At 72.2% G+C, this 56548-nt stretch carries 55 protein-coding genes and 1 pseudogene (1 of these 56 only partly in view); 30 read left to right on the top strand and 26 right to left on the bottom strand.

The genetic code is table 11. The annotated features are described in order from the left end of the window. From AB0K10_RS00385 to AB0K10_RS00370, 4 genes are all read left to right on the top strand, one after another. Positions 1-447 carry the 3' portion of a DedA family protein gene (locus AB0K10_RS00385; RefSeq protein ID WP_363678433.1) on the top strand. The gene continues 174 nt to the left of window position 1, outside the view, so the window shows 447 of its 621 coding nt (coding positions 175-621); its start codon lies off the left edge, out of view; its stop codon occupies positions 445-447. A 44-nt stretch (positions 448-491) separates the two neighbouring features. Beyond that, positions 492-860: a type II toxin-antitoxin system RelE/ParE family toxin gene (locus AB0K10_RS00380; RefSeq protein WP_363678431.1), complete on the top strand. Its 369-nt coding sequence runs from the start codon at positions 492-494 to the stop codon at positions 858-860. Continuing rightward, a complete protein-coding gene (locus AB0K10_RS00375; protein ID WP_363678429.1) occupies positions 857-1189 on the top strand; it encodes a helix-turn-helix transcriptional regulator in 333 nt (110 codons plus the stop codon). Before AB0K10_RS00380 ends, AB0K10_RS00375 begins: the two co-directional genes overlap by 4 nt. Positions 1190-1300: 111 nt before the next feature. Continuing rightward, entirely contained in the window at positions 1301-1918 is a 618-nt protein-coding gene (locus tag AB0K10_RS00370; protein WP_363678427.1) for a DUF998 domain-containing protein, read from the top strand. On the opposite strand, the gene AB0K10_RS00365 is transcribed toward AB0K10_RS00370, so the two are convergent. After that, positions 1896-3299, bottom strand: coding sequence for an NAD(P)H-quinone dehydrogenase (locus AB0K10_RS00365; protein WP_363678425.1), 1404 nt, complete (start codon positions 3297-3299; stop codon positions 1896-1898). The two genes, AB0K10_RS00370 and AB0K10_RS00365, sit on opposite strands and share 23 nt — an antisense overlap. A 166-nt stretch (positions 3300-3465) precedes the next feature. Between AB0K10_RS00365 and AB0K10_RS00360 the strand changes: the two genes are divergently transcribed. Further along, positions 3466-3921 (top strand): gamma-glutamylcyclotransferase, encoded by a 456-nt coding sequence (locus AB0K10_RS00360; RefSeq protein ID WP_266248834.1) that lies wholly within the window; start codon positions 3466-3468, stop codon positions 3919-3921. Positions 3922-3993: 72 nt separating this feature from the next. On the opposite strand, the gene AB0K10_RS00355 is transcribed toward AB0K10_RS00360, so the two are convergent. The 4 genes from AB0K10_RS00355 to AB0K10_RS00340 form a co-directional block, all read right to left on the bottom strand. Further along, a complete protein-coding gene (locus AB0K10_RS00355) occupies positions 3994-4953 on the bottom strand; it encodes a GNAT family N-acetyltransferase (protein ID WP_363678423.1) in 960 nt (319 codons plus the stop codon). A 58-nt stretch (positions 4954-5011) separates the two neighbouring features. Continuing rightward, positions 5012-5749 carry a hypothetical protein gene (locus tag AB0K10_RS00350; RefSeq protein WP_363678421.1) on the bottom strand — a complete coding sequence of 246 codons (738 nt, stop codon included), beginning with the start codon at positions 5747-5749 and terminating at the stop codon, positions 5012-5014. 98 nt (positions 5750-5847) lie between these two features. Next, entirely contained in the window at positions 5848-6825 is a 978-nt protein-coding gene (locus tag AB0K10_RS00345) for a hypothetical protein (RefSeq protein ID WP_363678419.1), read from the bottom strand. A gap of 4 nt (positions 6826-6829) precedes the next feature. Beyond that, positions 6830-7462 carry an MBL fold metallo-hydrolase gene (locus AB0K10_RS00340; protein ID WP_363678417.1) on the bottom strand — a complete coding sequence of 211 codons (633 nt, stop codon included), beginning with the start codon at positions 7460-7462 and terminating at the stop codon, positions 6830-6832. 93 nt (positions 7463-7555) lie between these two features. Between AB0K10_RS00340 and AB0K10_RS00335 the strand changes: the two genes are divergently transcribed. Further along, positions 7556-8512, top strand: a complete 957-nt coding sequence (locus AB0K10_RS00335) for a DUF4349 domain-containing protein (RefSeq protein ID WP_363679532.1) — start codon at positions 7556-7558, stop codon at positions 8510-8512. On the opposite strand, the gene AB0K10_RS00330 is transcribed toward AB0K10_RS00335, so the two are convergent. Together AB0K10_RS00330 and AB0K10_RS00325 are read right to left on the bottom strand one after the other, a co-directional pair. Beyond that, on the bottom strand, positions 8469-9728 hold the full coding sequence (locus AB0K10_RS00330) for an amidohydrolase (protein ID WP_363678416.1): 1260 nt from the start codon (positions 9726-9728) through the stop codon (positions 8469-8471). The genes AB0K10_RS00335 and AB0K10_RS00330 overlap by 44 nt on opposite strands. A 445-nt stretch (positions 9729-10173) precedes the next feature. After that, on the bottom strand, positions 10174-11757 hold the full coding sequence (locus AB0K10_RS00325) for a methylmalonyl-CoA mutase family protein (protein ID WP_363678414.1): 1584 nt from the start codon (positions 11755-11757) through the stop codon (positions 10174-10176). Positions 11758-11963: 206 nt separating this feature from the next. Here AB0K10_RS00325 and AB0K10_RS00320 point away from each other — a divergent pair, with 206 nt between their 5' ends. Together AB0K10_RS00320 and AB0K10_RS00315 are read left to right on the top strand one after the other, a co-directional pair. Then, positions 11964-14033 carry a protein kinase gene (locus tag AB0K10_RS00320; RefSeq protein WP_363678412.1) on the top strand — a complete coding sequence of 690 codons (2070 nt, stop codon included), beginning with the start codon at positions 11964-11966 and terminating at the stop codon, positions 14031-14033. A 48-nt stretch (positions 14034-14081) separates the two neighbouring features. Then, entirely contained in the window at positions 14082-15755 is a 1674-nt protein-coding gene (locus tag AB0K10_RS00315; protein WP_363678410.1) for a phospho-sugar mutase, read from the top strand. A gap of 10 nt (positions 15756-15765) precedes the next feature. On the opposite strand, the gene AB0K10_RS00310 is transcribed toward AB0K10_RS00315, so the two are convergent. Both AB0K10_RS00310 and upp read right to left on the bottom strand, forming a co-directional pair. Then, positions 15766-16443, bottom strand: coding sequence for a GPP34 family phosphoprotein (locus AB0K10_RS00310; RefSeq protein ID WP_363678408.1), 678 nt, complete (start codon positions 16441-16443; stop codon positions 15766-15768). A 73-nt stretch (positions 16444-16516) separates the two neighbouring features. Continuing rightward, positions 16517-17149, bottom strand: a complete 633-nt coding sequence (gene upp / locus AB0K10_RS00305; RefSeq protein WP_363678406.1) for a uracil phosphoribosyltransferase — start codon at positions 17147-17149, stop codon at positions 16517-16519. Between the two features lie 123 nt (positions 17150-17272). Here upp and deoC point away from each other — a divergent pair, with 123 nt between their 5' ends. The 7 genes from deoC (at position 17273) to AB0K10_RS00270 (ending at position 22562) form a co-directional block, all read left to right on the top strand. After that, positions 17273-18232: a deoxyribose-phosphate aldolase gene (gene deoC, locus AB0K10_RS00300; protein WP_363678405.1), complete on the top strand. Its 960-nt coding sequence runs from the start codon at positions 17273-17275 to the stop codon at positions 18230-18232. Positions 18233-18484: 252 nt separating this feature from the next. Further along, positions 18485-18961, top strand: a complete 477-nt coding sequence (locus tag AB0K10_RS00295) for a hypothetical protein (RefSeq protein ID WP_363678403.1) — start codon at positions 18485-18487, stop codon at positions 18959-18961. Further along, complete coding sequence (locus AB0K10_RS00290; RefSeq protein WP_363678401.1) at positions 18958-19239, top strand: hypothetical protein; 282 nt, start codon at positions 18958-18960, stop codon at positions 19237-19239. Before AB0K10_RS00295 ends, AB0K10_RS00290 begins: the two co-directional genes overlap by 4 nt. Next, positions 19236-19427 (top strand): hypothetical protein, encoded by a 192-nt coding sequence (locus AB0K10_RS00285; RefSeq protein ID WP_363678399.1) that lies wholly within the window; start codon positions 19236-19238, stop codon positions 19425-19427. The genes AB0K10_RS00290 and AB0K10_RS00285 overlap by 4 nt, the downstream gene beginning before the upstream one ends. Next, positions 19424-20476, top strand: a complete 1053-nt coding sequence (locus AB0K10_RS00280; RefSeq protein WP_363678397.1) for a DUF2637 domain-containing protein — start codon at positions 19424-19426, stop codon at positions 20474-20476. Before AB0K10_RS00285 ends, AB0K10_RS00280 begins: the two co-directional genes overlap by 4 nt. A gap of 102 nt (positions 20477-20578) precedes the next feature. Then, entirely contained in the window at positions 20579-20746 is a 168-nt protein-coding gene (locus tag AB0K10_RS00275) for a hypothetical protein (protein ID WP_363678395.1), read from the top strand. A 73-nt stretch (positions 20747-20819) separates the two neighbouring features. Next, on the top strand, positions 20820-22562 hold the full coding sequence (locus AB0K10_RS00270; RefSeq protein ID WP_363678393.1) for a DUF87 domain-containing protein: 1743 nt from the start codon (positions 20820-20822) through the stop codon (positions 22560-22562). Positions 22563-22903: 341 nt separating this feature from the next. Here the strand turns inward: AB0K10_RS00270 and AB0K10_RS00265 are convergent, their stop codons facing one another. From AB0K10_RS00265 to AB0K10_RS00240, 6 genes are all read right to left on the bottom strand, one after another. Continuing rightward, positions 22904-23263, bottom strand: a complete 360-nt coding sequence (locus tag AB0K10_RS00265; RefSeq protein ID WP_363678391.1) for a hypothetical protein — start codon at positions 23261-23263, stop codon at positions 22904-22906. Beyond that, positions 23263-24723: a phage major capsid protein gene (locus AB0K10_RS00260; RefSeq protein ID WP_363678389.1), complete on the bottom strand. Its 1461-nt coding sequence runs from the start codon at positions 24721-24723 to the stop codon at positions 23263-23265. The genes AB0K10_RS00265 and AB0K10_RS00260 overlap by 1 nt, the downstream gene beginning before the upstream one ends. A 257-nt stretch (positions 24724-24980) precedes the next feature. Beyond that, positions 24981-25286, bottom strand: coding sequence for a hypothetical protein (locus tag AB0K10_RS00255; RefSeq protein ID WP_363678387.1), 306 nt, complete (start codon positions 25284-25286; stop codon positions 24981-24983). Beyond that, positions 25283-26557, bottom strand: a complete 1275-nt coding sequence (locus tag AB0K10_RS00250) for an AAA family ATPase (protein ID WP_363678385.1) — start codon at positions 26555-26557, stop codon at positions 25283-25285. Before AB0K10_RS00250 ends, AB0K10_RS00255 begins: the two co-directional genes overlap by 4 nt. Continuing rightward, positions 26554-26892 (bottom strand): hypothetical protein, encoded by a 339-nt coding sequence (locus AB0K10_RS00245; RefSeq protein ID WP_363678383.1) that lies wholly within the window; start codon positions 26890-26892, stop codon positions 26554-26556. The genes AB0K10_RS00250 and AB0K10_RS00245 overlap by 4 nt, the downstream gene beginning before the upstream one ends. Continuing rightward, positions 26889-27080, bottom strand: coding sequence for a helix-turn-helix domain-containing protein (locus AB0K10_RS00240; protein WP_363678381.1), 192 nt, complete (start codon positions 27078-27080; stop codon positions 26889-26891). The genes AB0K10_RS00245 and AB0K10_RS00240 overlap by 4 nt, the downstream gene beginning before the upstream one ends. A 90-nt stretch (positions 27081-27170) precedes the next feature. Here AB0K10_RS00240 and AB0K10_RS00235 point away from each other — a divergent pair, with 90 nt between their 5' ends. The 11 genes from AB0K10_RS00235 (at position 27171) to AB0K10_RS00185 (ending at position 39580) form a co-directional block, all read left to right on the top strand. Then, a complete protein-coding gene (locus tag AB0K10_RS00235) occupies positions 27171-27623 on the top strand; it encodes a helix-turn-helix domain-containing protein (protein ID WP_363678379.1) in 453 nt (150 codons plus the stop codon). Continuing rightward, positions 27610-28764, top strand: a complete 1155-nt coding sequence (locus AB0K10_RS00230) for a site-specific integrase (protein ID WP_363678377.1) — start codon at positions 27610-27612, stop codon at positions 28762-28764. Before AB0K10_RS00235 ends, AB0K10_RS00230 begins: the two co-directional genes overlap by 14 nt. Before the next feature lie 68 nt (positions 28765-28832). Continuing rightward, positions 28833-30263, top strand: coding sequence for an aldehyde dehydrogenase family protein (locus tag AB0K10_RS00225; protein ID WP_363678375.1), 1431 nt, complete (start codon positions 28833-28835; stop codon positions 30261-30263). Continuing rightward, complete coding sequence (locus tag AB0K10_RS00220; RefSeq protein WP_363678373.1) at positions 30256-31080, top strand: aldehyde dehydrogenase family protein; 825 nt, start codon at positions 30256-30258, stop codon at positions 31078-31080. Before AB0K10_RS00225 ends, AB0K10_RS00220 begins: the two co-directional genes overlap by 8 nt. Before the next feature lie 351 nt (positions 31081-31431). Next, complete coding sequence (locus tag AB0K10_RS00215) at positions 31432-31896, top strand: BlaI/MecI/CopY family transcriptional regulator (RefSeq protein WP_363678371.1); 465 nt, start codon at positions 31432-31434, stop codon at positions 31894-31896. 10 nt (positions 31897-31906) lie between these two features. Then, positions 31907-32812 (top strand): M56 family metallopeptidase, encoded by a 906-nt coding sequence (locus AB0K10_RS00210; RefSeq protein WP_363678369.1) that lies wholly within the window; start codon positions 31907-31909, stop codon positions 32810-32812. 283 nt (positions 32813-33095) lie between these two features. Beyond that, complete coding sequence (locus tag AB0K10_RS00205; protein WP_363678367.1) at positions 33096-34343, top strand: cytochrome ubiquinol oxidase subunit I; 1248 nt, start codon at positions 33096-33098, stop codon at positions 34341-34343. Positions 34344-34363: 20 nt separating this feature from the next. Then, positions 34364-35371 (top strand): cytochrome d ubiquinol oxidase subunit II, encoded by a 1008-nt coding sequence (locus tag AB0K10_RS00200; RefSeq protein WP_363678365.1) that lies wholly within the window; start codon positions 34364-34366, stop codon positions 35369-35371. Next, positions 35368-37044 (top strand): thiol reductant ABC exporter subunit CydD, encoded by a 1677-nt coding sequence (gene cydD, locus AB0K10_RS00195; protein ID WP_363678363.1) that lies wholly within the window; start codon positions 35368-35370, stop codon positions 37042-37044. The genes AB0K10_RS00200 and cydD overlap by 4 nt, the downstream gene beginning before the upstream one ends. Positions 37045-37067: 23 nt before the next feature. Continuing rightward, complete coding sequence (cydC, locus tag AB0K10_RS00190; protein WP_363679530.1) at positions 37068-38837, top strand: thiol reductant ABC exporter subunit CydC; 1770 nt, start codon at positions 37068-37070, stop codon at positions 38835-38837. Positions 38838-38905: 68 nt separating this feature from the next. Continuing rightward, positions 38906-39580, top strand: coding sequence for a permease prefix domain 1-containing protein (locus tag AB0K10_RS00185; RefSeq protein WP_363678361.1), 675 nt, complete (start codon positions 38906-38908; stop codon positions 39578-39580). A gap of 28 nt (positions 39581-39608) precedes the next feature. Here AB0K10_RS00185 and AB0K10_RS00180 read toward each other — a convergent pair whose 3' ends face one another. After that, a complete protein-coding gene (locus AB0K10_RS00180) occupies positions 39609-39950 on the bottom strand; it encodes a helix-turn-helix transcriptional regulator (protein WP_363678359.1) in 342 nt (113 codons plus the stop codon). 160 nt (positions 39951-40110) lie between these two features. On the opposite strand from AB0K10_RS00180, the gene AB0K10_RS00175 reads away from it, so the two are divergent. Both AB0K10_RS00175 and AB0K10_RS00170 read left to right on the top strand, forming a co-directional pair. Next, on the top strand, positions 40111-41079 hold the full coding sequence (locus tag AB0K10_RS00175) for a DNA primase (protein ID WP_363678357.1): 969 nt from the start codon (positions 40111-40113) through the stop codon (positions 41077-41079). A gap of 39 nt (positions 41080-41118) precedes the next feature. Beyond that, positions 41119-43554 (top strand): transposase, encoded by a 2436-nt coding sequence (locus AB0K10_RS00170; RefSeq protein ID WP_363679528.1) that lies wholly within the window; start codon positions 41119-41121, stop codon positions 43552-43554. 249 nt (positions 43555-43803) lie between these two features. On the opposite strand, the gene AB0K10_RS00165 is transcribed toward AB0K10_RS00170, so the two are convergent. The 4 genes from AB0K10_RS00165 to AB0K10_RS00150 all read right to left on the bottom strand — a co-directional run bounded on the left by AB0K10_RS00165 (position 43804) and on the right by AB0K10_RS00150 (position 48929). Further along, a complete protein-coding gene (locus AB0K10_RS00165; RefSeq protein WP_357418005.1) occupies positions 43804-44397 on the bottom strand; it encodes an ATP/GTP-binding protein in 594 nt (197 codons plus the stop codon). A 1-nt stretch (position 44398) separates the two neighbouring features. Beyond that, the gene (locus AB0K10_RS00160; RefSeq protein WP_354817333.1) at positions 44399-44773 is read right to left on the bottom strand and encodes a DUF742 domain-containing protein; all 375 of its coding nucleotides are present in this window, start codon (positions 44771-44773) and stop codon (positions 44399-44401) included. Positions 44774-44871: 98 nt separating this feature from the next. Then, on the bottom strand, positions 44872-45276 hold the full coding sequence (locus AB0K10_RS00155; protein ID WP_007455462.1) for a roadblock/LC7 domain-containing protein: 405 nt from the start codon (positions 45274-45276) through the stop codon (positions 44872-44874). Further along, the gene (locus tag AB0K10_RS00150; protein WP_363678354.1) at positions 45273-48929 is read right to left on the bottom strand and encodes a nitrate- and nitrite sensing domain-containing protein; all 3657 of its coding nucleotides are present in this window, start codon (positions 48927-48929) and stop codon (positions 45273-45275) included. Before AB0K10_RS00150 ends, AB0K10_RS00155 begins: the two co-directional genes overlap by 4 nt. A gap of 502 nt (positions 48930-49431) precedes the next feature. Here AB0K10_RS00150 and AB0K10_RS00145 point away from each other — a divergent pair. Then, the gene (locus tag AB0K10_RS00145; RefSeq protein WP_363678352.1) at positions 49432-49725 is read left to right on the top strand and encodes a hypothetical protein; all 294 of its coding nucleotides are present in this window, start codon (positions 49432-49434) and stop codon (positions 49723-49725) included. A 3-nt stretch (positions 49726-49728) separates the two neighbouring features. Here the strand turns inward: AB0K10_RS00145 and AB0K10_RS00140 are convergent, their stop codons facing one another. Beyond that, a complete protein-coding gene (locus tag AB0K10_RS00140; RefSeq protein WP_363678350.1) occupies positions 49729-50802 on the bottom strand; it encodes an adenosine deaminase in 1074 nt (357 codons plus the stop codon). Positions 50803-50896: 94 nt separating this feature from the next. Here AB0K10_RS00140 and AB0K10_RS00135 point away from each other — a divergent pair, with 94 nt between their 5' ends. Further along, a complete protein-coding gene (locus AB0K10_RS00135; protein WP_363678348.1) occupies positions 50897-51745 on the top strand; it encodes a putative RNA methyltransferase in 849 nt (282 codons plus the stop codon). A 3-nt stretch (positions 51746-51748) separates the two neighbouring features. On the opposite strand, the gene AB0K10_RS00130 is transcribed toward AB0K10_RS00135, so the two are convergent. The 5 genes and pseudogenes from AB0K10_RS00130 to AB0K10_RS00110 form a co-directional block, all read right to left on the bottom strand. After that, a complete protein-coding gene (locus AB0K10_RS00130; protein WP_363678346.1) occupies positions 51749-52429 on the bottom strand; it encodes a DUF4272 domain-containing protein in 681 nt (226 codons plus the stop codon). Between the two features lie 111 nt (positions 52430-52540). Continuing rightward, a complete protein-coding gene (locus AB0K10_RS00125) occupies positions 52541-53824 on the bottom strand; it encodes a thymidine phosphorylase (protein WP_363678344.1) in 1284 nt (427 codons plus the stop codon). Between the two features lie 137 nt (positions 53825-53961). Next, the gene (locus AB0K10_RS00120) at positions 53962-54666 is read right to left on the bottom strand and encodes a cytidine deaminase (RefSeq protein ID WP_363678342.1); all 705 of its coding nucleotides are present in this window, start codon (positions 54664-54666) and stop codon (positions 53962-53964) included. A 173-nt stretch (positions 54667-54839) separates the two neighbouring features. Further along, positions 54840-56120, bottom strand: coding sequence for an ABC transporter permease (locus AB0K10_RS00115; protein WP_363678340.1), 1281 nt, complete (start codon positions 56118-56120; stop codon positions 54840-54842). Positions 56121-56123: 3 nt separating this feature from the next. Beyond that, positions 56124-56548: pseudogene (locus tag AB0K10_RS00110) on the bottom strand (ABC transporter permease); the annotation flags it as partial.

Here is a 56548-nt window from a genome sequence, read left to right as displayed (position 1 = left end):
GCGCTCGGAGTGTTCGCCGGTGACCTCGCCTGCTACCTGCTCGGACGTGGCGCCCCGGACCGGCGGGCGCCCCGGCACGCCGAGCCCAGCCGGGCCCGCCGGATGGCGAGCCGGGTCACGCAGGGATTACGCCAACCCGGGCCGCTCGTCATCCTGCTCTGCCGCTTCGTGCCCGGCGGACGCATGGCTGCCTGCTTCTCGGCCGGCCGCAGCCGCTATCCGTACCGACTGTTCGCGCTCTACGAGGCGATCGCCGCCCTCGGCTGGGCCACCTACGGCGCGCTGGTCGGTCACCTGGGCGGCACCGCGCTGACCGAGTCCGCCTGGCGGCTGGCCATCATCGCCACCGCCGCCGCGGCCGGCTTCGCCGCGGCCGGATGGGCCATGACCCTGGTCAGCGCCCGCCACGCCCGCACCGCCGCGGCAGCCGACATCCCGATCGACTGAGTGTCGTCGGACCTTCTGATATAAGCTGCGCTTATATTGACCAGATGTGGGACGTCAAACTTCATCCCGAGGTCGAGGAGTGGTTCCTCGGCCTCTGCAGGACGGATCCCGCCAGCGCCGACCTCATCAGCGAGGCCATCGACCTCCTCGCCGAACACGGTCCGGCGCTCGGGCGCCCCCTCGTCGATCGACTCAAGGGCAGCCTGTTTCATCACATGAAGGAGCTGCGACCTGGATCCGGTGGCTCCACGGAGGTCCGCATGATCTTTGCCTTCGACCCACTCCGGGAAGCTGTCTTCCTTGTGGCCGGCGACAAGTCGGGTCAATGGCAGAGTTGGTACCAGACGGCCGTCCGGTTGGCGGACGAGCGGTTCCAGGAGCACCTCACCAGCCTGAAGGAAACACAACGATGACCGGTGGAGCCGACTGGCGGGACGTCAAGGCGAAAGCCCGAGAGCTCGACCCGTCCTGGGATCATCCGGACCGGGTCACTCGACGGGCCCAGCAGCGTGAACAGATGTTGGCGTCGGTGAGTGGCGCGCAGCTCGCCGAGATCCGCAAGCACCTGGGCATGACGCAGGCCCAGCTGGCCGAGGCGGCGGGGCTGACCCAGGCGAGGATCAGCCAGATCGAGAACGGCGAGCACACCAGCCTGGAGACGCTCCGCGCCTACGTCACAGGCCTCGGCGGTCACCTCGACGTCGTCGCCCGCATCGGAAACATCCAACTGAACGTCGCGTGATCTGAGAAGGTCTCCTCCTCCAGGTACGGGTCCCTCTAGGGGTGGTCCCTCCGGGCGATTTCGGTGGGCTTCCCCGATTCGGTTCGGGTGCCGTCGGCCACAGGCTGAGGCATGTCTGGAACCCGGAACACCGGCCTGCTGGCGCTCGGCGGAATCGCCCTGGCGGCGCTGCTCACCGTGATCGGTCACCTCGAGGTCAACGACGACCTCAATCCGTGGGCGCTGACCATCAGCGATTTCGCGGTCTCCGACCGGGGTGGCGTCATCGACGTCGCCATGGTGGTGCTGGCGCTCGCCAGCCTCGCCCTGCTGTACGGGCTGCGCCGGCCCGCACCCCGGGCGCGCACCGCTCGGACGGCCGAGCTGCTGCTCGGGGCGTGGGCGGCAGGGCTGCTGCTGGCCGCGGTGGTGCCGACGAACGAGCCGGGCACCGCCATGACCACGTCCGCGTACCTGCATCGGTACGCGTCGGTGGTCGCCTTCCTGGCGCTGCCGGTCGGCGGCTGGCTGCTCGCCCGCCGGCCGGACCTGGCGGGTGCCGCCCGGACGCTGCGCACTCTCACCCTGCTCAGCCTGGCCCTGGCGGCGGCGATGGTCTGGTCCGCCTACCCCGGCGACCGCCTGCTCATCGGCCTGGCCGAACGGCTGCTCATCCTCACCGAGGTGGCCGTCCTCGCCACCGTCGCCGTGATCCAGATCCGACGGCTCACTCCAGCTCGTGGAGCATGAGCTGGCGGGCTGCTTCGGTGATCGAGCCGGAGAGACTCGGGTAGATGGTGATGGTCTGGGCCAGCTCGTTGACAGTCAGGTTGTTCTCCACGGCCATGGTGATCGGCAGGATCAGCTCGCTGGCCTTGGGTGCGACCACCACACCGCCGATGACCTGGCCGCTCGCCGGCCGGCAGAACAGCTTCACGAAACCGTCGGACAGGTCGTCCATCTTGGCGCGGGCGTTGCCGGACAGCGGCAGCATCACCTGCCGGGCCGGGGTCTTGCCCGCGTCCACCTCGTCCTGCGAGACACCCACGGTGGCCAGCTCCGGATCGGTGAAGACGTTCGCCGCGACGGTCCGCAACCGCAGCGGGCGGACCGCCTCGCCGAGGGCGTGCCACATCGCGATCCGGCCCTGCATGGCGGCGACGCTCGCCAGCAGCAGCACACCTGTGCAGTCACCGGCGGCGTAGATGCCTGGCACGTTAGTCCGGGAGACCCGGTCGACAGTGACGTACCCGCCCCGGCCCAGCTCCACGCCGTACTCGGTCAGGCCCAGGTTCGCCGTGTTGGGGATCGAGCCGACCGCGATCAGCGCGTGCGAGCCGGTGACCTTGCGACCGTCGGACAGCTCCACCTCGACCCCGTCGGCGGTACGCCGGACCGCGTCGGCGCGGGAGTTGTTGAGGATGTTCATGCCCCGGTTGCGGAAGACCCGCTCGATGGCCGACGCCGCGTCGGCGTCCTCGTGCGGCATCACCCGGTCCCGGCTGGAGACCAGGGTGACCTCGACCCCCATGGCCAGGTACGCGCTGGCGAACTCGGCACCGGTCACGCCGGAACCGACAACGATCAGGTGCTCGGGCAGCTCCGGCAGGTCGTACACCTGACGCCAGGTCAGGATGCGCTCCCCGTCCGGTACGGCGGTGGGCAGCTGGCGGGGTGTCGAACCGGTCGCCACCAGCACGGTGGACGCGGCGATCGAGTATTCCTCCGCGCCGTCGGCGGGGGTGACGATGACCCGGTGGGTGTGTCCGAGGGCGTCCTCGCCCAGCCGGGCGGTGCCGGCCACGACTGTGACGCCTGCCTTGAGCAGCTTGGCGTGGATGTCGGCGGACTGCGCCAGCGCCAGGCGCTTGACCCGCTCGTGCACGGCCTGCGCGTCGACGGTGACCGCCTCCAGGCCGTCCGAGTGCACCCCGAACTCCTCGGTGTCCCGGTAACCGGTGACCACCTGTGAGCTGGCGATGAATGTCTTCGACGGCACGCAGTCGGAGAGCACGCAGGCCCCGCCCGCGCCGTCGGCCTCGACCACTGTGACATCGGCGTCCAGTTGGGCGGCGACCAACGCCGCCTCGTACCCGGCCGGCCCACCGCCGATGATCACGATCCGGCTCACAGAGCCATCCCTTCGCTCGCGACTGCGGGGCTCCGCTCCGCTGCACTCCTCGCGCTCACCACGTTCGCCCCCCGATCGATTCTCACAGTGACTTTCTTCTCCCGAACGCGTCCGACACGCACAGTCGTATTCTCCCCCACCCGCCCGCCGGGCTATCGTCATCGCCGTGCGTCATCACGCCGCCTACGGCTCAAACCTCGACCCGGCCCGGATGCGGGCCTACTGCCCGCACTCGCCCATGGTGGGCACCGGCTGGCTGGAGGGGTGGCGGCTGACCTTCGCCGGCGCCGACGTGATCGGCTGGGAGGGCGCGGTGAGCACCGTCGTCGAGTCCCCCGGCGACCGGGTCTTCGTTGCGATCTACGACATCCACCCGTACGACGCGGCCCAGCTCGACGAGATCGAGGGGGTTACCGCCGGCACGTACCGCAAGCTGCACGTCCGGATCTCGACCCTCGACGGCGACGTGACCGCGTGGGTCTACGTGTTCGACGGGTACGAGGGCGGCCTGCCGACCTCGTGGTACCTGTCCGAGATCGCGAACGCCGCCGAGAAGGCGGGCGCGCCTGACGACTACGTCACCGAGCTGCGGTCCCGTCCCACCGGCACCGCGTCCCCGTAGCGCGTATCCCACGCCCCCAGTCTGCAACCGTCGCGGCTCGGGTGGCCCGTCGGGCCCGGCCGGGGTCGTCAATCACACACCGGCGGCCGGGACGACCCGCTCGTACATGTCGGTCCAGAGCGTCTCCCGCAGGCCCACCGACTCGTACAGCGACAGCGGGGCGGTCGGATTGGTGAGGTCCACCCCCAGACCGGCCGACGTCCGCCCCTTCTCCGCGTAGCGGGCGAAAGCGCGGCGCAGCAGCGCCGCACCCACCCCCCGTCGGCGGTACGCGGGCAGCACCGACAGGCTCTTCACCCAGCCCTGCTGCTGGTCGAGCGCCTGGTCGGAGGATTGCAACGCGCCGGCGAGCACCCCGTCGACCTCGGCGACGAACCACTCGTCCCAGGCGGTCACGTCACCGATCCGGGCCCGCCACCGCTCGTACGACAGCGGCTCGTGGTCCGGGGTGTCGCCGAACGCGACGTCGTGGATCCGGTGGAACTCCCGCAGCTCGGCCTCGTCGTCCGGTCGGACCTGCCGCACCGTCACCCCGTGCGGCGGCGACGGCTCGGCGGGCAGGTCGGCAAGCGAACGGCGCATCCGGACGTACCGCTTGGCCAGTGTGAATCCGGTGGCGCGCAGGTCCCGGGCCCAGTCGCGCTCAGGGGCGCACACCGCGCACCGGACGGTGAGCGCCGGCAGTCGCCGCTCGGCGGCCCGCTCGGCGACCCGGTCGAGCTGCCGGGCCAGCAGTGGCGCGCGGAGGGTGGCGGCCCGCTGCGGGTCGACGTAGACCTCCACGAACTCCCGGCCGACCCCGGTCGGGTTGTCCACCGTCGCCCAGGCGACCACTGTGCCGTCCGGGTCGAGCGCCAGCCAGGAGTCCTGGCTCGGATCGAAGTGGGGTGCGGTCAGCGACGCCTCGACGTCGTCGGCGTCGAAGTCGGGATGGCCGATGGCGAAGGTGTCGGCCGCGTGCACCACCGCGAGGATCGCCGGTACGTCGTCGAGGGTGGGGCGGCGCGTGGTCCAGCCGGCGGGAAGCGTCACGGCAGAAGATCCTGGCAGCCGCCGGCCGACGACGCCGCCCATTTTCCGCCGGGGCGGCTCAGCCGGCGAGGCCGGCGCGGGTGCGGTGCAGCAGCTCCACCAGCTCGCCACCGTCGGCGGGGCCGAGCGCCGCGAACGCCGGTGCGGCCAGCCGGTTGGTCACCGCCTCCGCCCAGAGCCGCCGACGCACCAACGGCCCGATCGGGGGGTACGGCGGCGGCCAGCCGCACGCCACCGCGCCGGCCTCACCCTCCGGCCCGGCCAGCACCGCCTCCAGCGGGGTCATGCCGGAGGCGCGCACCGCCAGCAGGTAGGCCCCCGTGAAGTGTTCACGCAGCAGTCGCAGCCCGGCGGCGCTCCGGGCGCCCGGGGAGAGATCCGGCAGTGGCATGGCCCGCCAGGCGGCGAAGAGCGGCATGCCGCTGGCGTCCGCGGCGGCCACGGCCCGCTCGACGAGGCCCGCCAGGCGCTCGGCCCCCGGCAGTACCGCGAGCTGCTGCGTCCCCCACCGGCAGCACTCGACGAGACTCGCGGCTGCCACCTCGGCCGGCCGCAGGACCCGGGCGGCGGCGTCCCAGCCGTCGGCGACGGCGTCCGGTGCGACGAAGCCGATGGCAGCGGCGGCCGTCTGCGCCCGTACGTCTCCGAGCGCGCCGGCCCGACCGGTGATGTAGAAGGCCCAGCCGGAGATGCCGAGCTGCCGGGCCCGGCGCAGCGTGCTCGGGCACCTGCTGAACCCGTCGCCGAGATCGAGGATGACGGGCTTGCTGGCGGCGGCGATCTGCTCCGGCGTCATCGAGGCGCCGCCCGTGGGCGTCGCGGCACGGCGGCGGCGCTCCGCTCGGGGTCGGCTGGCCCCGGACGGCCCGCCCGCTCGTCGTCGTCCATCAATGGTCAGTCTGCCGCGCCACCGCCCGCGTCCGCATCCCCCTCTTCGGCCGCCAACGCCTCGACGGCAGCCTCGATCTCGCCCGCCCGCCGCCGCGCGACCGTGACCGCCCGTTCGGCCGCCCGCCGGGCCAACTTGGCCCGGCTGAGGTCCTGCTCGGCGACCGCCCGCCGTCGCTCCAGCTCGGCCAGCTCGGTCTCGATCCCGTCGAGGACGGCGACACCGTCGCGTTCCTGCCCGGTCGCCTCGGTCAACTCGTCCTCGGCCCGCAGCTGGTCGGCCCGGGCGCGATCCCACTCGCGGTCCAGCGCCCGGCGGCGGCGGGCGCGCTCGGCCCGAGCCGCCCGCTGCGCCGCACGCTCGGCCTGCGCGGCCCGCTCCCCGGCCCGGTCGGGGGCCGCGGCGCGGCCCTCGCGCTGGACGCCGGGCCGACGGGTGGGGCGGGTGGCCTCCGGCTCCTCCTCGTCGCCGGTGACCAGCCGCAGCTGCGGTCGGGGCACCTCACCGAAGCCGGCGTAGCTGGCCGAGCGGAGCAGCCGCCCGGCGCGGACCTGCTCGGCGACCTCGGCGTCGGAGAGCGCCGCGTTCAGGGTCGCCTCCACCTCGGCGAGTGGCAGTCGACCGGCCGGCGGGGCCTCCGGCTCCGCCGCGGCGAGCTTGCGGACCTCGGCGACCAGTGCGCCGACCACCGCCCGGCGCTGGGCGGACAGCTCCCGCAGTCGGGAACCGCGCAGCTCCCGCTGGGCGGCGCGCAGGGCGTCGGCGAGGTGGACCAGGTCGGCGACCAGCTCGGGACGTCGGATCGCGAGCAGGTTCACGAGCCAGGCGGCGACCGTGGGGCGACGCAGCCGGGCCAGCTCCCGGGCGGTGGTCGGGTCGCCGGCCCGGCGGGCGTCGGCCACGGCGGCGTCCCGGGCGGCCACGAACCGGTCCGGTGGAGTGCGGTAGAGCTGCTGCACCAGCTCCGTGGAGGGGCCCGGCATCGCGTCAGACGTCCACCCGGCTACCGGGCTCCAGCCGCTGGTAGTCGGTGCCGGACAGCGCGGCGTACTGCCGGTCGAGCACGGCCAGCCCGTTGTCGTTGAGCAACGCGTCGTGCAGGGCGTACGCGCGTCGGGGCGCGACCGCGCGGATGAAGTCGACCACCTCGGAGAACTTCGACCAGGGTGCGTGGATCGGCGCGAACAGCGTGTCGACGGGTGTCTCGTCGGGCACCACCAGGGAGTCTCCCGGGTGGTAGACCACGTCGTTGATCAGGTAGCCGAGGTTGTCCACCACCGGGATGTCGGGATGGATCACCGCGTGCCGCCCGCCGTACGCGCGGACCGCGACCCCGGCGGCGGTGAACGACTCACCGGCGTCGACCGGGCGCAACGCCTCGGCCGCGTCCCCCAGGGCCTCGGCGAGCGAGGCGGGCCCGAAAATCGGGAACGGCTGCCGGTCCAGTTGCAGGCGCACCGCCGCCAGGTCGAGGTGGTCGGGGTGCTGATGGGTGATCAGCACCGCGTCCGCACCGTCCAACGCCCTGGCGGGATCGCTGAACATTCCGGGATCGATGACGAGCACTCCCCCGTCGTGTTCCACCCGCAGACAGGAGTGGGCGTACTTGGTGAGCCGCATCGTGACTCCTCGGCTGTCGAATCGTGATGTCCTCAGCGCAGTCTGCCGGAACCAGCCGGCGGGCGCGTCACGTCCGAGCTATCGCCACTGAAGCTGACGACGATGGGAGCGGGGATGGACGGACGGACAGGACGGCGCCGCGGCGCACTACTGGCGGCAGGGGCACTCACGGCGGCGCTGGCCCTCGCGGGGTGCAGCGCCGGCGACAGCGGGTCGGCGGACTCGGCGGCCCCGGCGGCGAAGGCGCCGCTGGCGGAGGGTGGGGCAACCGACAAGGGCCGTGCCGCGGACGCGGGGGCCGGGGCCGGTGCTCCGGACCTGCGGGTCGACCAGCGGGCGATCATCTACACCGGAACGATGCGGGTGCAGGTGGCCGATGTGGACGATGCCGCCCGCGAGGTCAGCGCCGCGGTCACTCGGGCCGGCGGTTTCATCGGCGGTGACCAGCGGCGCAGCGCCGAGGCCGACGCGGTGGCCGAGTTGCAGCTACGCGTGCCGGCGGCGAAGTTCGCCGGGGTCGTCGAGGAGGTCGCGAAGCTCGGCCGGCAGGAGAGCCGGGAGATCAACACCCAGGACGTCACCGAGGAGACCGTCGACCTGGAGGCCCGGATCATCACTCAGCGGGCGCGCGTGGACAGCGCACGGCGGCTGCTCGCCCGCGCCAGCTCGATCGCCGACCTGGTGTCGTTGGAGAACGAGCTGGGTCGCCGGGAGGCGGACCTGGCCTCGCTGGAGGCCAAGAAGCGACGGCTGGCCGACCTGACCGCGTTGTCCACGATCACTGTGTCACTGGCCGGGCCGGCGGCGAAGACCAGCGAGGAGAAGGCCGAGACCGGCTTCCTGGTCGGGCTCAAGGGTGGCTGGGGGGCGTTCGTCACCTCGATGACGGTCCTGCTCACCGTTCTGGGCGCGTTGCTGCCGTGGCTGGTGGCGTTCGGCGTACCTCTGGCGGTTCTGCTGCTGGTGCTGCGCCGGCGACGGAAGTCGCCGGCGCTCACCGCCGGGGTCAGCGCGCCGCCGCCAGTGCCCTCAGCGCGGTCTGCACCATGACGCGTACGCCGGCCGGGATGGCCCGCTCGTCCACGTCGAAGGACCCGCGGTGCAGGTCGACGTTGGGCCCGGCGCGGCCCACGCCGAGGCGGGCGAGGGCGCCGGGGACGTACTCCAGATACCAGCTGAAGTCCTCGCCGCCCATGCTCTGCGGCGTCTCGGCGATCCCCTCGGGCCCGAGCGCGGCGCCGGTGGCGGCGGTCAGCACCTGGATCGCGCGGGAGTCGTTGCTCACCGGCGGCCTGCCGCGCAGGTACTCCAGGTCGACTGTCGCGCCGGTCGGGGCGATCACGTCCCGCACCACCTGAGCCACGATCTTGGGAGCCTGCTCCCAGGTGTCGCGGTCCATGACGCGCAGCGTGCCGGAGGCGCTGGCCTCGGAGGGGATGACGTTGTAACGGGTGCCGGCCGAGGCGTGGCCGAACACCAGCAGCAGCCCGCTGTTGGCCGGCACCCGGCGGCTGACCAGGGCCGGCACCTCGGTGATCAACCGGCCGAGGGCGTCGACCAGGTCGACTGTCAGGTGCGGGCGGGCGGTGTGCCCGCCCGGCCCGGAGAGCCGGACGGTGACGTTGTCGGCGGCCGCCGTGATCGGGCCGACCCGCAGGCCGACCTGGCCCACCGGCAGGTTCGGGTCGCAGTGCAGCGCGAAGATCTGCACGACGTCGTCCAGGCCGCCGGCCTCGATGACCTCCAGCGAACCGCAGGGCAGGATCTCCTCGGCCGGCTGGAAGATGAGCCGGACCCGGCCGTCCAACTCGCCGAGGTCGGCGAGCTGGGCCAGCAGCATGCCGACGCCGAGCAGGATCGTGGTGTGCACGTCGTGGCCGCAGGCGTGGCAGACGCCCTCGACGGTGGAGCGGTACGGCACGTCCTTGGGGTCGTCCAGCGGCAGGGCGTCGATGTCGGCGCGCAGCGCGATGATCGGGCCGTCGGAGCGGCCGTTGACGTCGCAGATCACGCCGTTGCCCTTGGGCAGCAGCCGAGGGTGCAGGCCGGCCAGGGAGAGCTCCCGGGCGATCAGGGCTGCCGTCTCGAACTCCGTACCGGACAACTCGGGGTGCGAGTGGAGGTGACGGCGCGTGGCGATGAGCCCCGGTACCCGAAGGGCGAGGAGGTGGTCCAGGTCGCGGGGCAGGGGCTGGGACCCGGGCGGAGTCTCCGGCCAGGACGACGCCAGCTGGCCGCCGGTGGGCAGCGTCAACGCACTCGTCACGTCGAATTCTCGATCACTAGAGATGGATGGATCATCGGGGACAGCAGACAGCCTAGACCTCCGGCGGTGACGCTGCGCAACCTCGTTATGGTGATGATCGGACCGCGTAGCGTCACGTATGCCCTGCTGAGGGCGCTCGTCAAGGTGCGGGACCGCAGGTAGATCGCGTTCGAACGCCGTCATCCGCCCCCTCACCTCCTACTACGCGTAACCGGACCGGTCAGCCACGAGTCGAGACGCGACCCATGGACCGCACGCTGCGAATTGTCGCATTAGTCGGGGTGATGAACTGACACTCCGACAATAAGCCGACCACTCTCCGCAACGGGCCGGACAAGGACGCTCACATACGCCCGCCCACCACGACCGCACACCGTGTGCGTTCCGGCACGCACCCCGTCGGCGTACCCGCAAAGCCGGGTGGACACACCCGGGCCGGTTCCGGTCAGAACCGGTCGGTCGGCCGATACAGGCCCCAGACCTCGCGCAGCGTCCCGCAGACCTCGCCCACAGTGGCCCGGGCGCGCAGCGCCTCCTTCATCGGGTAGAGCACGTTCTCCGAGCCCTCGGCGGCGGCGCGCAGCTCGGCGAGAGCCCGCGTCACCGCGTCGGCGTCCCGCTCGGCGCGCAACCGAGCCAGCTTCTCGGCCTGCGCGGCCTCGATCGTCGGGTCGACCCGCAGGGGCTCGTACGGCTCCTCCTCGTCGATCGCGAACCGGTTGAGCCCGACCACCACCCGCTCGCTGGAGTCGATCTCCTGAGCGATCCGGTACGCCGACTGCTCGATCTCCCGCTTCTGGAACCCGGCCTCGATCGCGTCGACGGCCGAGCCGTGGTCGGCCACCCGCTCCATCAGCTCCACGGCGGCGGCCTCCAGCTCGGCGGTCATCGCCTCCACCACGTACGAGCCGGCGAACGGGTCGACGGTGGCCGTCAGGTCCGTCTCGTACGCCAGCACCTGCTGGGTGCGCAGCGCGAGCCGGGCGGCCTTCTCGGTGGGCAGCGCGATGGCCTCGTCGAAGCTGTTGGTGTGCAGCGACTGCGTGCCGCCGAGCACCGCGGCCAGGCCCTGCACCGCGACCCGGACCAGGTTCACCTCCGGCTGCTGGGCGGTGAGCTGCACACCGGCGGTCTGGGTGTGGAAGCGCAGCATCATCGACTTCGGATCCCTGGCGCCGAAGTCGTCATGCATCAGCCGGGCCCAGATCCGCCGGGCGGCGCGGAACTTCGCCACCTCCTCCAGCAGCGTCGTCCGGGCCACGAAGAAGAACGACAACCGGGGCGCGAAGTCGTCCACGGCGAGCCCGGCGGCCAGCGCGGCGCGAACGTACTCCACGCCGTTGGCCAGGGTGAACGCGATCTCCTGCGCGGGCGTGGCACCCGCCTCGGCCATGTGGTAGCCCGAGATGGAGATCGTGTTCCACTTCGGCACCTCCTTGCGGCAGTACGCGAAGGTGTCGGCGACCAGGCGCAACGACGGCTTCGGCGGGTAGATGTACGTCCCCCGGGCGATGTACTCCTTGAGGATGTCGTTCTGGATGGTGCCGTTGAGCGCCGTGCCCGGCACCCCGTTCTCCTCGGCGACGAGCTGGTAGAGCAGCAGCAGCACCGAACCGGGCGCGTTGATGGTCATCGAGGTGGAGACCCGGTCCAGTGGGATGTCGGCGAAGAGCAGCCGCATGTCCTCGATGGAGTCGATGGCCACGCCCACCTTGCCGACCTCGCCGTGCGCGATCGGGTCGTCGGAGTCGTACCCCATCTGCGTCGGCAGGTCGAAGGCGACCGAGAGACCCATGGTGCCGGCCCGCAACAGTTGGTGGTAGCGCGCGTTGGACTCGGTGGCGGTGCCGAAGCCGGCGTACTGGCGCATGGTCCACGGGCGGGAGGTGTACATCGTGGGGTAGACCCCCCGGGTGTACGGGAACTCGCCCGGGCCGCCCAGCCGGGAGTCCAGGTCCTCCGGAAGGTCAGCCGCCGTGTAGACGCCCTTGATCGGGAAACCGGACTCGCTCGACCGCCGTTCGCTCATCCCCGGATGGTAGGACGCGTCGGCTCAAGGTCGCGTGAGGGATACCGCACAGTGCGTCCCGACACCTCGACGGGAGGTGAACGGTTGGACACGATCTGTGGACTTCGGTAAACGTCCGCCGCGTCGGCTTTCGCATCGGGCGTCGGAACCAGCAAGATAGGGGGGTTGTGTCCCAGCCCCCCTCGATTTCCCCCGGTGGCTTTTCTGTGACTCAGATCCCGACGTGGAGCGGCGGACAGGTAAGTCCCGCCAGCGGACGAGCGGCGCCCGGCACCACCATCGGTGGCCGGTACTCGCTGCGGTCCGCGGTGGGCAACGGCGGCATGGGCACGGTGTGGCGCGCCACAGACACCCTGCTGCGCCGTGACGTGGCGGTGAAGGAGGTCGTTCTTCCCCCGGGTCTGGCGCCCAGCGACCGCGACGCCATGTACGAGCGGACGCTGCGCGAGGCCCGCGCTGCCGCGGCCATCCAGCACCCGGCCGTGGTGCAGGTGTACGACGTGGTCACCGAGGCCGGTCGGCCGTGGATCGTCATGGAGCTGCTGGACGCCCGCAGCCTCGCCGACATGGTCATCGAGGACGGTCCGGTCGCGCCCCGCGCGGTCGCCAAGATCGGCATCGCGCTGCTCGGCGCCCTGGAGGTCGCGCACGCCATCGGCGTGCTGCACCGCGACGTCAAGCCGGCCAACGTGCTGATCTGCTCCGACGGGCGGTGCGTGCTCACCGACTTCGGTGTCGCCCGGATGCCCACCGACGTGCAGCTCACCACCCCCGGCATGGTGCTCGGCTCGCCGCACTTCATCTCGCCCGAGCGGGCCATGGGCCAGGAGTTCGGCCCGCCGAGCGACCTCTTCTCGCTGGGCGTGACGCTCTACACGGCGGTCGAGGGGCGTCCGCCGTTCGACAAGGGCGACCCCATCGAGACCATGCACGCCGTCGTGGAGGACCCGCCGGCCCCGCCGCAGCGCAGCGGCGCCCTGACCCGGGTGCTGATGGGTCTGCTGGAGAAGGACCCGGCCCGCCGACTGGACGTGCACACCTCCCGGGGAATGCTGCGGGAGCTGCTCGCCGGCCCGCTGGGCAGCACCGCCACCGCCGTGCACTCGGTCACCGACCCGTACGCAGTGGTGCCCGTGCAGCAGCGCCCGGCCCCCGTGCACCCGCCGGCGCAGCCGGAGGCGAAGCCGGAGGACCAGATCGGCGGTCGGGCCATGCTCGCCCCGGGTGAGTCGCTTACCGACCGGCTCGCCGCGCTGCGCCGGGGCGAACGCCCACAGCCGGCCGGCACGGCCGCCGCCGCTGCCGCCGCTCTGGACGAGACCAGCGCCGACGCGCTCGCCGGTCCGCTGCACACGCCCACCGGCGCGATGCCCGCTCCCGGCCGTCCCAGCGCCGGGCGCACCTACGGCGGCAGCTCGGACGCCACGCAGCGGGTGGACGCCGGCGCGCACCCCGACGCCACCCAGCGGGTCACCTACGGCAGCCGACCCGACGCCACGCAGCCGGTCGGCTACGGCGCGCCGGAGGCCACCCAGCGCATCGGCGGCACCTACGGCGGCGGCAACCAGTGGTCGGTTCCGGGCACCGGCCAGCCCTGGACGACGACGCCGCCCCCGGCCGCCGGCAGCGGCAGTGCCCTGGACAAGGTCCGCGCGACCGGTGGTCAACTCGTCACCACGGTGAAGGGCTGGCCGCGCAAGATGCAGCTCGCCGCGGCCGGTGGCTTGGCCGTGCTGCTGCTGATCAGCATCGTGGCGCTGTCCAGTGGCGACGACCCCGCGCCGAGCACCCCGCAGGCGCAGCCGACCCCGTCCGCCCCGGCGGGCCCGGCCGTCGAGATGCAGGAGCACACGGCCCGCGGCGTCCAGGTGATGGTGCCGAAGGGTTGGAAGAAGGCCACCGGCGGCTCGTACACCGACTACATCGACCCGGAGGACGACGGTCGCAAGATCCGGATCCTCACCGAGAAGTGGACCGGGACGCCCACCCGCTGGGCGGAGAGCGCGCAAAACTTCCTCCGCACCAAGAGCACCAACTGCAAGAAGCCGTACGAGCAGGTGGCCATCGCCGAGCAGCAGTTGGCGGGCAGCCCGGGTGTCGAATTCGAGTACACCTGCGGCTCCGGTGGCGAGATGCGCCACGGGGTGTGGCGCGCGGTCGTCAAGGACGGCAAGTCGTACTCGTTCTACCTCTCCGCCACCGAGGACGTGTTCGCCGAGAGCAAGCCGATCTTCGACGAGATGGTGAAGACGTTCCAGCTCACCGGAAACGGCTGAGCCGGAGGGAACGGACAGCGGTGAACCGCCGCCGTGCTATCAAGGGGCATGGCGGCGGACACCACTGACATCGACGACATTCGCGAGCTAGCCCGACGTTGGCTGGCCGACGACCCCGACCCCGCCAGCCGGGCCGAGCTGACGGCGGTGCTCGACCGGCTGCCGGCGAGCGCTCCGGAGCTGGCCGACCGGTTCGCCGGTCCGCTGACCTTCGGCACCGCGGGCCTGCGCGGCCCGCTGCGCGCCGGCCCGAACGGCATGAACCTCGCCGTGGTCACCCAGGCCGCCGCCGGGCTGGTCGGCTGGCTCGCCGCCCAGGGCGGCACCGGCCCCCTGGTGATCGGGTACGACGCCCGGCACGGCTCCCGCCAGTTCGCCGAGCGCACCGCCCAGGTGGCCACCGGCGCCGGCCGGCCGGCGCTGCTGCTGCCCCGCCCACTGCCCACCCCGGTGCTCGCGTACGCGGTGCGCCAGCTCGGCGCGGTGGCCGGTGTCATGGTCACGGCAAGCCACAACCCTCCCCAGGACAACGGCTACAAGGTCTACCTCGGCGCGGAGCTTGGCGGTGAGCTGGGCGCCGGGGCGCAGATCGTGCCGCCGGCCGACGCCGGTATCGAGGCCGCGATCCGGGCGGTCGGTCCGCTGACCCAGGTGCCGCTGGGCCGGCCCGGCGAGGTGCTCGGCGACGACCTCGTGGCGTCGTACGTCGAGCGGGCCACCGCGGTGATCGCGCCGGACGGGCCGCGGGACCTGTCGGTGGCGTACACCCCGCTGCACGGTGTGGGCGCGGCGGTGCTCACGGCGGCGTTCGCCCGGGCTGGTTTCCCGATCCCTGGCGTGGTGCCCGAGCAGGCCGAGCCGGACCCGGCGTTCCCCACCGTGTCGTTCCCCAACCCGGAGGAGCCGGGGGCGGTGGACCGGCTGATCGCGCTGGCCGACGCCACCGGCGCGGACCTCGCCATCGCCAACGATCCGGACGCGGACCGGTGCGCCGTTGTCGTCCGGGAGGGCGAAGACGGGCGGGGCTGGCGGATGCTGCGCGGCGACGAGGTGGGCGTGCTGCTCGCCGACCACCTGATGCGGCGCGGGGTGACCGGGCTCTACGCCACCACCATCGTGTCGTCGTCGCTGCTGCGGGCGATGTGCGCGGCCCGAGGCCTGCCCTACGACGAGACGCTTACCGGGTTCAAGTGGATCGTGCGGGCCGGCGGCGGAAGCGCGCCGCTGGTCTTCGGCTACGAGGAGGCGCTCGGCTACTGCGTCGCCCCGGAGCACGTCCGGGACAAGGACGGCATCACCGCCGCGCTGACAGTGGCCGAGTTGGCGGCCGGTCTGAAGGCGCAGGGTCGCACGCTCACCGACCGGCTGGACGAGCTGGCCGCCGAGTTCGGCGTGCACCACACCGACCAGCTCTCCGTCCGGGTCGACGACCTGCGGGAGATCGCCGACGCGATGGCCCGGATCCGGGCGGCCACCCCGACCACGCTGCTGGGGCAGTCCGTCGACAGTGCCCGGGACCTGCTGCCCGAGGCGGACGTGGTCATCCTTCGTACCGCGACGGCCCGGGTGGTGATCCGCCCCTCCGGGACCGAGCCGAAGCTCAAGGCGTACCTCGAGGTGGTGGAGCCGGTCGTGGACGATGGCGTCGCGGCCGCCCGCACCCGGGCCGGCGCTGCAATCGCGCAGTTGCGCGGTGAGATCGCCGCCGCCCTCGGGGTCTAGAGCCCCAGGGTCAGCGGCGCGGGCCGAGGGCCTGGTCGACGGCGATGCCCAGGGCGGCGACGACCAGGCCCACCGAGGGACGGACCACCGAGTCGTCGGTGCTCACCTCGCCGGAGAATCCCGCGCCGGTGGCGATCTCCTGGAGCCGGCGGCGGGCGTCGGCGGCTTCCTGACCGCTGATGCCCAGCGCGGACTCCATCCGCAGCACCACGACCAGGGTGGCCAGCGCGGCGGTCCGCTCGTCCGGGGCCGCCGCGCCGGTCAGCGCCTCGGTCAGCCGCTGCCGGGTGTCCGCCTCGACGGAGGCGTCCACCACCGGGTACCGGTGCACGTGGATGAAGCCCAACTCGGTCTCGTCGACGTCCTGCACGACACCCTGGCTGCACAGGTCGCCGAGGATCCGGTCGCGCAGGCCGTGCCGCAGGCGCTGCACCCAGGAGGCCGGCGTGTGCGGCGTGTCGGCGGCGATCCGGCCCAGCACCTCGTCGGTCACCGGCTCGCCGGTGGGCGTCGGGTCGACGACGGCAAGGTTCCCGTTGTCGTACGCGATCCGGCCGGCCAGAGCCAGCTCGACGAGCACCGCGGCCGCCATGCCCAGGTCCAGGCTGATCCGCGGCATGGTGGCCTTGCCGGTCGAGTCGTCGTAGGCGAGGAGCAGCAACTCCTCGGCGAGCGCAACACCAGTCATGGCCCGAGACGGTAGCGGGTCCACGCGTCACGCGCGCGGACCCGCCGTCACCCGGCACCTACCGGGTGGACGATCAGAATCGAGGCATGCCGCCGAACTGGCGGTCACCGGCGTCGCCGAGCCCGGGGACGATGAACATGCTGTCGTTGAGCCCCTCGTCGATCGAGGCCGTGACCAGGCGCAACGGCAGACCCGAACGCCTCAGCCGCTCGATGCCGACCGGCGCGGCGAGCACGCAGAGCACAGTGATGTCGGTGCAGCCGCGGTCGGCCAGCAATCGGCAGGAGTGCTCCAGGGAGCCGCCGGTGGCCAGCATCGGGTCGAGCACCAGCACCGGCAGCCCGGCCAGGTCGCGGGGCAGCGACTCCATGTAGGCGCGCGGCTCGTAGGTCTCCTCGTCGCGGGCCAGGCCCACGAAGCCCATCGAGGACTCGGGCAGCAGGCCCAGCGCGGCGTCCGCCATGCCCAGCCCGGCCCGCAGCACGGGCACCAGCAGCGGCGGGTTGGCCAGCCGGGTGCCCTCGGCGCTGGTGACAGGCGTCTGCACCTCGTACCGCTCGACGGGGAAGGAGCGCGCCGCCTCGTACACCAGCATGGTGGTCAGTTCGTGCAGCGCCGCCCGAAACGTCGAGGAATCGGTGCGCGCGTCCCGCATGGCGGTCAAGCGGGACTGGGCCAGCGGGTGGTCAATGACGTGTACGTCCACGATCGCTCAACCTACCGGTCCGTTCGGCCCGCCGGTGCGGGTGCGGTCGGACCGGCGACGTCGCTCACGCCGAGGCTCCCGTGACCAAGATCACTCGGCCGTCCGGTGCGTAGACTTCTCGCCATGACGGCGACAACGACGTCGGCCCGGTCGGACCTCTCCGAGCTGGGACGATCCGAGACCGCTCTGCGGACCTTCCTGCACGGCTTGCCCGGCGTGGACCAGGTCGGCGCGGAGCAGCGGGCGGCACAGCTCGGCACCCGCTCCATCAAGACCACCGCCAAGGCGCAGGCCATCGACCTGGCGATCCGGATGGTCGACCTGACCACCCTGGAGGGGGCGGACACCCCCGGCAAGGTGCGCGCGCTGGCCGCGAAGGCGCTGCGCCCGGACCCGGCCGACCCGTCCTGCCCGCACGTCGGCGCGGTCTGCGTCTACCCCGCCATGGTCCCGTACGTGGCCGAGGTGCTGCGCGGAAGCGCGGTGCACCTGGCCAGCGTGGCGACCGCGTTCCCGTCGGGTCAGGCACCGCTGGAGATCAAGCTCGCCGACACCCGGGCCGCCGTGGCGGCCGGCGCCGACGAGATCGACATGGTGATCAACCGGGGCGCGTTCCTGGCCGGGCGGTACAGGGAGGTCTACGACGAGATCGTGGCCACCAAGGAAGCCTGCGGTGACGCCCACCTCAAGGTCATCTTGGAGACCGGCGAGCTGGCCACGTACGACAACGTCCGTCGTGCCTCCTGGCTGGCCATGCTGGCCGGCGGCGACTTCATCAAGACGTCCACCGGCAAGGTTCCCGTGGCGGCGACGCTGCCGGTGACCCTGGTGATGCTGGAGGCGGTTCGTGACTTCCGCGAAGCGACCGGACGGCAGGTGGGCGTGAAGCCCGCCGGTGGCATCAAGACCACCAAGGACGCCATCAAGTACCTGGTGATGGTCAACGAGACCGTCGGCGCGGACTGGCTCGACCCGGACTGGTTCCGCTTCGGCGCGTCCAGCCTGCTCAACGACCTGCTGATGCAGCGCACCAAGCTGACGACCGGCGTCTACGCCGGTCCCGACTACTTCACCCTGGACTGATAGGGCATCCGCCCCGACCTGCGAACACATCTCCGATACCTGCCCTGAGCTGCCACAACAGCCCGTATTAACCCCGGTCTCTACGGGTTGATGCGGGCTGTTGTGCGCCCCGGATGTGCCCCAGATTGCTCTGAGTGGTTGTGCTGAGTGCCCCACACAGTTATTGTGTGATGAACGCACAACACAAGACGGGCCGGGCAGGAGCGCCAACTCCTGTGGTCCCGGCCCTTGATCGGGATGGAGCCCCGACCCATGAGCATCATCGCATCCGCACCTGTTCCCCCGTCGCAGCATCTCGGTGACGCCGACACCACCGACCTGGCGCTGATCCAGGCCGCGATCCGCGTCAACCCCGACGCCGTCCGCCAGCTGGCTACCGCGATCCACCGGGACTGCCCGCCGTGGTGCGCGATCGAGACGCACACCGAGAACGAGGCGAAGATCGACGGCTTCCTCATCGGCGAGCAGCACGAGCGGATCCTCACCGAGCTGACCGGGGGCAACCCCTGCTGGACGAACGAGAGCGCCACCGCCACCGTGATGGTCGAGTCGACCACCGAGGGCGGGCAGGTCGTCACCGCGCCGCGTGTGGTCCTGTCGGTCGCCGAGGGCGCCGAGGGTCAGTACCCGGGTGGCGAGGGTGTGCAGGGCTGGACGGGAACGCCCGCTCAGGCTCGCGCCCTGGCCGCGCAGCTGCTGGCCGCCGCCGACCTGGTCGACGCCCGATGAACGCCCCCAGCGTGCACCCGAAGTGGTGCGTGCCGACGCTGTGCGTGGATGGCCTTCACCGCGGCGAGGCCGTGCAGATCCACGCGGGTGGCCTGTTCGCCGAACTGCGGCAGGGCCCCGACCCGCGCTACCCGGTGTTCGTCGCCCTGGAGTTCTGGGAGGACGAAGAGGCCGACGCGCCCGCCGAACTGATCCTGCTCAGGGCCGACACCGACGCCCCGCTGCTGTCGGACGTCCTGACCCGCCTTACTGCCCTCGCTGGAGGTGACCAGTCGTGAAGTACGTCCTGCTGATCCTGGTCGGTGGCACCGGCACCCCGCTGGCCGTGCTCGCCGTCGCCCGTGCGCTCGTCGAGCGCAGCAACCCCGCCGTCGCCCGCGAGGCCCGCATCGTCGGTCACCTCCAGGTCGCCAACGCCGAGGCCCGCCGCGCGGCCACCCAGCGTACGAAGGAGTCCGTCCGATGACCGCCCCCGCCAGCGCGCACCCGCGCACCATCGACGACCTGTACCCGGGTGCGCTCGCGCTCGCCGACCAGCTCGGCGAGGTGCCGTCGCGGAACCGGCTGATGAAGGAATTCAAGATCGGTGTCCCGAAGGCGACCGAGCTGCGCGACCTGCTGATCGCGGAGAAGGCCCGGGAGATCGTCACCCGCGACGTCGCCGAGGAGACCGAGCGGTTGGCCGGCATCACCGACCCGACGGAGATGCTGAAGGCCGCGCTCGACTTGGCGGACCGGCGCGGGTTCGTCCCGACCGTCTCCGTGCTGGCGCAGATGTTCAACATTGACGAACAGCGGGCCAACGCCATGGCAGGCCTTGTACGTATGGCCCGGAGCCGTGCGGGACGGCCTGTCGACCCACCGATGGACTACGCCGAGCCGATCGGACCGAAGCCGGCGAGCAGCGACGAGGAGATGCGGAAGGCGGTCGAGGCGGGTCAGGGCCGGGTGGACGGACACCCGGGTCAGGCTGAGCCCGACGAGCCGGACCAGCCGCGCCGCCGGTTGTTCCGCCGCCGGAAGGTGGTCGAGCAGCCGCCGCAGGTCCGGGTGGACGGACACCCGGGCACACCGGCACCCGCCGTGGTGGTCCCGGCCGACGCCGAGGAGCGCAAGTCGCTGGTCCGCATCCGCTGGGGCGTGCGACTGGTGCTCGCGCTCGGCGTGGCCGCGAGCATCGCCGGGAACGTGCTGCACGCCCGTGACGAGTTCATCAGTCAGGTCATCTCGGCGTGGTCGCCGCTGGCGCTGCTGCTGACGATCGAGCTGATCTCGCGGGTGCCGGTGCACTCCCGCCGGCTGGCCGTGGGCCGCTGGGCGGCGACCGCGCTCATCGCCGGTATCGCCGCGTGGGTGTCGTACTGGCACATGGCCGCGGTCGCCTCCCGGTACGGGGAGACGAACGGCTCGCAGTACCTGCTCCCGCTGTCCGTCGACGGCCTGGTGGTCGTCGCCTCGATCTGCCTCGTCGAGCTGGGCGGACGGATCGCCACCGCCAACCGCAAGGAGAAGTGACCCGTGGCCAGCTGCGCACACCCCGTCTTCCACTACGCCTACATCGACGGCAAGAAGTACATGGTCTGCACCCACTGCGGCCAGATGTGGGAGGTCTGACCGATGCCGAAGCGCGACACGAAGCTGAACGCCAAGCTGGCCGACGCGATGGCCAGGGACAGCCGCACTGACCGGAAGAAGTTCACGCCCCTGGCCCCGAAGACCCAGGCCGCGATCCAGAAGGCCAAGGGAGAGGGCCGGCTCCGAGAGGGCTGGCTCGACGAGAACTGACGAGCGCGGGGCCCGGCCCAACCTTCCCAAGCCCGGCCGGGCCCCGCTTCCCCACCAAGGAGGAAAGATCAGCATGGCAGATGACATCGAGCGCCTGGTCCGCCGGCTACACCGCCGGCGGATCGCCTGGCGTGTGACGTACCGATTCCTCGCCGGTCGGCCACTGACCGGCCGCGATGGCTACCCGTGGCGCACCCGGGGCGCCGGCCGCCTCGCCGGGTGGCAGCGGCAGGCGATCCGGCTCGGTACGCCGGCCGCCGCCGGGGTGGCCGTGGCCATGCCCGAGCAGACCCTCACCGGGGCGTCCGTCGTGGCCGTCGCCGCGGCGTGGCAGGGCCGGCAGCGACTCGTGCGGCGCCGGTTCCACCGCGAGTACATCGCGCCGACCCTCGCCGCGATCATCCCGCCGCTCGGGTTGCAGACCGGCGTGCAGTTGCACGTCGACCCGTCGCTCGGCAACCTCACGCCCCGGCTGGCGAAGCCGCTGTCGCCGGCCGAGGAAGCCGTCAGGCTGTTCTACGGCGAGCGGATCGAGCCGGTGCTCCGGTGGCTGCCCGAGCACCTGCAGCGCGGCCTGTGGGCCGTACAGCGGCACGCGCGGCCGGTCACGTCCCGGCTGGAGGTGTTCCGCCGCCCCGGTGAGGAGCTGGGGCCGCGCATCGAAGTCCTGATCGACTCCCCGTACCTGACGAAGGAACAGAGGCAGCTCGTGTCGTCCATCATCGGCAGCAAGATCCCCGTCTCCGACCTCGTCGAGTCGTGGCACCAGATCGGCCCGAAGGTCCGCGCCCGCTGGACCGTGCGCAAGCGGCCACCGGCGAAGGTCGGGCACGACCAGGTGCTCAAGCACTTCCCGAAGCTGCCCGACTGGGAGTTCTACATCGGGCAGGGCGCCGGAGACGTGCCCGTCGTCATCTCGCTGCGGGAGGACTCGCCGCACATCGCCGTCAGCGCCGGATCGGGCGCCGGGAAGTCGGTGCTGGCCGAGCTGATCGCCGTGCAGGTGCTCGCCCGGGGTGGCCGGGTGACCATCCTTGACCGCAAGGGCTCGCACCGGTGGGCGCTCGGGCAGCGCGGCGTGGACTACTGCACGCGGCCCGAGCAGATGCACGACGCGATCCTGCGCAAAGCCGCGCTGGCAGACGAGCGGAACACGCTCGCGCTGCACGAAGAGGAGGACTGGGATCCGGGGCCGCGCGACCTCGTGATCTGCGAGGAGCTCAATGCCACGATCGGGCAGTTGGCGAACTACTGGATCGAGGTTCGGGAGAAGGGCGAGCCGAAGCGGTCGCCGGCCATCGCCGCATTGGCCGATCTGCTGTTCATGGGCCGCTCGGCGAAGGTCAACGTGCTGGCGATCGCGCAGATGCTCACGGCGCGGGCGATCGGCGGCCCGGAAGCGCGGGAGAACTTCGGGATTCGCTGCCTGGCCCGGTACACGTCGAACAACTGGAAGATGCTCGTGCCTGAGGCGTCCATGCCGCGGGCATCACGGACGCTGGGCCGGTGGCAGGTCGTCATCGGTGGACAGGCCACAGAGGTTCAGGTGGCCTACCTGACGACCGCACAGGCACGCGCCCTCGCCACGTCCCCGGCAGACCCTGATAACGGCCTGAGCAGGAATGTCCCCGGGGACGGGGACATGATGACCTTGCGGGACGCCATCGACGCCGGTGTCCTCCCGTGGTCGTACGAGGCGGCGAAGAAGCGGATGCAGCGACGCGTCGGCTCGGTGCCTCAACCGCGAGGCAGCAGGGGCAACGCCGACCTGTACGCCCGGACCGACCTCACCGAGTGGGCCAGCGGCAAGCCGTAACGGCGTTACGCGTGACGCTGTGACATGTCACAGCCGTGACACCCTCTCTGACCTGCGTTTACGCCTGTCACAGGGGGTGTCACGGCGTTACGGGGGAAAACGTGATGCGAATTCCCCTTCTCCCCCAGATCGCGGGGGGGTATTCGGGAGACAGGTACGTGGGGTCCCCCTGAAGGGCTGTGAACTTCCGACCGGCCCTCCCCCGCACACGCAGAGCAGCCCGGACCGCGCATGGTCCGGGCTGCTCTGGTTGCTGGTGGCGCAGGTCGGTCTGTGGGCCACGGATAGCCCTCGCGTCCTTCGTTGCACATGCCCTGTGCTGACGTTGACGCCACCAACGATCAGGCGATGGTCGGTGTCCTCGGCTTGCTGGCCTTGGTGACCGGACCCTTGTAGCTGCCGGGCTGGCGCGGGAAGTCGGCCAGCTCGGCGGGCACCTGCTCACCCGCACGGATCAGCGTGTAGGTGCCCTTGGTGTCGAGGTCCCGGTCGAGGTCGGGTCGCATGATCTGCGTGTCCTCGTCGACCGTCTCCAGCTCTTCGGGCTCGCTGGCGTTGACCGGCGTGTGGTCGGGTGTGCCGTCGATGCCCTGGGCCAGGCGGACGGCGTCGGGCCGTCCCTTCTCGAGCGCGGCGACGAATTGGCAGTCCTCGCAGGAGGCGGCCAGGCGGTCGTGCTTGCAGTACATGGTGTCTCCCATCAGAGGATGCCGGTCGTGACGGCGAACGCGGAGGTACGGGCGACGGCGAAGTCACCGCGCCACCAGCACACGAACCCGATCTGCCCGTTCTCGGCGTACCGCTCGGTGAGCGGCGTGATCTGGAGTTCGGTGCGGACGCCGAAGAGCAGCTGCGACCAGTCCCCGGCGAAGATGTCGGAGGTGGTGGTGCCGGACGTGCCGACGACCAGGTTGTTCGGGATCTGCTGCGTCTCGTACCGGGCGATGCCGTCGAGGTAGTCGGGCATGCGCAGCGGCTGGTTGGTGGTGTCCTTGAGCAGCGCGAGGTTCTTCGAGGTCCGGCCGCTGTAGATGATCGCGTTGGGTTCCTCGTTGGCGGCCCGCACGGTGTAGACGGCGTTGACCAGCGGGTCCCAGTTGGCCAGGGCCTGCCCGTTGGTGGCGATCGGCGTGACGGTCACACCGGAGGTGGCCTTGACGCCCAGGGGCTGCGGCGCCACGCCGGTGCCGTAGAGGCCGGCGGCGTCGATGGTGAGGCCGAACTGCGCGGCGAACGCCTGCCGCAGCGCGGAGTCGACGCTGGCGGGCTCGGCGTCCTCGACGAGTTCCCGGGAGACGACCACCAGCGACATGAGCGTCTTGGCCTGGAGGCGCACCCGGGCGAGGGTGGCGTCGGTGGCGGTCACCGCGGCGTTCTCGGTGTGCCACGTCGCGCTCGGGTCGCCGGCCCACTTCGCGAGGTCGACGGTCGCGTTCGCCATCGGGACGACGGTGGCGCCGGCCTGGAGGACGCGGGCCTTGTTGCGGGCCATGTCGATGAGCTGCGTCGACAGGATGGTCGGCACCAGGTAGCCGCCACCGGCGAGGTTGCCCTCGCTCATGGCGTTGCGGACCTGCTTGCTGCCCCGTCCGGTGACCATGGCGCCGATGTACTCGCCGAAGCTCAGCCCGCCGTCGTCCAGGTGCTCGGGGTGGACGTGGCCGTTGGCCTGCGCCCAGGCGGCCATGCTGTCGCCCTTGCCCAGTACGGCCTTGTTGCGCAGCTGCCCGCCGCCGTTGGTGGCCGGCACGACGCCGGTCCGGTCGACGGCGTTGAGTTCGGGGTAGTCGCGGGCCATGGTGCCGCGCAGCACCTCCAGCCGGTTGACCTGCTCGGCGTGGCCCTCCAGGTCGCGCTTCTCGCTGGCCAGGAACTCCCGGCCCTCGACCTCGGCGCGCTCGACGATGTCCCGGCCGGCGTTGAGGTGCTTGTTGTAGGCGGCGTTGACGTTGTCGGCCCACTGGCCGACGTTGGTGCCGGGCGGCTGCTCGCGCAGCTCACCGGCGGTGGGGATGCCCTTGAACGGCATGTGCGTGCTCCTTGGGTTCGCGTTCACGAGGAACGGGGCAGGAGCCGGGCCACCGGCCAGCCGATCGGACGGCATCTGGTCCATCAGCGCGGTGAGGATGCGGTCGAGCTGCGGGCGGTGTGATGTGGCCACGGGAAGGCTCCTGATGACGAGAGAGGGTCAGGCCGTTGGGCGGTGCGGTGCACTCACGCTCTTCGGCGTCTGGCCGTCGTCCGGATCGTCGGCGGTGCCTTCCCGGTCGACCGCAGCGGCGGGGCCTGCTGCGTGCCGTTCTGCTGGTGAGCGTAGCGGATCTCTGCGACCGCGTCCTGTACCGCGCCGCGTGCGGGGCCTACTCCTACCCCTCGGCGGGGTGAGTTCGGCGCTCTGCGTGGCTCTCAGCGGGCCGGTCACTGCGGCGGCACCCGGTACGGGTCTTCGGTGACGCGCACCGGGCCGCCGGTGCTCTTTGCTATGTCGAGCACCGCGTCGTTGACTTCGCGGGTGAAGTCCCGATCGGACTGCCCGGGAGCGCGGGTGAAGATGAGCGCCGACGTCATGCCGGCCCGCTTGAGCCGGGCGTACATGGGGCAGGTGTCGTCGTGCTTCACGCCGACCCGGCCGCCCCGGCGGTCGACGATGACCTCGCTGTGACAGTCCGGGCAGCGGTGCGCCTTGCGCAGCTCGCGCACCTCGGCGCCGGTGAGCTTCCTCATGAGCAGTCTCCTTGGCACTTGCCGCTGCCGAGCCAGACCGGCCCGCCGCAGCGGTCGCATCGGGTGGGGTCGCCCGAAGGGAGCACCGAAGGGAGCGAAGGGAGCAGGGTGCTGGACTGTGCGCTCTTCGCTCCCTTCGTGCTCCCTTCGGTGCGCTCTTCGTCGTCGAAGCGCCACATCCAGCCGGCGTCGAAGCCGCCCTTTTCGGCCTTCACGCCGGCCCGCTTCTTGGCGCGCTTGAGGGTGTCGCGGGTGAAGCCGGCCTTCTCGCCGGCCTTGTAGACCGTCAGTGCGTCGGCCTCGCCGCCGTTGTCGAGCAGGTAGCCGCGCAGCCATGCTGCGGCGTCGTTGCGGTCGGCCCGGTCGTCGGCGGACTCGTGGGACGCGGCCAGCAGATCGGTAGCGGTGTAGCCCACCGGGCCGTCGTGCCACTCGACCCGGGCGCAGCCGTGGTCGGGGCTGTCGACCAGGCGATACGCGAGGCTCTGCGGGATGGCCGTGATGTTGGCCTTGGTGCACGCCACGATCACCCGGTGCTCGTCCTCCGGATCGCGGGCGAAGGTGAACCCGAGCCGGGCGGCGCCGATGATGCCGATGGACCCGCCGCCCCGATAGAGCGCGTTGTTGCCGCCGCCCTTGGTGTTGTGGCGGATCAGCTTGATGGCGGCGCCGGTTTCCTCGGCCATCTTCGCCAGCGGCGCGAGCGCGCGGCGCACGTCCTGGTCCCGGTGGCTGTTCACGTCGCCACCCAGGTACGCCATGAGCGGATCGATGATGACCAGCGCCGCGCCGACCTGCTCGACGGCGGCACGGATGCGGCCGATGTCGCCCGGCAGGGCCGGCATCCGCTCGTACAGCTCGCCGGCCTCTTCGTCCCAGCTCGTGATGCCGGTCAGTGCGACGACCCGGTCGAGGTCGGCGCCGGCCGCCTCCAGGCGGGGCCGGATGGTGTCGCCGAGCCCGTCCTCAGCGGAGAGCAGCACGACGCCGGCAGGGGTGCAGCCGGGCTGGCCGTCGGGCCAGGGCTTGCCGGCCGTGATGCGCGCGGCCAGGTCGGCGGTTGCGGTGCTCTTCCCGAGGCCAGGGTCGCCGTCGATGACGTGGAGTTTCCCGCGAGCGATGTAGCCCGGCCAGAGCCAGTCGATGTGCTCGCGCTTCACGTCCGACAGCCGGACCAGCTTGACCCGCGATTTCGGCTGCTCGCCGGTCGCTGAGGCGTACGCCGCGTAGAGGTCTGGCTCGGTGTCGGGGTTGTACGGGTTGTCGGTCACGCTGCTACCCCTGCCGGCTCGGTGATGATCTGGCCGGGGCCGAGGCGCACCCCGCCGCCGCCGGGCACCGCCACGGGCGGCCAGTCGGGGTCGTCGAACTTCAGCCCCGGCGGCGGGTTGCTGCCGGACATCGAGGCGACGCGCTCGGCGACGCGCTGCTCGTAGGTCTTGCGGGCGAGGGGCTTCCAGGTGGCTTCCGTCTCGCACATCTCTGCGCGCTCGTACACCCGGCCAGCGGTGAACGCGTACTTGATGGCACGTTCCAGCTCGGCAACCCGGCGAGCGGCGCAGCCACCCGGCGGGCACCATCCGGCAGTCGGCTCGATGGCGCTCACGCGACCTTCGCCCCCGCCTGCTCGTCGAGCCACTTCTCGACGTCGGCCCAGCGGTAGCGCACGTGCTTCCCGGTCCGGGAGAACTTCGGGCCTCGGCCGTTCCGGCGCCAGTCCTCCACCGTCCGAACGGGCAGACGGAGGAACGCTGCCACCTCGTCAGTCGTGGCCAGTGCGCGACGGTCACTCATCGCTGTTGCTCCTAACGCGCAGTTTTTGCGTACGAACGGCAGCATGACACGTAGGTTCCTGCGTGTCCAGCGCACTGCTACTGTGTTGCCATGACACAGAACCCGCCTCAGACCCCGCATCGCGTGATCGCCGAGCGGATGAAAGACCTGCGGAAGAAGCGAGGATGGTCGGCCGCCCACCTGGCCAAGGAGATGAAGGAGGTCGGCATCGCCTGGGATCGCTCGGTCGTGGCCAACCTGGAACTCGGCCGACGGGCAACCGTCACGGTCGAGGAGCTGTTCGCGCTGGCCTACGTGCTGAGCGTCGCCCCCGTGCACCTGATGGTGCCGCCGGTCGACGACGACACCGACGCGCGGATCACCGTCGTGCAGGGGTGGGACGTGCCGCCCGGTACCGCCCGGGACTGGATCCGAGGTGAGATGCCGTTCGGTACGGCCGACCATCGGCGGTTCTTCTCGGAGGTGCCACCAGACGAGGCGCGGGAGCCGTACTCGGCGCCGGTGGCCGGCGGGCTGGTGGGCGGCCCCGATGGCGAGCGTTAAGAGGCGTACCGACGGACGGCCGAAGCCATGGCTGGTCCGCTGGCGCGACGAGGCCGGGGCGGACCGCAAGAAGTCGTTCGCCCGGAAGGCGGACGCCGATCGGTTCCGGGCCGAGGTCGAGCACTCGCTGAACGACGGCAGCTACATCGACCCGAAGGCCGGCAAGGTCACGTTCCAGGCGTACGCCGAGGACTGGCGGGCCGCGCAGCGGCACCGCCCCAACACGGCGGCCCGGAAGAAGTCCCTGCTGTTCAAGCACGTCTACCCGGCCATCGGCGGCCGACAGTTGGCCGCGATCCGGCACAGCACCATGCAGGCGTTCGTCACCGGCCTGTCCCCCGCACTGTCGCCCAGCTCGATTGAGACGGTGTTCCGCACCGTCCGGGCGATCTACTCGGCAGCGGTGCGGGACAGGCTGGTCAAGTTCGACCCGTGCGCGGACATCACGCTCCCCGAGCTGCCTCACGTCAAGGTCGTGCCGCTCACCACCGACGAAGTCTCGGCCCTGGCGGCAGCGGTCAAGCCGCGGTACCGAGCCCTGGTCGAGTTCGACGCCGGGACGGGCCTGCGACAGGGCGAGGTGTTCGGGGTGGAGGTCGACGACATCGACCGCACGGAGAAGACGCTCACGGTCGAGCGGCAGTTGCAGCCGGCCGCCGGCGGCGGTGTGGTCGTGTGCCCGTTGAAGAACCGGCACAGCTACCGAACGGTGCCGCTCGGGAAGGCCATGTTCGAGGTGCTCGACGCGCACCTGGCGGCGCACCCGCCTGTGCCGGTCGACGTGCTCGACATCACCGGAGCCAAGCCAGTGACACGGTCAGCTCGGTTCGTGTTCCTCGACGACGCCGGTCGGCCGCTTAACCGGAACACCTTCAACGAATCGGTGTGGCGGCCAGCGCGGGATCAGGCCGGGCTGCCTGAGGCGACCCAGCATGACCTGCGGCACTTCTTCGCGTCGCTGCTGATCAGGGCGGGGCTGAATCCGAAGGTCGTCGCCGAGCGGCTGGGCCACCGAGACGCGACCCTGACTCTGAACACGTACAGTCACCTTTGGCCGGACGACGATGACCGGTCAAGGCAGGCGATCGATGACGTCTTCGGACGCGATGTGCCCCACATGCGCCCCAAGGAGTCGAAGTGATCTACACCGACGCAGGTAGATCCCGTTGTGATCTCTGCCCTACCTACTTCACCCTGGACTGATAGCCGATGTTCGAATACGCCCCCGCCCCCGAGTCCCGCTCGGTGGTGGACCTCAAGCCCTCGTACGGGCTGTTCGTCGACGGTACGTTCGTCGATCCGACCGACGGCGGCAGCTTCAAGTCGATCAACCCCGCCTCCGAGGAGGTGCTCGCCGAGATCGCCGAGGCCGGCGCCCAGGACGTGGAGCGGGCGGTCCGTGCCGCCCGGAAGGCGTACGACAAGGTCTGGGGTCCGATGCCGGGCCGCGACCGGGCGAAGTACCTGTACCGCATCGCGCGGCTCATCCAGGAACGCTCCCGCGAACTGGCCGTCCTGGAGTCGCTGGACAACGGCAAGCCGATCCGGGAGTCCCGCGACGTCGACCTGCCGCTCGTCGCCGCGCACTTCTTCTACTACGCGGGCTGGGCCGACAAGCTGGGCCATGCCGGCTTCGGCCCGAACCCGCAGCCGATCGGCGTGGCCGCGCAGGTCATCCCGTGGAACTTCCCGCTGCTCATGCTGGCGTGGAAGATCGCCCCGGCGCTGGCGGCGGGCAACACGGTGGTGCTCAAGCCCGCCGAGACCACGCCGCTGACGGCGCTGCTGTTCGCCGAGATCTGCCAGCAGGCAGACCTGCCGGCCGGTGTGGTCAACATCCTCACCGGCGCCGGCGACACCGGCCGCGCGCTTGTCGAGCACCCCGGCGTGGACAAGGTCGCCTTCACCGGCTCCACCGAGGTCGGCCGGGCCATCGCCCGGTCGATCGCCGGCACCCGCAAGAAGCTGACCCTGGAGCTGGGCGGCAAGGCCGCCAACATCGTCTTCGACGACGCGCCCATCGACCAGGCCGTCGAGGGCATCGTCAACGGCATCTTCTTCAACCAGGGGCACGTCTGCTGCGCCGGCTCCCGCCTGCTGATCCAGGAGAACGTGGCCGACCGCGTGCTGGAGTCGCTGAAGCGGCGGATGGCCCAACTCCGGGTCGGCGACCCGCTGGACAAGAACACCGATGTCGGCGCGATCAACTCCGCCGCCCAGCTGGAGCGGATCCGCGAGCTGTCCGACGCCGGTTCCGCCGAGGGCGCCGAGCGCTGGTCGCCGCCGTGCGAGCTGCCCGACCGTGGCTTCTGGTTCGCGCCGACCATCTTCACGGGCGTCACCCAGGCACACCGCATCGCCCGCGAGGAGATCTTCGGCCCGGTGCTGTCGGTGCTCACCTTCCGCACGCCGGCCGAGGCCGTGGAGAAGGCCAACAACACGCCGTACGGGCTGTCCGCCGGCATCTGGACCGACAAGGGCTCGCGCATTCTGTGGATGGCCGACCGGCTGCGCGCCGGCGTCGTCTGGGCCAACACGTTCAACAAGTTCGACCCCACCTCGCCGTTCGGCGGCTACAAGGAGTCGGGCTACGGTCGCGAGGGCGGCCGGCACGGGCTGGAGGGGTACCTCAATGTCTGAGCGGGTCGCCGTACGCAAGACGTACAAGCTCTTCATCGGCGGGAAGTTCCCGCGCAGCGAGTCGGGACGGTCGTATCTCGTGCAGTCCTCGAATGTGTCACTGGCCTCCCGCAAGGACGCCCGGGACGCGGTGGTCGCCGCCCGCGCCGCCGTCAAGGGCTGGGCCGGCGCGACCGCGTACAACAGGGGTCAGATCCTCTACCGGGCCGCCGAGATGCTGGAGGGCCGCCGCGAGCAGTTCGTCGCCCTGGGCATCCCCGGCGACGAGGTGGACGCCGCCGTCGACCGCTGGGTCTGGTATGCCGGCTGGGCCGACAAGCTCGCCCAGGTGTACGGCGGCGCCAACCCGGTCGCCGGCCCGTACTTCAACATCTCGGCGCCCGAGCCGACAGGTGTGGTCGCCGTGGTCGCCCCGGAACGGCCGGCGTTGCTCGGCCTGGTCAGCGTGATCGCCCCGGCGATCGTCACCGGCAACACGGTGGTGGTGGCGGCCTCGCCGTCGGAGCCGCTGGCCGCGGTGACGCTGGCCGAGGTGCTGGCCACCTCCGACCTGCCCGGCGGGGTGGTCAACATCCTCACCGGCGCGATCACCGAGACCGCGCCGGCGCTGGCGGCGCACATGGACGTCAACGCGATCGACCTGACCGGCGTGACCGACGACTCGCTCGCCACCGACCTCGAGGTCAAGGCCGCGGAGAACCTCAAGCGGGTGCTCCGACCGGCCCCGGCCGACCATGACTGGACCACCGACCCGGGTCTGGCTCGGATGACCACGCTGTTGGAGACGAAGACGGTGTGGCATCCCAAGGGGGTGTGATCGTCTGTCCTCGGCCTTGTGGTTTTCCGGGGGAAGGTTTTCCGGGGGGAGCCCGCCCACTCCGGGCGGTCAGGCTTGATCCCTGCGTGGGCGGGCTCCCCCCGGAAAACCTGACGTGGGCCGGGTTCGTCGGGTGGGTCAGCTTGGGGGTTCTGCCTCGGGTTGGGTTGCCGGTCAGCGGCGTGCGGCCGCCGGGGGCGGGGTCTAGATCTGCGCAACTTCAGGGATGTTGCTGCCTCCGGGGCGCTGGAGGCAGCAACATCCCTGTTCTTGTGTGGATCTTGATGGTTGACCTCATGATCGACCTGGTGGGGTGGGTCGCGGGTCTACTACCGGGGGTAGGATTGCTTCGTGACTCGGTTGGGCGATCTTGAGCGTGCGGTGATGGACGTGCTGTGGGACGTGGTCCCGGGCACGTCCGACGGTGTGACCGTGCGCGAGGTGGCCGACGCGCTCGACGGCCGCGAGCTGGCGTACACGACGGTGATGACCGTTCTCGACCGGCTCGCCGGCAAGGGGATGGTGCAGCGGGAGCGGGAGGGTCGCGCCTGGCGGTACAGGCCGGCGGCCAGCCGCGAGGCGCACATCGCACAGCTCATGCTCGACGCCCTCGACCTGGGCGGGAGCCGCGACGCCGCGCTGGTGCGCTTCGCCCGCTCGGTGACCGGCACCGAGGCCGAGGTGCTGCGGGCGGCCCTGGGCAGCGAGGCCGGGCTGAGTTCCGGCGACACCGCCACGGGCGGGGCCGACGCCCTGACCGACCGGGTGGATCGGCCGGTGGGCCGGCGGCCGGCCGGCGAGGCAGCGGAGCGGTAGGGCGCCCGCCATGGCCTACGCCGTGCACTTCGCCGCCACCATGCTGGCCTGCTATCTGACCGCCCAGGTGCTGGCCCGCTCGACCTGGACGTGGCGCAGCCCGCGGGTGGCGATCGTCTGCTGGCAGGCCGTCGGGTTGGCGTTGGGCCTCTCCGCGATGGGCCTGCCGATGGCCCTCGGGCTGAGCACGTACGACCTGCCGACCGGCAGTGCACTGCTCGCCCTGACCACCGACCTCTTCCACGGCACCCTGCCGATCGGCGTGACCGCCTTCCACCTCGCCGGCGTCGGGGTGGGCTTCGGCATCGGAGCGGTGCTCGTCACCACTACCATCCGCAGCATCCATGGCACCATCCGAGCCCAGCGCCGGCACCGGGACCTGCTCACCCTTGTGGCCCGGGACGACCCGGCCGCGCCGGGGGCGCTCGTCCTGGACCATCCGAGCGCCGCCGCGTACTGCCTGCCGGGGGTGAAGCCGCAGGTGGTGGTCAGCGCCGGCACCCTGAGTCTGCTGGACCGCGCCGAGCTGGCCGCCGTGCTCTCCCACGAGCGGGCGCACGCCCACGAACGACACGATCTGGTGCTGCTGCCGTTCACCGCGCTCTGCCGGGCGCTGCCGTGGTTCGGCTGGGTCCGTGACGCGCACGAGCGAGTGGCCCTGCTGGTCGAGATGCGCGCCGACGACAAGGCGCGCGAGCTGCACGCCGAGGCCCCGCTGGCGGGCGCGCTACGCCGCTTCGCCGCCGCCGGGCACCGGGTCACTCCGGCCGGCGCGCTGGGCCTGGGCGATCGCGACCTGGACGTACGCGTCCAGCGCCTGCTCGTGGCCGACCGACCGCCCCGGGCCCTCGGCGCGACGGCCCTCGCGGTGGCCGCCACCCTGGTCGCCCTCCCGGTCACCCTCTTCCTGAGCTGACCCCCGGCCCCACCCCGCGCCGCACACTCGCGCCCGTCCACAGACCTGCGCCCGAGCCACACCGCTGCCCGGAGGCGACGGCATGGTGCTGCCGGCGGGGTCCGCTGATGCTCGAGTCCCCGGGCGTCCCCGGCTGGAGATGCGTCGCCACACCCTCCCGACCGCACACCTACTACGTCTCGTCGTAGTATTAACTACGACGAGCCGTAGTAGTCTTCTTATGTAGGCAAGCTACGTGTAGGGTTGCTACGACAAGGGAGACAACATCTAGGGAGAGCCGGCCATGGACACGCTGCTCCTCGCCCGCCTGCAGTTCGCCACCACCACGTCGATCCACTTCCTGTTCGTGGTCGTCACGCTCGGGCTGGTCACCCTGCTGGTCGGGATGCAGACCGCCTGGGTGCTCACCGGCAACCCGAAGTGGGAGCGGCTGACCCGGTTCTGGGGCCAGCTCTACGTGATCAACTACGTGCTCGGCATCGCCACGGGCATCGTGATGGAGTTCCAGTTCGGGCTGAACTGGAGCGGCCTGTCGCGCTACGTCGGCAACGTCTTCGGCGCGCCGCTGGCGATCGAGACGCTCGTGGCGTTCTTCCTGGAGTCCACGTTCCTCGGAATGTGGATCTTCGGTTGGCACCGGCTCCGCAAGGGCGTTCACCTCGCACTGCTGTGGGGGGTGGCGCTCACCGCGTACGCCTCGGCCTTCTGGATCATGGTGGCGAACTCCTGGCTGCAACACCCGGTCGGGTACGAGGTCCGCGACGGGATCGCCCACCTCACCGACTTCGGCGCGCTGCTCACCAACCCCAGCCTCGGCATGGCGTTCGGGCACGTGGTCTCGGCCGGGCTGCTGGTCGGCGGGATGCTGATGGCCGCCGTCAGCGCCTGGCACCTGATCCGGCGTACGCCCGACTTCGCGCTCTTCCGCACGTCACTGCGGATCGGCCTGGTCACGGCGGCGTTGGCGATCACGATGGTGCAGGGTTTCGGCTTCGCCCAGTTCGGCCCGGTCGGCTCGGTACAGCCGACCAAGTTCGGCGGGGACAGCCCGGAGGCGCAGGCGCTGATCGCCGAGTGGAGCACCCGGTTCGGCCCCGGCGACTACACCCCGCCGGTCCTGTCCAGCGTCGGGCTGGGCTTCATGATCCTCATCGGCTTCACCCTCGGCTGCGTCTGGCTGCTGCTGCCCCTGCTCTTCCGAGACTGGATCATCCGGCTGCGCTTTCCGCTCTGGCTCGTCCTGCTCGGCGTGCCGTTGCCGTTCGTCGCGGTGATCCTCGGCTGGATCGCCCGGGAGGTGGGCCGCCAACCCTGGGTGGCGTACGGGCTGCTCCCCACCGACCAGGCGGTCTCCCCCGTCGGCGCGCCGGTGATGCTCGCCTCGCTGATCGGCTTCAGCCTGCTGCTGGGCACCCTCGCCGTCACCAACTGGGTGCTGCTGGCCCGGCACGCGGGACGCGGCGCGGCCGACCCGGCTCTCGGCCGCCCACCGGCCGACGAACCGGCCCACCCCGAACCCGTCCTCGCCTGAGCGACTGAAGGAGACTCACCGTGGACCTCGCCTGGTACGCCCTGCTCGGTCTCTTCTTCGCGAGCTACCTCGTGCTCGCCGGCTACGACTACGGCGTCGGGCTGCTGCTCGCCCGGGGCGGCGCTCCGGCCGGGCGACGGGCCGCGCTCACCGCCCTCGGCCCGTTCTTCCTCGGCAACGAGGTCTGGCTGGTCGCCGCCGTCGGCATCCTGTTCGGCGCCTTCCCGGTGCTGGAGGGCGAACTGCTCGCCGGCTGCTACCCGGCGGTCGCCGGCGCGCTGGTCGGCGTCATCCTGGTCACCGCCGGTGTGCAACTGCGCAGCCGGCCGAGCGAGGAGCGGGTCCGCGCCCGCTGGGACCGGGTCATCGTGGTCGGCAGCGCGCTCGCCGCGCTCGGCTGGGGCGCGGTGCTGGCCGCGCTGTTGCAGGGCGTGCCCCGCCAGGCCGACGGGCACGTCGCCGGCGTGTCGCACCTGGCCACCCCGTTCGCGGCGATCGTCGGGCTGACCATGGTCGCCCTGGTCGCGGTGCACGGTGCGACCTTCCTCACGCTGCGACTGCCGGCCGACGCCGCCGCCGTGGCCGGCCGCACGGCCCGCCGGCTGGTGCCGGTGGCGCTCTGCGCGGTCGCCGTGGCCACCGTCGTGGGCCTGCTCTCCTCCCGGGTACGCGACGCGGTGCAGCGACCGGCGGTGGGCGTACTCCTGCCGGTGTTGCTGGTCGCGGCGCTGCTGACGGCCCGCGTGGCGCTGGCGCGGCAGCGGCCTGGGTGGGCCCTGATCGCCACCGGCGCGGCCCTGGCGCTGCCGGTGGCGCTTGTCGGCGCGGCCCTCTGGCCCTACGTGCTGGTGTCCACGACCGACCCGGGCGCCTCGCTGACGGTGACCGACGCCGCCGCCAGCGCGCCGACGCTGCGGCTGCTTGGCTGGGTGGCGCTGCCGCTGCTGCCGGCCCTACTAGGCTTCCAGGCGATGTGCTGGTGGGTTTTCCGGGGACGGACCGACGGCAGGGCACCGGTGTACTGGTGAACCGCCGTCCCTTCGACCCGCGTCTGCTGCGTCGGGTCCCCGCGGCCCGGCGCGATCTTGCCGTGCTCGCGCTCCTCGGCGTGCTCGCCGCCGCGTTGATCGTCGCGCAGGCCACCGCGCTGGCGGCGGTGCTCGCCACCGCCTTCGACGGGCGGCTGAACCGGGCGGCGCTTGCGGGTTTCGTGGTCGCGGTCGCCGCCCGGTCGGCGCTGGTCTGGGCACAGGGCACGGTCTCGGCGCGGGTCGCCGCCACGGTCAAGGCCACGCTGCGGGCCGACCTGCTCGGCGCGGTGGGACGGCACGGGCCGGGCTGGGTGGCGGGGCAGCGGGCCGGCGAGCTGGCCACCCTGGCCGGGCGCGGGCTCGACGCGCTGGACGCCTACTTCACCGGGTACCTGCCGCAGCTGGTGCTCAGCGTGACGGTGCCGGTGGCCGTGCTGGCCCGCATCGTCGTCGCCGACTGGAGCTCCGCGCTGATCATCGCGTTGACGCTGCCGCTGATCCCGGTCTTCGGCGCGCTGCTCGGCTGGCAGGCACAGGCCGCCACCGAGCGGCAGTGGCGTCGGCTCTCCCTGCTGGGCGGGCACTTCCTGGACATGGTCGCCGGGCTGCCCACCCTGCGGGCGTTCGGCCGGGCGCGGGCGCAGACCGAGGTGGTCCGCCGGATGGCCGACGGGCACCGGGTCGCCACCATGAAGACGCTGCGGATCGCGTTCCTCTCCGCGCTGGTGCTGGAGCTGGTCGCCACCCTTTCGGTGGCTCTGGTCGCGGTGCCGGTCGGCATCCGGCTGCTCGGCGGCGGGCTGGCACTGCACACCGCGCTGCTGGTGCTGCTGCTCACCCCCGAGGCGTACCTGCCGCTGCGGGCCGCGGGCAGCCGCTTCCACGCCAGCATGGAGGGGCTCACCGCGCTGGACGAGGCGCTCACCGTCTCGGCCGCGCCCGCCACCCAGCGCGCCGCCGAGGGCGCGGCCATCCCGGACGGTCGCGGTGAGATCCGGTTCGAGGCCGTGACCGTGGCGTACGAGCGGACCACCGCGCTGCGCGACGTGACCCTGACCGTCCGACCCGGCGAGCGGATCGCCGTCATCGGGCCCAGCGGCGCCGGCAAGAGCACGCTGCTCGGTCTGCTGCTCGGCTTCGTGACCCCGACCAGCGGCCGGATCACCGTGGACGGCGTCGACCTCGCCACCGCCGACCCGGACGCCTGGCGTCGGCAGCTCGCCTGGGTGCCGCAGCGCGCTCACCTCTTCGCCGCCTCGCTCGCCGACAACATCCGGCTCGGCGCGCCGGACACCCCGCCCGAGGCGCTCGCCGCCGCGGTCCGCGACGCGGCCCTCGACGACGTGGTGGCCGGCCTGCCCGACGGGCTGACCACGCTGCTCGGCGAGCGCGGGCACGGCCTGTCCAGCGGCCAGCGGCAGCGCGTCGCACTGGCCCGGGCGTTCCTGCGCGACGCCCCTGTGGTGCTGCTCGACGAGCCCACGGCGCGGCTCGACACGGCCGCCGAGGCGGTGGTGCTCGACGCCACCCGCCGGCTTGTCGCCGGGCGGACGGCGCTGCTGGTGGCGCACCGGCCGGCGCTGCTGGCCGACGCCGACCGGGTCCTGCGCATCGAGGACGGCCGGGTCACCGAGCTGACGCCCGAACCGACCGGAAAGGCAGCCCCTTGAGCGCGGACCACGGGCCGGAGGCGGTGGCCGGCGTGACAGCGGCAGGGAGGGCCGCCGTCGAGCGCGCGGTGCTGCGGCTGGCCCGCCCGTACCTGGGTCGGCTCGTCGGCGCCGGGCTGCTCGCCGCAGCCACCGAGTTCGCCGGGCTCGCCCTGATGGCCACCGCGACGTGGCTGCTGATGAGTGCCGCCGGGCAGCCTCCGCTGGACCGGCTCACCGTCGCGATCGTCGCGGTCCGGGCGCTGGCGATCAGCCGGGGCGTGTTCCGCTACACCGAGCGGCTCGCCGGGCACGACGCGGTCCTCCGGATGATCACCGACGTGCGGGCCAAGGTCTTCGCCACCCTCACGGCCCGCCGCGACGCACAACACCGCTCGGGGGACGTCCTGAGCCGGCTGGTCTCCGACGTCGAGGCGGTCCAGGATCTGCTGCTGCGGGTGCTGGTGCCCGCCTCGGCGGCGGCCCTGGTCGGGGTGCTCGCGGTGGCCGGTGCGGCGCTGATCTCGCCACCGGCGGCCGGTGTGCTCGCCCTCGGGCTGGTGGTCGCCGCGGTGGCGCTGCCCACCCTGGCCACGGTGGTCACCCGGCGCAGCGCGGCCGAGGTGGCCCCACTGCGCGGCGCGCTGGCCACCGACGCCATCGACCTCACCCACGGCGCCGCCGACCTCGCCGCGTTCGGGGCGACAGACGCCGCGCTGCACGCCGCCGAGCAGCGGGCCGCCCGACTGGCCCGACTCGAACGCCGGCTGGCGGCCACCGGCTTCGCGGTGGACGCGGCCGGCGTGGTGGTCGCCGGGCTGACCGCCGCCGCCGTGGTGCTTGTCGCGCTGGCCGCCGACGTGCCGGGCGTCCTGGTCGGCGTGCTGGCGGTCGGCACCCTGGCCGCCGTGGAGGTGGCGCTGGCAGTGGTCTCGGCCGCCCGGCAGTGGGCCCAGCTGCGGCCCGGCCTGGCCCGTGTCGCCGCCCTCCTCGACGCCGACACGCCCACTCCCCCGCCCACGCCCACGCCCCCGGCGACCGACCCGGCCGACCCGCACGACCTGCGCTTCGTCGAGGTGAGCGTGCGCTACCGGGCCGGTGCCGCACCCGCGCTGGACCGGGTGAGCCTGGACCTGCCCGCCGGCCGGCGCATCGCCGTCGTCGGCCCGAGCGGCGCCGGCAAGAGCACCCTGGCGGCCGTGCTGACCGGGGCGGTCCGACAGACCTCCGGCCACGTCACGCTCGCCGACCGCGACCTGTCCTCGTACGCGGAGGAGGAGCTGCCCCGCAGCGTCGGCGGGCTGCTCGCCGAGGCGTACGTCTTCCATGCCACCGTCCGGGAGAACCTGCTGCTCGGGCGGGCCGGGGCCAGCGAGGACGAGTTGACCGGGGCGATGACGGCAGCCGGCCTGCGGGACTGGCTACGCGCCCAGCCGGCCGGCTGGGACACAGTGGTCGGCGAGGAGGGCGGCCAGCTCTCCGGCGGCCAGCGGCAACGACTCGCGCTCGCCCGCGCCCTGCTCGCCGCGCCACCGGTGCTGGTCCTCGACGAGCCCACCGAAGGGCTGGACCCGGCCGCCGCCGACGCGGTGCTCGCCTCCGCCCTCGCGGCCACCCCCGCCGGGCACTCGGTCCTGCTGATCAGTCACCGGCTCAGCGGGCTGGCCGGCCTGGACGAGATCGTCGTCCTCGACGGCGGTCGGGTGGTCCAGCGCGGCCGGCACGCTGAGTTGGTCGCCACCCCCGGTTGGTACCGGGACCAGTGGTCTCTGCAGGTGGCGGCCGAGCGCGGGTACCTGGCCCTCGCTCCCTGACCCGCTTCGGGGACGGACCAGGGTTCTCCCCGACGTGGGTGGCCTCGCGTCCGTGGCAGTCTGGTGTCATGCGGCATGCTGAGGGCTTCCTGGTCGAGGAGCACCTGCGCGAGCTGGAGTCCCGGTTGCAGGGGCCGGCGCGGCTGAAGTCCGACCTGCTCACCGAGGCACGGCACGATCTGCTGGACGCCGTCGACGCGTACCGCGAGAGTGGTGTGCCACCCACGGAGGCGCAGCGCCGGGCGGTGGCCGAGTTCGGCTCGCCGGCGCAGTTGCTGCCCTCCTGGCAGGCAGAGCTGGCGGTGGCCGCCCTGCGCGGCCTGTCCCTGCGGATGCTGGCCGTGGCCGGGGTCCTGGTGGCGGCCGGCGACCTGACCTGGCGCGGGTCGAGCTGGAGCGCGGGTCCGCAGCCGCCGGCGCTCTACCGGCTGCTGTCCGCCTCGGTCGACTGGATCTGGTTCGGCGAGCTGCTGCTGGCCGTGACCGCCCTGCTGGTGGTCTGGGCGAGCGCTCGATCATCGCGACCGGGCCTGGCGGTGGCGCAGCGCGCGGTGGGCACCGCCCTGACCGGCACACTGGCCGTCGGCATCGTGGCCGGCGGGGCTCTCTTCACCTGGTCGGTCGACATGTGGGACGCGGCGCTGACGTGGCCGCCGATGATCGTCGGCATGGTGGTGGTGGGTGGGGCGTACTTCTCGCTGACCCGCGCCGCGCGCGTCTGGCTGCGAGCCACCGCCCACTGACCGGCCCCTGGGGTGGGCCGCTGGCGGCTCAGGCGGGGGTGACGGGTGGGCTGCCGGGGTCGAGGAACCGGCCGACCGTCACACGGAACTCCTGCCATCCGGCGCGCTCCCCGGCCAGCGCGCGCCGGCCGGAGTCGGTGAGCTGGTACGTCCGTCGCTCCCGACCGTTGACAGTGCTCCAGGTGCTCGCCACGTGACCGGCGCGCTCCAGCCTGCGCAACGCCGGATAGATCGTGCCGGTGGGCAGGTCGAGACCGCCGTCACTGCGCTCCCGCAGGGATTCGATGATGGCGTAGCCGTGCTGGGCGCCCTGTTCGAGAACGGCGAGCAGAAGGGCGTCGAGGTGGCCGTGCAGCGCCTGGGCCTTCATGTGTAGCTACGCTACTTGTCAAACGCCCGGTTCGCCACCATCACGCACGCGCAGGCCCGAGACGTTGCCCGGCCGGTCACCGGGGTGCGGGCTCCGGGCTTCCCGAACCGCCGACTAGGGTATGTGCCCAGAGTCACTCGCCGGTCGGAGACGCCGGCGGGTGGGCAACCCGAAGCACACGGAGGTCAGCGTGGCCCGCCAGTCGCCCCAACGGCCCGACGCCGACGAGCCCGAGCTCGACGACACCACAGGCCCGGCCGAGCCAGACGAGGCCGACGAGGCCGACGACACCACAGGCGCGGCGGCCGACCGGTCGCTCTGGGACGAGCTGCGGATCGACCCAGTGGAGATCGCCCTGCCCGCCGGCACCGGTTTCACCCTGCGGGCGTACCGGCCGGCCGGGTCGCTGACCCCGACCGACGTGACCGAGCGCGACCAGGACGACCCGTTCCTCGCCCGCCGGCAGGTGATCGAGGAGGAGGACGACGAGACAGTCGTCATCCTCGATGAGGAGCTGGCCGAGGAGTTCGCCGACAGCGACGAGGACGAGCCGTCGCGCCGTCGCCGCGACGGCGCCACGGACGCCGACGCGACCGCCGACGACGAGGCCGAGGCCGAGGACGTCACCGACGAGGCGGACGACGAGGAGGTGCCGGTCTTCCTCAGCCACCGGGGCAAGCTGCTGCTGTTCAAGACCCCTGAGTCGCTTGTCAGTTTCATCCGCTCCGGCGCGCCCAACGATCTGTCCCAACTGGACAGCTGGAATGAATTGTCCGAACGGGTGGAGCCGGCCGACATCGCGCCGCTCGACGAGGACACCTACGAACTCGACCTCGTCGTGGAGAACCTGCGCGGCGGTCACGACAGCTGGGATTCGACCCTGCTGATCGAGGCCGGCGAGGCCGCCCGCGACCTGTCGTACGCGTTGCGCCTGCCTGCGGTTCTGGACATGCTCTCCGCCGGCTCCAGCCTCGACGACCTGGACGAGGCGCTGCGGGCCACCGCCAACGGTGGAATCGGCGCTTTCATGGGCCGGCGTCGGCTGAAGAAGATCGGGGCACAGACCGCGAGTTTGGGTTGGCGCACCATTGTCGGCAAGATCTCTGCGGTGGTGGACTGGCGCGACTGACCCGTACCGGGGAGCATCAGTTGCTGGCAGTAGGAAGACCTGTCCCGGGAGGAGGACGACGCCGTGGCGCTCGTGCGCGTGTACTGCGGTCTGGCCTCGGCGGATCCGGCTGACCGACCGGCCTCGGCCGGTTCGACGCTGACGTCCGCTGTGGTCGACGACGCAGGCCGTCTGCTGCATGTCTGCGAGATCGGCGACGACGCGGCTGGCTACGCCCAGCTCGTCGCGCTGCTCGTGGAACGCTCAGGCGGGCCGAGCGGTGCGGCCATCGCCGCCGACAGCGACGACCACACGGTCACCTCGCTGCTGAGCGCGGCGGGTCGGCCTCTGGCGATCGCCGACGACGACTCCGTGGACGACTTCGCCGAGCGGTTCGCCGACGACGACTCGCTCGAGGAGATGCAGTCGCCCCCGGCCGAACGCCGGGCCGTCGGTCTGGCCCGCGCGTTGCAGGCCGGTGCCCTCTCCGCCGTCACGCTGCCGGCTCCCCGGGACCTCGCCGGCTACAAGCAGGTGCTCGCCGCACACGCCGCCCTGGCCAGCGGCCGGCACTCCGCCGCCGTGGCGCTGCGCGAGGTGCTGCGGGAGCTCTACCCGGCGGCGCTGCGTGCCTATCCGGACCCGGCGGAGCCGGTGTCGCTGGCCGTGCTGGACGCGCTGCCCGAGCCGGGCATGCTCGGCGGCACCATCGCCCGTGGTCGCGAGGTGTCCGTCGCCGCGGACGCCATCGCCGCGCATCTCGCGGCGGACGGGGTCGCCGACGCCGCAGAGATCAACGAGGCGGTCACCGCGCTGCGGGTCGCCATCTCGGAGACGCCGCGCCGCGCCGCCGTCAACCGGGCGCTCACCTCCGCGGTGGCCGAGACCGTCCGGCAGGCCGTCGCCTCCGTACGGGCCTGCGACGCCGGCTGCGAGGCCCTGGTCAGCGCGCTTGGCGCGCGGGTCAGCAACCCCGCCCCGGCTCCCGGCCGTCGGGCCGCCGCCCGTCGTGGCGAGTCGGTAGGCGACCTGACCGGCCTCGCCGGCACCAGCGCCGGCCTGCGGTCGCTCCGACCGACCCCGGTCACCGCCGAGCCCCCACCCGTCACCGGCCGACGCAGCCGGCCCGAGCCGGCACCGGGCAGCGCCCCGCTGGCCTCGCCGCGACCGCTCGGGCCGCCACCGGTCGCCCCCGCTCCGGTCACCCCACCGCCGGTCGCGCCCGCGCCGATCGCACCGGCAGCGGTCGCCGGCCCGCCGGTGTCCGCGCCGCCCGGGCGTGCCGAACCGATCCCGAGCCGGATCGACGGCCCGACCAACCGACCGGTCTCGTCGCCGCCGCCCCCGCCTCCGGGGATCACCCCCATCGCGCCGGCGCAACGCGGCGCCGTGCCGCCGGCCGAGGCGGGCGAGCCGTTCCGGCCGACCCTGACCACGGCCGCGATCAACCACGCGCGGGCCGAACGGCAGCGTACGGTCATTCCGCCCCGCCCGAAGACCAACGGCGAGCGGCAGAGCCACGTGCAGCGATCGGTCGAGGAGCCGCCCACCGGCGGGTTCAGCGCCACCGACCTCAGCATCCCGGTGCCCGCTCCCCGACCGGGTCAGGAGTCGGCGCCCCCGGGCTCCCGGGCGAACTGGCCACTGGTCAACAACCCGGAGGACCCGGCCGACAGCTCGCCGAACAACCCGGTCGCCTACCCGTACGGCGGCGGCCGCGTCGACGCCCCGACCGATCCGGGCCGGGCCGACGGTCGGGTCACGCCGCCCTGGCTGGCCGACGACCTGCCCCAGGAGCCGCCCATGCTGCGGCTGGTCGAGCCGCCGCCGCTGGCCGACCGGGCACTGCGGGAAGGGCTCAACCCGCCCCCTGGCGACCCCCGCCTGGACACGCCGCCGCTGCGACTCGTCGACCGGGAGCAGGCCGCCCGCAACAACCGGCAGGCGCCCCGCGTCGAGCGGACCACCGAGCACCGGCCGCCTCCGCCGGTCGAGCACCGTCCACCCCCCATGGAGCACCGTCCACCGCCGATGGAGCACCGGCCGCCGCCGGTGGCCGACGAGGGCGACGGTGATCTGCTGATCTTCGCGCAGGCCAAGTCGGCGTGGTTCGTCGGGCACACCGAGGAAGAGTCCGACCTGGACTGGTCGACCACTGCCGACACCGGGTGGCAGGCCGCCGAGCAGGCAGCCCGTCCCGCGGTGGGCGCCGAGACCAACGCCGGGCTGCCGAAGCGCGTCCCCCAGGCCAACCTGGTTCCGGGTTCCCCGCTGCGCGAGGAGCGCCCGTTGCGCATAGTGCGTGACGCGGCGAGCCTCGCGGAGAACACCACCGGCTACTTCCGCGGCTGGCGTCGCGGGCAGGAGATCGGCGGGTTCGCGGTGGGCGGCCGACCGGGCCGGGAGGCCGCCGGTGGCTGGGACTTCAGCCGCGACCACGGGGACCGCGACGACGACCGCGAGTACGAGTACCGCTCCGCCGGCTACCAGTCCTGAGCGTCGCTCTCGCGTACGCGTTCCTTCCGCCCTCAGCCGTACACCGGCTGGGGGCGGACGTGCGTTCAGGAGCCAGCAGAACGGGCACGGCGCATGTACGGGCTACCGGTCCGGCACCAACGCAAGAGATCTTGGAAGGAAACCGCCCTCGGAGGGGCCGATTCCTTCCAAGATCTCCAGGGCGTGTGTCGGACAGCATTCAGCGCCCGGTGGCGGCCAGGGCCACCACCGGGCGCGAGAGCGTCCCGATCAGGCCGGGGCGACGGCGCGCGTACGGCGCATGGTGAGCACGTACTCGACAAGCGAGATCAGCACGTGCTTCGTCGACTCCCGGTTACGGGCGTCGCAGGCCACCACCGGCACGTCGCTCGAGATCGCCAAGGCGTCCCGGACGTCCTGCGGGTCGTGGTACTGCATTCCGTCGAAGCAGTTGATGGCCACCAGGTACGGCAGCCGCCGGTGCTCGAAGAAGTCGATCGCCGCGAAGCAGTCGGCCAGCCGGCGGGTGTCCACCAGCACGACCGCGCCGATCGCGCCCCGCACCAGTTCGTCCCACATGAACCAGAATCGGGTCTGACCCGGCGTACCGAACAGGTACAGGATCAGGTCACGGTCGATCGAGATCCGGCCGAAGTCCATGGCCACCGTGGTCGTCGTCTTGCCCGGCACCTGCCGGGTGTCGTCGACGCCCACGCCAGCGGAGATCATGATGGCCTCGGTGGTCAGCGGCGTGATCTCCGAGACCGAGCCGACCAGCGTCGTCTTACCGACGCCGAATCCACCGGCGATAACGATCTTCGCCGACGTCACGCGCCCACTCGGGTTCGGTGGGCGGTGCGACATGTCAGAGCCTGCGAAGTCCACTCAGCACCCTCTCCAGCAGTTCAGTGCCCACCGCGTCGTCGGAGTCGTCCAGGATGGTCGGCTCGTGGACCGCGACCAGGCCGTCCGTCGCCATGTCGGCGATGAGCACCCGGGCCACACCGAGCGGTAGCTGCATCCGCGCCGCGATCTCGGCGAGCGATTGCACGCGTCCGTCACACAGTGCGGCGATGTACTGGTGTTCGCGGCCGCCGCCGTTGCCATTGGCAGCGGCCCGACCGCGCACCGTCGTCTCGACGAGCGCCTCCAAGGCGATGTCGAGCCGGGGACGGGTTCGACCACGGGTCACGGCGTATGGACGGACCAACGCTCCGGTCGGTTCGTCACGATCGGCCATGTCGCCGCTCACCTCCTTCGCACCCCGTACCGGCTCCCACCGGTGGAACTCGTCGTTCTTGTCGTTTCAGTTGCGCCGACCGCACGATCGGCGAGGCGTCAGCCCAGCATGCCCGCGGCCGCACGCGGCTGCGGGGTCAGGGCGTCGCCCACCCGGTCGACCAGGAGCGCCATCTCGTAACCAACCTGCCCGACGTCGGAGCTGCGGGCCGCCAGCACGGCGAAGGACGAACCGTCCGAGATGGACATCAGGAACAGGAAGCCATTGTCCATCTCCACGACGGTCTGAAGCACCGCGCCTCCCTCGAAGCAGCGGGCTGCCCCCTGGGTCAGGCTGACCAGACCGGACGCGATCGCGGCGAGCTGGTCGGCCCGGTCCCGCGGCAGATCCCGTGACGACGCGAGAAGCAGGCCGTCCGCCGAGACGGCGACCGCATGTGCGACACCGGGCACCCGGTCGGCGAAGTTGGCCAGCAGCCAACCAAGATCCTGCGTAGTTGTCATCCTTCTTGCTCCTTCTGCCCGCTCCCGGCCGCTGAGCCTGAGCCAGACTGCGAGGATTGCTGCCCTCCCGGAGTCGCCTCCGGGCTGGTCGGGTTGTCCGAGGTGCTACGCCCTCGCTGCACGCCCCGGTGGTAGGCGGAGAGCAGGCCACGGACCGCCTCCGGGGACCGCCGTTGGACCGAGGTGGCGGGCTTCTCCACCGCCCCCGGCACCAACTGCGCCATCGGCTTGCGCTTCGGCAGACCGGTCGTGGTGGTCTCGTTCACCGGCACGGCGGTGGCCGCTGCGGAGGCGGCACGCCAGCCGTCGTCGGCGGCGGTCTGCCAGCCGTTGGTCTGCGATTGGGGCCGGCGGTTCGGCAGGCTCTCGGCGAGGCCGGGGCGTGTGCCCCCGTTCGCTGTCGACCCGTTGTCCCGCGGCGCTCCTCCGGCCGTCGGAGTGTCTGCCATCGGCGTGTTACCTGTCGTCCCGGGTGATGTCTTGTGGACTGCCCGACCCGTGGCCTCGACCGTCGCGAACTGCTGCGTCGCGTCACCGCCACCGCCGTTCGCCGCCGGCTTGTCGGCGGCTGCGGCCTCGTCCGAACCCGGACGGCGGGTACGGAACCAGGCGGACTCGAGCTCCCGGAAGATCGGAAGCTCCATGGTCTCGTCCGCGTACCGCTGGCGGTTCTGGGCCTGCGGCTGCTGCGGTGCCGGGCGGGTCTGCGCCGGCGGCGGCGACGCCTGGGCCTGCGGGGCTCGGGCCTGCGGGGCCTGGGCCTGCGGGGCTCGGGCCTGCGGAGCCTGGGGCGCCGGCGGCTGGGCCGCGGTGCTCGGCTGGTCGCCGGGGCGCGGTATCCGGGGCAGCTCCGTCGTCATGTCCAGGGCGGCGGCGAGCCGCTCGGGCACCGGCGGGGTCTGCGTGTCGCGCTCGCCGCCGGGCACCGGCGGCCAGGCCGGCGGTGCCGGGGCGCTGGGCGCCGGGGCGGGCGGGGCGGACCGGGGCGTGAAGCCGCTGAACGACTGGCCGGAGGCCGGCGGCGCCGAGTACGGCTGGCCGGACGCCGGGGAGGCCGAGACCGGCGACGCGGACACCGGCGGACCACCGTACGGCTGTCCGGACGCCGGAGCGGCGGACACCGGCGGACCGCCGTACGGCGCACCCGAGTACGGCTGACCGGAGTACGGCTGGCCGGAGTACGGCTGACCGGACGCCGGCGAGGCGGAGACCGGCGCACCGGAGTACGGCTGCGCCGAGACCGGCGGCGCGGAATACGGGTGCGCCTCCGGGCTGCTGGGCAACTGCCGGGGGATGGTCGGCTGCTGGCCGGTGGTCGTCGGCTCGTCGCCGGCCCGGCGCTGCGGCAGCGGGTCGATGGACTGGCCGTTGGCCGTTCGGGGCGTGAACCCGTCGCCGCCGTTGACCCCGTTGCTGGCGCTCGCGCCGGTCAGGTCCGACCAGGCGGGCATCGAACGGTACGCACCGGTGTTGGCCGGCGTGCCTGCGCCGTTGCGCGACGCCGGGTCGAACGGCCGGCCGCCCAGGGTGACCTGGTTGCCGGACTCGCCGGGGCGGGGGCCGTTGCCCAGCGCGGGCAGCGCGCCGAGAACCGGCGCGGGCCCACCGTGCTGCGGGCCGGCCGCGGGCAGGGCCGGCGGCTGCTGCACCCGGCCGGAGAGCGCCCGGGGCACCAGCACCGAGGTGGGCAGGGTCACGTCGGCGACCGTGCCGCGGTCCGCGCCGGGGCGCAGTTCGACGCGGACGCCGTGCCGCGACGCCAGGCGGGCGACCACGACCAGGCCCATCATCCGGGAGACGGCCACGTCCACCTGCGGCGGCGTCGCGAGCTTGTCGTTCAGCTCGTGCAGCTGCTCGCGGCTGATGCCGATGCCGCGGTCCTCCACGTAGAGCGAGGCGCGGTCACCGACCCGGCGGGCCTCGACCATGACCTGCGAATCCGGAGGGGAGAACGCGGTGGCGTTGTCGAACAGCTCGGCGACGAGGTGCACCAGGTCGTTGACCGCGTGCGCGGCGACCTCGATGTCCCTGTCGATGACCCCGAACTCGATGCGGGTGTAGTGCTCGACCTCGGACTGCGCGGCGCGCAGCACGTCGATGAGCGCGGCCGGCTCGCGCTGCACGCGGGTGGAGTCGGCACCCGCGAGGACGAGCAGGTTCTCGTCGTTGCGGCGCATCCGGGTGGCCAGGTGGTCGAGCTGGAACAGCTCGGCCAGCCGGTCCGGGTCCTCCTCGCCGCGCTCCAACCGGTCGAGGTGCCCGATGAGGCGGTCGACCAGGATCTGCGAACGGCGGGCCAGGTTGACGAACATGGTCGCGACGGAGGCACGCAGGGCAGCCTGCTCGGCGGCCGTCCGGACGGCTTCCAGGTGGACGGCGTTGAACGCCTCGGTCACCTGGCCGAACTCGTCCTTGCTGCGGACCGGCAACGGCTCGGCGATCTGGTTGGCCAACTGCACGGGCGACAGCTGCCCGACGACCTGCGGGTCACGGAGTCGGGCGACCGCCTGCGGCAGCCCGTACTGGGCGATGGAGAGGGCACCCTGGCGCAGTTCACGCAGGGAGCGGGCCATCGAGCGGGCGACCAGGTACGCGAAGAGGATGGCCAGCAGCAGCATGCTGAGCAGCAGGCCGGTCTCCAGGAAAACCTGGCGCTGGACGTCCGAGCGCAGGTTGTCGGCCTCGGCGACCACGTCGCCGTCGAGCTTCGTCTCCACGGCGCGGATCAGCTTGGCGTTGGCCGTCATGGCCGCGTCCCACTGGTCGGGGCCGAACGGGGCGTTACGCATGTCGCCTGTGGTGTTGCCGTCGATCCAGCCGGTGTAGTTCTGCGCCTCGCGGCGGTCACCGCCAGCGACCGTCTGGTCGTGGAACTTCGCCTCGTCCGGGCTGGCAACCGCCTTGAAGCTCTGCAGCGCCTGCTGCTGGCCGGTGCCGCTGGCGATGTAGTCGGTGCGCAGCGCCGGGGTCAGCCGCTTGCCGCCCTGCACGCCGAGCGCGCGGTGGACGACGACTCGACGGACGGCGAGGAACTCCTTCTCGCGGGCGACCGCCGCGGCGGCGCGCATCCGGTCGCTCAGGTCGTTGTTGCCGGCGAGCTGGGTGGCCGAGTCACGGATGGCGAGCAGGTCGTTGATGAGACCCTCGTACGCCTGGATGGCCTCGGCGAGCTTGAGCTTGCCGTTGAACACCTGACTGCGGACGCCCGGCAGCTCCTGCAGGTTCTGGTCGATGCTGTCGAGCAGGGTCTCGAGGCTGCCCGGCAGGTCCTCGACGTCGCTGCGCTGCTGCCGGTAGGGGCCCGTCTCCTGGTCCACCCGGGAGTTCACCCGGTTGTAGGCCTCCTGGTACTGCGCCTTCGGCTGCGTCCCGGTCGCCTGCAGCAGCAGTACGGCGGTGGTCCGCTCGTCCTGCAGCGTGTCGACCAGGTTGCCCGAGTAGCTCGACAGGTTGGCCAGGTCGCCGGCTCGGTTGGCATTGTTGAGCGTCTCCAGGTGGTCGACGAGACCACTGGTGCCCACGACGACCGTGGCGATGGTCGGCACGATCATGATGAGACCGAGCTTGGACCAGATCGGCATGTCCCGGAGCCGGCTGGCCGGCCGGCGCAGCCGCGACAGGAAGGAGCCCGCCGTCTTTGGCCGTTTGCTCACGTCACCGCCCTCGCGATTACAGCTTGAACGCGTTGCCCCGGGCAACGCCCAGCGACCGACCCGGCGGGTCGGACCCCCGAGATTCCATCACGCCGGTCGACAAGAAGAAAGCCCAGGTTGTCACCGGCCGGGAGTGTGATGAGATGTTGATGCGATTTGATAGCAGTCCGTCTGGCCGGAGTAACTGAAGGTAATGGAACATCCCCACCGCGTTGTCCTGCTCGCCGGCCCCTCAGGCTCCGGAAAGTCGTACATAGCGCAGCAAACCGGCTTGCCGGTGCTGTGTTTGGACGACTTCTACAAAGACGGCGATGACCCTACGTTGCCGCGACGAAACGGCCAGGTCGATTGGGAGTCGCCGCTGTCCTGGGACGCTCTGACCGCCGTCGAAACGATTGCTCGACTTGCCCGCGAGGGCCGTGCCGATGTGCCGGTTTATGCGATCGGCGCGGATCGACGGGTGGCCACCCGGCCATTTGATGTCGACGGATCGCCACTTTTCGTGGCCGAAGGGATTTTCGCCGCCGAGATCGTCGAGGAGTGCCGCAGCCGTGGCCTGCTCGCCGGGGCGTACGCGCTGCGCCGCCCGCGCGGGGCGACCTTCCTGCGTCGGCTGGCCCGCGACCTGGCCGAGCAGCGCAAGGCGCCCCGGGTGCTGGTCCGGCGTGGCGTGGCCCTGCTGCGGGCGGAGCCGGCGGTGCTGCGCCGGCAGACCGGGCTGGGCGCCGAGGCCGCCCGAGCCCGGGAGGTGCTGCGCCGGGTGGCCGGCCTGCTCGCCGGCCACCCGCACGGCTGAACTTCAGGCCAGCAACTTCGCGTACGCCGGCTTGATCACCTCGTCGATGATCCGCAGTCGCTCGTCGAACGGGATGAAGGCGCTCTTCATCGCGTTGATGGTGAACCACTGCAACTCGCGCCAGCCGTAGCCGAACGTCTCCACCAGCAGCGACATCTCCCGGGACATGGAGGTGCCGCTCATCAGCCGGTTGTCGGTGTTGACGGTGGCCCGGAACCGCAGGTCGCGCAGGAGCCCGATCGGATGGTCGGCGATCGAGGCCACCGCGCCGGTCTGCACGTTCGACGAGGGGCACAGCTCCAGCGGGATCCGCTTGTCCCGCACGTACGCGGCCAGTCGGCCGAGCGCGCCGTCGGGGGCGATGTCGTCAACGATGCGTACGCCGTGGCCGAGCCGGTCCGCGCCGCACCACTGGATCGCCTGCCAGATCGACGGCAGACCGAACGCCTCACCGGCGTGGATGGTGAAGTGGAAGTTCTCCCGCTGGAGGTATTCGAAGGCGTCCAGGTGACGGGTGGGCGGGAAGCCCGCCTCCGCGCCTGCGATGTCGAAGCCGACCACCCCGGCGTCGCGGTGCCGCACGGCCAGCTCGGCGATCTCCTGCGAGCGCGCCGCGTGCCGCATGGCGGTGAGCAGGGTGCCCACCCGGATGGTCAGGCCGGCCTCGACTGCCTGGGCGGTGCCCTCGGCGAACCCGGCCAGCACGGCCTCGACCACCTCGTCGAGGCTCAGGTCCCGTTCCAGGTGCTGTTCGGGAGCGAAACGCACCTCGGCGTAGACCACGCCGTCGGCGGCCAGGTCCAGCGCGCACTCGCGCGCCACCCGGCGCAGCGCCGGCGGAGTCTGCATGACCGCCACGGTGTGCGCGAACGTCTCCAGGTACCGCTCCAGCGACCCGGAGTCGGCGGCTTCGACGAACCAGCGTCCGAGCGCCTCCGGGTCGGTGGTGGGCAGTTCGTGTCCCACCTCGGCGGCCAGCTCGACGATCGTCGCCGGCCGCAGCCCGCCGTCGAGGTGGTCGTGCAGCAGCGCCTTCGGGACCTTGACGATGTCCTCGTACCGGATAGTTGCGACCATGCTCAGACCCTAGTCAGCGGCCCTGGCCGGCCACAGCGGGCCGGCTGGTTAGGCTGCCTGATATGCGCGCAGCACACGAGTCGGCGGCCTGACGGTGGACCCCCGCATCCTCGACCGGCTGCGCTGCCCGGTCTGCGGCGACCCACTGGGGCAGGCCACCGACACGGGGGCGCTGCGCTGCCCGCGCCGACACAGCTTCGACGTCGCCCGCCAGGGCTACGTCAACCTGCTCACCGGTCGAGCCCCGCACGTCGGTGACACCGCCGAGATGGTGGCCGCCCGGGCGGACTTCCTCGCCGCTGGGCACTACGACGTCATCTCGGCCGCCCTCGCCGAGGCGGCGGCGCAGGCGGTGGCGGGCTTTGACGCGTACCCCCTGGTGGTGGATGCCGGCGCCGGCACCGGCCACTACCTCGGCGCGGTGCTGGCGGCGCTGCCGGACGCCGTGGGTCTGGCCCTGGACGTGTCCAAGCCGGCGCTGCGCCGCGCGGCCCGCGCCCATCCTCGGGCCGCCGCCGCGCTCGCCGACACCTGGCAGCGACTGCCCCTCGCGGACGCCTCAACCGCAGTGCTGCTGAACGTCTTCGCCCCGCGCAACGGCGCGGAGTTCCACCGGGTGCTCGACCCGGCGGGCACGCTGCTCGTGGTGACGCCCGCCGCCGACCATCTCACCGAACTGGTGGACGCCCTCGGCCTACTGCGGGTGGACCCGGACAAGGCCGACCGGGTGGCCACCAGCCTCGGCGCGCACTTCACGCCTGTCGGCTCGACTGTGCACCGCGCGGAGCTGGCCCTGACCCGGCCGGAGGTCGCCACGCTTGTCGGGATGGGCCCGAGCGCCTGGCACACCGACCCGACCGCCCTCGCCGAACGGCTGGCCGCGCTGCCCGAGCCGATCCGGGTGCGCGTGGCGGTCCAGCTGGACGCCTACCGACCGCGCTGAGGCTCAGGTGGAGAGGTCGACCTCTTCCCAGCCCGGTGGCTCGTCGTGGTACGGCCCGCGCAGGATCACCGCCCACTCCAGCGCCCACCGCCGCTGCCCGATCGCGTTCGCGTCGACCAGGCCCGGCGCCCGCCGGCCGCCGCGCTCGGTCTCCAGGTAGGCCCAGTCCAGGCAGTAGTGCAGATCGAGCAGGGCCGCCGCGTCGGCCGGGTGCTGCGGCGCGGCGAGGATGCGGGACTGCCACTGCGGAAAGGTCTCCCCCTCGGCGATGTGCGGCAGCCGCTCGACCAGCCGCTCGTCCACGGCCAGGGTGGGATCGAGCTGTTTGCTCAGCCCCAGCACCCAGGCCAGCGCGAAGAGCGCGTCGTGGTGCAGCACGAACGACCGGTGGTCGCCCTTGCCGCCCATCACGAACTGCCACTCCGGCGGGGTGACCATCTCGACCAGGTGCGAGCCGAGCAGCCAGCTCATCGCCGCCTGCGGGGGCATCCCGAAGCAGCGGGCCAGGATGAGGTGCAGCACGGCGATCCGCGCCTCGATCTCCGCCCGGGGGCGCAGCTCGATCGCGTCACCCGGCTCCCACACGAGCGGGAACTGGGCCGGTGGCAGCGGCAGCCCGAGGCGGGACAGCTCGTCCAGGCTCGCCTCGCGCACCTCGCGCGGGTCGGGGGCAGGTACGGTCACGGGGCAACTTCCTGTCTGCTCGCGACGGCTCAAGGCCGGCGGTCCCCCCTTGGCCTGCGAGAATAGCGCTCTCAGGTGATGAGCACCACGCCGGCCCGACCCCCGCCCCGGTCAGCCGATCCGCTCGATGACCAGGGGCGTCGGGGTCGGCGCGATCGGTGCAATGTGCACCGCGCGACTTGCCTCCGCCAGGGCCGCCGGAATCCGTGACGGGTCGTCGGCGCGCAGCTCGTAGAGGGCGTCACCGGCCCGCACCGGATCGCCCGGCCGCTTGTGCAGCACCACCCCGGCCGGCACGCTCACCGGGTCCTCCTTGCGGGCCCGACCCGCGCCGAGCCGCCAGGCGGCAACCCCCATGGCGTACGCGTCGACGGCCGCGACGTGCCCGTCCTGCTCGGCGCGGACCACCTCGACCTCCGGCGCGGTAGGCATCGGCGCGTCCGGGTCGCCGCCCTGCGCGCGGATCATCGCCCGCCAGGAGTCCATCGCCCGGCCGTCGCGCAGGGCCGCCTCGGGGTCGGCGTCCGGCAGGCCGGCGGCGTCGAGCATCTCCCGGGCCAGGGCGAGCGTCAGCTCCACCACGTCGGCCGGCCCGCCCCCGGCCAGCACCTCGACCGACTCGGTCACCTCGACCGCGTTGCCGATGGCCAGGCCGAGCGGGGTGGACATGTCAGTGAGCAGGGCGACCGTCCGCACGCCGTGCGCGCCGCCCAGCTCGACCATCGTGCGGGCCAGCTCGCGGGCCTGGTCGACGGACTTCATGAACGCGCCCGAGCCGACCTTGACGTCGAGGACCAGCGCGCCGGTGCCCTCGGCAATCTTCTTGCTCATGATCGAGCTTGCGATCAGCGGGATCGCCTCCACGGTGCCTGTCACGTCGCGCAACGCGTACAGCTTGCGGTCGGCGGGGGCGAGGCCGGCGCCTGCCGCGCAGATCACCGCGCCGACGTCACCGAGCTGGGCGATGAACTCGTCGTTGCGCAGCGCGGCCCGCCAACCCGGGATGGACTCCAGCTTGTCCAGCGTGCCGCCGGTGTGCCCGAGGCCGCGCCCGCTGAGCTGCGGAACGGCGGCGCCGCACGCGGCCACCAGCGGCGTGAGCGGCAGGGTGATCTTGTCGCCGACACCGCCGGTGGAGTGCTTGTCGACGGTCGGGCGGCGTACCGCCGAGAGGTCCAGCCGCTCCCCGCTGGCGATCATCGCGGCGGTCCACCGGGCGATCTCCGGCCCGGTCATGCCGTTGAGCAGGATCGCCATGGCCAGCGCCGACATCTGCTCGTCGGCGACGACTCCCCGGGTGTACGCGTCCATCACCCAGTCGATCTGCGCGTCGGACAGCACACCCCCGTCCCGCTTGACCCGAATAACGTCAACAGCAGCAAACCCACTACTCATCAGAAGATCTTCCTAGTCGATTGCAGATCCCGACCCACGGACCGCACGCGCCGCGGGATGGGGCCGACCGTGCCCGGCGGAGGGATCAAGCCTGACCGCCCGGAGCCGGGCACGGTCGGTCGGCCCCATCCCCAAGCTCAACCCCAACGAACCGGGATCTCCAATGGCGGCTCCCCCTCGCCGGCCCAGAAGATCGTGCCGGTCGCGTCGACCACCACCACCCGCGGTGTCCGGGCCAGACCCCAGGTGATCGCCTCGGCCGGGTCGTTCCAGCTCGGGGCCTCCTCCAGCACTCCGGTCTCGGCGCCCGCGTCGTCCCCGGCCGACCGCTCCCAGTACGCCGTCCAGACCTGCTGCCCCGCCGACATGTCCGGATGCACGAAGACCGTGCCCCGGCCACGCCACGCGGCAAGCCGCTCCGGGACCACAGGCAACGGCGTCTCGCCGGTCACCGCCTCCAGGTCCTCCACGCCGAAGGCGTGTGGCAGCAGCTCCGCCATGCGCAGGGGGCGGGTCTTCGTCTCGATCAGGCACTCCGGGCCGCCGTTCTCCCAGAGCAACTGCCGGCACCGGCCGCACGGCATCAGCGGCTCACCTGTGGCGTCGACGCAGGAGAGCGCGACGAGGCGACCGCCACCGGTGGCGTGCAGGCTGGACACCACTCCGCACTCGGCGCAGAGCGTCACCCCGTACGCGGCGTTCTCCACGTTGCAGCCGACCACCACGCGTCCGTCGTCGACGAGCGCGGCCGCGCCGACCGGGAACGTCGAGTACGGCGCGTACGCGTTCCGCATCGCCTCGGTGGCGGCGGCGCGCAGCCGCGCCCAGTCAATGTCGGTCATCCCATCATTCTGCCGAAGCAGCCCAGGTCAGAAGCGAGCAGGGCTGCCTTCCCGGCCTCGATTACCAAGGGCCCGGAAGGGCGCGCGGTGATCACGTGATGAGAAGTAGGTCAGGAACGCTCGGAGAACCCCTTCTTCATCACATGATCAAGGGTCGTCATGGCGGCGGGCTGTCAGCCCTTGATGTACGGCTTGCCGTCGGCGGCCGGTGCGCGGACCCGGCCGACCAGGCCGGCGACCGCGAGGATCGTCGCCAGGTAGGGCAGCATCGCCAGGAACTGACTGGGGATCGAGCTGTTGATCGCGCCCAGGTAGGTGGCGAGCTGGTCGGCGAAGCCGAAGAAGAGCGCGGCGAGCAGCGCTCCGGTCGGGTTCCACCGGCCGAAGATCAGCGCGGCCAGCGCGATGAAGCCCTTGCCGCCGATCATGTTCTTGGTGAACGAGTAGAGCGCCAGGGTGTAGGACGCGCCGCCGATGCCCGCGACCACGCCCGCCAGCAGGACGTTGCGGTAACGCACCCGCAGCACCTTGACGCCGAGCGTGTCGGCGGCGATCGGGTGTTCGCCGACCGACCTGGTGCGCAGACCCCACCGGGTGCGGAAGAGCCCGATGTGGATCACCAGCACCAGGAGCAGGCCCAGGTAGAGGAAGATGTTGCTGCGGAACAGTGCCGGCCCCAGCACCGGGATGTCCTTGAGTAGCGGAATCTCCCAGTTGCTGAACCGCGGAGCGCTGTTGTACTTCTCCGCGTCGGTCTGCATCAGCCGCTCGTAGAGGAAGCCGGTGACGCCGACCGCGAGCAGGTTCAGCACGATTCCCATGACCGTCTGGTCGACCAGGTAGCGGATCGAGAAGATCGCCAGCAGCAGCGAGATGAAAGCGCCGCCGAGGGCCGCCGCGACGAGGCCCACCCAGACGTTGCCCGAGAGGCTCCCGAACAGCGCGCCGCTGAACGCGCCCATCAGCAGCTGCCCCTCGATGGCCACGTTGACCACGCCGGAACGCTCGCAGAGCACCCCCGCGAGCGCGCCGAAGATGAGCGGCAGCGCCAGGATGAACGTGCCCCGCACGATGTTGACCAGCGGCATGAAGTTCTGGCCCGTCGGCGCCGCGGAGACCTGCCAGCAGAGGAAGGACAGCACGAAGCCGACCAGCCCGACGCCGAGCACGGGAAGGAACCAGCGCTTCGGCACCCCGGCCAGTAGCGCCGCGCCGGCGGCGACCGCGATGATGCCGAACAGGATCGCGCCGATCGTGCCGTTGATCTCCAGCGCGGCACCGGCGGCGTTCTCGCTCAGCGTGAACCGGGCCTGCTGGTCCGTGGCGAGCGCGCCGAAAAGCACCGCCGACAGCAGACCGAGCACCAGCAGTACGAGCCCGACCTTGCGGCCACGGGTCCAGAACCCCTCGTCGACGGCGGCGACCGCGACGTCGGGGACAGCCATGGTGGACATGCGTTACCAGCCCTTCGCCAGGCTCGTCTGCAACCGGGCGGCACGCGCCGCCCGGAGCTGGAAGATCGCCTTCACCAGGGCGGGCGCGGCGATGAAGATGACGATCAGCGCTTGGAGCACGGTGACCAGCTCCAGCGAGATGCCCGAATACGACTGCATCCGGTTGCCGCCAGCCTGGAGAGCTCCGAAGAGCAGCGCCGCCAGCAGTACGCCCCACGGCTTCAACCTGCCGACCAGCGCCACCAGGATGCCGTCGAAGCCGATCTGCGCGACCACCAGCGGAGTGAGCGCGCTGGCGGTGGAGCCGAGAACCATGTTCGAGCCGCCGAGGCCGGACAGGATCCCGGAGAACACCATGATCAGGACGAAGGTCCGGGTGACGCTGATGCCTGCCGTGCGGGCGGCGTCCGGGTTGGCCCCGACCGCGC

It is taken from the genome of Micromonospora sp. NPDC049274, assembly GCF_040678875.1.
GTDB lineage: Bacteria > Actinomycetota > Actinomycetes > Mycobacteriales > Micromonosporaceae > Micromonospora.
The sequence above is the reverse complement of the archived record's forward strand: the minus strand, read 5'-3'. Positions and strand labels throughout refer to the sequence as shown.

Coding starts and splice junctions, on each gene's coding strand:
- AB0K10_RS00375 (WP_363678429.1), top strand. CDS start 857: ATGACCGGTGGAGCCGACTGGCGGGACGTCAAGGCGAAAGCCCGAGAG.
- AB0K10_RS00310 (WP_363678408.1), bottom strand. CDS start 16,443: ATGACTGGTGTTGCGCTCGCCGAGGAGTTGCTGCTCCTCGCCTACGAC.
- AB0K10_RS00225 (WP_363678375.1), top strand. CDS start 28,833: ATGTTCGAATACGCCCCCGCCCCCGAGTCCCGCTCGGTGGTGGACCTC.
- AB0K10_RS00315 (WP_363678410.1), top strand. CDS start 14,082: ATGGCGGCGGACACCACTGACATCGACGACATTCGCGAGCTAGCCCGA.
- AB0K10_RS00350 (WP_363678421.1), bottom strand. CDS start 5,749: ATGACGCCGGAGCAGATCGCCGCCGCCAGCAAGCCCGTCATCCTCGAT.
- AB0K10_RS00205 (WP_363678367.1), top strand. CDS start 33,096: ATGGACACGCTGCTCCTCGCCCGCCTGCAGTTCGCCACCACCACGTCG.
- AB0K10_RS00115 (WP_363678340.1), bottom strand. CDS start 56,120: ATGTCCACCATGGCTGTCCCCGACGTCGCGGTCGCCGCCGTCGACGAG.
- AB0K10_RS00180 (WP_363678359.1), bottom strand. CDS start 39,950: ATGAAGGCCCAGGCGCTGCACGGCCACCTCGACGCCCTTCTGCTCGCC.
- AB0K10_RS00295 (WP_363678403.1), top strand. CDS start 18,485: ATGAGCATCATCGCATCCGCACCTGTTCCCCCGTCGCAGCATCTCGGT.
- AB0K10_RS00155 (WP_007455462.1), bottom strand. CDS start 45,276: ATGACAACTACGCAGGATCTTGGTTGGCTGCTGGCCAACTTCGCCGAC.
- AB0K10_RS00270 (WP_363678393.1), top strand. CDS start 20,820: ATGGCAGATGACATCGAGCGCCTGGTCCGCCGGCTACACCGCCGGCGG.
- AB0K10_RS00185 (WP_363678361.1), top strand. CDS start 38,906: ATGCGGCATGCTGAGGGCTTCCTGGTCGAGGAGCACCTGCGCGAGCTG.
- AB0K10_RS00230 (WP_363678377.1), top strand. CDS start 27,610: ATGGCGAGCGTTAAGAGGCGTACCGACGGACGGCCGAAGCCATGGCTG.
- AB0K10_RS00165 (WP_357418005.1), bottom strand. CDS start 44,397: ATGTCGCACCGCCCACCGAACCCGAGTGGGCGCGTGACGTCGGCGAAG.
- AB0K10_RS00325 (WP_363678414.1), bottom strand. CDS start 11,757: ATGAGCGAACGGCGGTCGAGCGAGTCCGGTTTCCCGATCAAGGGCGTC.
- AB0K10_RS00275 (WP_363678395.1), top strand. CDS start 20,579: ATGCCGAAGCGCGACACGAAGCTGAACGCCAAGCTGGCCGACGCGATG.
- AB0K10_RS00125 (WP_363678344.1), bottom strand. CDS start 53,824: ATGAGTAGTGGGTTTGCTGCTGTTGACGTTATTCGGGTCAAGCGGGAC.
- AB0K10_RS00235 (WP_363678379.1), top strand. CDS start 27,171: ATGACACAGAACCCGCCTCAGACCCCGCATCGCGTGATCGCCGAGCGG.
- AB0K10_RS00290 (WP_363678401.1), top strand. CDS start 18,958: ATGAACGCCCCCAGCGTGCACCCGAAGTGGTGCGTGCCGACGCTGTGC.
- AB0K10_RS00120 (WP_363678342.1), bottom strand. CDS start 54,666: ATGACCGACATTGACTGGGCGCGGCTGCGCGCCGCCGCCACCGAGGCG.
- AB0K10_RS00240 (WP_363678381.1), bottom strand. CDS start 27,080: ATGAGTGACCGTCGCGCACTGGCCACGACTGACGAGGTGGCAGCGTTC.
- AB0K10_RS00280 (WP_363678397.1), top strand. CDS start 19,424: ATGACCGCCCCCGCCAGCGCGCACCCGCGCACCATCGACGACCTGTAC.
- AB0K10_RS00345 (WP_363678419.1), bottom strand. CDS start 6,825: ATGCCGGGCCCCTCCACGGAGCTGGTGCAGCAGCTCTACCGCACTCCA.
- AB0K10_RS00255 (WP_363678387.1), bottom strand. CDS start 25,286: ATGAGGAAGCTCACCGGCGCCGAGGTGCGCGAGCTGCGCAAGGCGCAC.
- AB0K10_RS00265 (WP_363678391.1), bottom strand. CDS start 23,263: ATGGGAGACACCATGTACTGCAAGCACGACCGCCTGGCCGCCTCCTGC.
- AB0K10_RS00370 (WP_363678427.1), top strand. CDS start 1,301: ATGTCTGGAACCCGGAACACCGGCCTGCTGGCGCTCGGCGGAATCGCC.
- AB0K10_RS00220 (WP_363678373.1), top strand. CDS start 30,256: ATGTCTGAGCGGGTCGCCGTACGCAAGACGTACAAGCTCTTCATCGGC.
- AB0K10_RS00380 (WP_363678431.1), top strand. CDS start 492: ATGTGGGACGTCAAACTTCATCCCGAGGTCGAGGAGTGGTTCCTCGGC.
- AB0K10_RS00160 (WP_354817333.1), bottom strand. CDS start 44,773: ATGGCCGATCGTGACGAACCGACCGGAGCGTTGGTCCGTCCATACGCC.
- deoC (WP_363678405.1), top strand. CDS start 17,273: ATGACGGCGACAACGACGTCGGCCCGGTCGGACCTCTCCGAGCTGGGA.
- AB0K10_RS00340 (WP_363678417.1), bottom strand. CDS start 7,462: ATGCGGCTCACCAAGTACGCCCACTCCTGTCTGCGGGTGGAACACGAC.
- AB0K10_RS00140 (WP_363678350.1), bottom strand. CDS start 50,802: ATGGTCGCAACTATCCGGTACGAGGACATCGTCAAGGTCCCGAAGGCG.
- AB0K10_RS00210 (WP_363678369.1), top strand. CDS start 31,907: ATGGCCTACGCCGTGCACTTCGCCGCCACCATGCTGGCCTGCTATCTG.